The organism is Streptomyces sp. NPDC104309 (assembly GCF_055584025.1).
The window spans coordinates 115,081-172,103 of record NZ_JBVJMV010000017.1 but is presented as its reverse complement, the minus strand read 5'-3'; the positions used below and the strand labels follow the sequence as shown (position 1 = coordinate 172,103).

Sequence of the window (57,023 nt, the reverse complement as noted above, 5' to 3'; positions counted from 1 at the left end):
CAGCGGACGGCTGGGAGCTCGTCGAGGACGCCTCCGACGCGGATGTCGCCGTCGTCAACACCTGTGGATTCGTCGAGGCCGCCAAGAAGGACTCCGTCGACGCCCTCCTCGAAGCCAATGATCTGAAGGACCACGGCAGGACCCAGGCCGTGGTCGCCGTCGGCTGCATGGCCGAGCGCTACGGCAAGGACCTCGCCGAGGCCCTGCCCGAAGCGGACGGCGTCCTCGGATTCGACGACTACGCCGACATCTCCGACCGCCTCCAGACCATCCTCAACGGCGGCATCCACGCCTCGCACACCCCGCGCGACCGCAGAAAGCTCCTGCCGATCAGCCCGGCCGAGCGGCAGGATGCCGCAGTGGCCCTGCCGGGGCACGCGCAGGAAGCCGCACCGGCCCCCGCACCCGCCGACCTCCCCGAGGGCGTCGCACCGGTCTCCGGACCGCGGGCGCCGCTGCGCCGGCGGCTGGGCACCAGCCCCGTGGCCTCGGTGAAGCTCGCCTCGGGCTGCGACCGCCGCTGCTCCTTCTGCGCCATCCCGTCCTTCCGGGGCTCCTTCATCTCGCGGCGCCCCTCGGACGTGCTGGGGGAGACCCGCTGGCTGGCCGAGCAGGGCGTGAAGGAGGTCATGCTGGTCTCCGAGAACAACACCTCGTACGGCAAGGACCTCGGCGACATCCGGCTGCTGGAGACGCTGCTGCCGGAGCTCGCCGACGTCGAGGGGATCGAGCGGATCCGGGTCAGCTACCTGCAGCCCGCGGAGATGCGGCCGGGCCTCATCGACGTACTGACCTCGACCCCGAAGGTGGCGCCGTACTTCGACCTGTCCTTCCAGCACTCGGCTCCCACCGTGCTGCGGGCCATGCGGCGCTTCGGTGACACCGACCGTTTCCTGGAGCTCCTGGACACCATCCGCGGCAAGGCGCCGCAGGCCGGTGCGCGCTCCAACTTCATCGTGGGCTTCCCCGGCGAGACCGAGGACGACCTGGCGGAGCTTGAACGCTTCCTCACCGGTGCCCGACTCGACGCCATCGGCGTCTTCGGCTACTCCGACGAGGAGGGCACCGAGGCGGTCGGTTACGAGAACAAGCTGGACGCCGACGTCATCGCGGAGCGGCTCGCGCATATTTCGCAGCTGGCCGAGGAGCTGACGTCGCAGCGTGCGGAGGAGCGCCTCGGGGAGACACTGCAGGTGCTGGTTGAGTCCGTCGACCCCACCGAGGACGAGCCGCGCGCGGTGGGGCGTGCGGCGCACCAGGCCCCCGAAACGGACGGCCAGGTCCTCTTCACCGCACGCGAGGGCCTCGCGCCCGGCCGTATGGTCGAGGCAAAGGTGGTCGGCACCGAGGGAGTGGACCTGGTGGCCGAGTGTTCCGAGCTCGGGGAGGCGGCCAGATGACGGGAGTCCCGGCATCCGCGGCAGGCGGCTCCGGCGCGAAGCCGGTCCGTGGCGGCAAGCTGGGCACCGCGGCCGTCAACCAAGCGAGCCTGTGGAACATCGCCAATCTGCTCACCATGCTGCGTCTGGTGCTGGTGCCCGGCTTCGTGATGCTGCTGCTGCACAACGGCGGCTACGACCCGGTCTGGCGGTCGTTCGCGTGGGCGGCGTTCGCCGTCGCCATGATCACCGACCTGTTCGACGGTCATCTCGCGCGCACGTACAACCTGGTCACCGACTTCGGAAAGATCGCCGACCCGATCGCGGACAAGGCGATCATGGGCGCGGCGCTGATCTGTCTGTCGTACCTCGGCGATCTGCCCTGGTGGGTCACGGGTGTGATCCTCTTCCGCGAGATCGGCATCACGCTGATGCGGTTCTGGGTGATACGGCATGCGGTCATTCCAGCCAGTCGTGGCGGAAAGATGAAGACTCTGGCGCAGGGGACGGCTGTCGGGATGTACGTCCTCGCGCTGACCGGTCCACTTGCCACCCTTCGCTTCTGGGTGATGGCGGTGGCCGTCGTGCTGACGGTCGTCACCGGGCTCGACTATGTGCGCCAGGCCGTCGTACTGCGGCGCAAGGGGCTCGCGGCCGAGAAGGCCGCTGGAGCGAAGGCTGCTTCTGGGGCTTCCGGGGCTTCTGGGTCTACTGCGGTGACTGCGGGTTCTGTGGGGACCGTGGGCTCTGGGGCGTCCGAGGGAGCTGTCGGTTCCGGGGGAGCCGGGGCGTCCGCAGGGTCTGAGGCGTCCGGGGCCGCTGAGGGGGCCGGGCCGGCCTCCGGGGGCCCCGGAGGCCGTGGTTCGGCGGAGGCCGAGCGGTGACTGCCGCGGCCCGGGTGCTGGAGCTGCTGGTGGACCGCGGTGAGACCCTTGCCGTCGCCGAATCGCTGACCGGCGGTCTGGTCGCGGCGGAGCTGACGTCCGTACCGGGTGCCTCGAACTCCTTCCGCGGGTCCGTGACGGCGTACGCAACGCCCCTGAAGAGGGAATTGCTGGGTGTGGACGGTGGCCTCCTGGCGGAACGGGGCGCAGTCGACCCGGAGGTGGCGCGACAGATGGCGGCAGGCGTGCGCCGGGTTCTCGGTACAGACTGGGGAATAGCCACCACCGGGGTCGCGGGTCCCGAGCCGCAGGACGGCAAGCCCGTCGGCACGGTCTATGTTGCGGTGGCCGGGCCGGACGGCGCGGAGAATATGGCCGCGTTGCGATTGAACGGCGGGCGTGCGGACATCCGTAGAGAGAGCGTACGGGGCGTGCTCGCATTGCTCTCCGCCGAACTCGGCAAGAATGCAAGCGCACAGAATACGGAACAGAACGGGGGGAATTGATGTTTGCAGCCCTGAGTGAACACGACATCGCTCCCCGCACGGCCGCGGCGCAAGGCGGTACGGTGGGGCGTGAAGGATGCGGCTACGCGGTCCGAGGAGGGAGCCACCGATGATTCTGCTCCGTCGCCTGCTTGGTGACGTGCTGCGTCGGCAGCGCCAGCGCCAAGGCCGTACTCTGCGCGAAGTCTCCTCGTCCGCCCGAGTCTCGCTCGGCTATCTCTCCGAGGTGGAGCGGGGGCAGAAGGAGGCATCCTCCGAACTGCTCTCCGCTATTTGCGACGCGCTTGACGTACGGATGTCCGAGCTCATGCGTGAAGTGAGCGATGAGCTGTCGCTGGCCGAACTGGCCGAGTCGGCAGCAGCCGGCGATCCGGTGCCTGTGCCGGTACGTCCCATGCTCAATTCCGTCTCCGTGACGTCGGTCGCAGGTGTGCCGACGGGACGGGTGACCATCAAGGCGCCCGCGGAAGCGGTGGATGTCGTCGCCGCCTGACCCGCGTGGTTCGGTGTGAATCGGAGCCCCGGTCGGCCCCTGTGGGGTCGGCCGGGGCTCACGCGTGTCCGGGCGGTCCCGGGCCTGCACAGGCCACGGTCGATGGCTTCGGCGGATCGCGCGATTCTGCACAGGTGGCGGACGGGTAGCGGACGGTGGAGCGTGTCAGGGCATCGCCGGCGGGCAGGCGCGGAGTGCGGCCGGGGAACGACCTCGCACAACAATTGTTCCCCGAATGACTGTTTTGGTTCGTTTGTGTCATCGTGAGTGGTGTCGAACAGAAGAGCTATCAGATCGGAGACGTGCATGTCTGTGGTGAAGAGCCCGCTGTCCGAGGCCGACCTGAAGGTCGTGGGAGTCGCGCTTCAGGGCGCCCTGGTCGACCTGCTCGACCTCTCGCTGGTGGCCAAGCAGGTTCACTGGAATGTGGTCGGGCCGCGCTTCCGGTCCGTGCACCTCCAGCTCGATGAGGTTGTCGACACCGCCCGCCAGCACTCCGACACGGTCGCGGAGCGGGCCTCCGCACTCGGCGTCAATCCGGACGGGCGCTCGGGGACGATCGCGAAGACCACGGCCATCGAATCCGTGCCCGAGGGCTGGGTCAAGGACGTGGACGCGGTGAAGGCCTTGGTAAGTGCCCTCGCAGTGGTGATCGGCCGCATGCGGGGGCGGATCGAGGAGACCGGTGACCCCGATCCGGTCAGCCAGGACATCCTCATCGCGCTGACCGCCGACCTCGAAAAGCACGCCTGGATGTTCCAGGCGGAGAGCGCCTGACCCGTTCGGGTGGCAGGTGTTTTCCCTCCGTCGCTGTCAGGCAATGACATCCGATCTGCCCTGAACGGGGCAGAGTGACGGATCGCCCCGCCTCGCCCTACCCGAAGAGTCGCAATGGTTGACGAAGGCGCCAAGGACAAGATCAAGGGCAAGGCCGAGGAAGCCATGGGCAAGATGGCCGGCGACCGACGCAGGGAGGCCGAAGGCAAGGCGGACCAGGCCGAGGGGGCAGGCCAAGGGCGCCGCGAGCGGGGTGCGGGAACGGGCGGGATGGCGTCAAGGACTCCCTCCGCCGTGACGAGCACTGAGCACGCTTGCTGAGCCCCGTCCAAGACGGTGGGGCTCGGCGCTGCCGCAGCGTCGTTCCGTTCTGGATGCGATACGGGCACTGCCGGGCGAGACTGCGGAGAGAAGGGCGTCGATCGGCCAGATCGCCAGGGGTCGTGCATCGGGTCCTCTGCCGGAGGGCTCCGGCAGGGGCAGGATGGCGCTCCGGCACGGCACGCTCGGGGAGTTCCAGGCGAGAGCGCACAACGGGTATACGGCTGCGTACTGCGCGCCGGTGGTGCACCGATGCGCCCTCCCGCCGCGCGAGCGGGCCGGACTAGGGTCCTTCGTTTGGATCAGGCCGGATCAGCGAGCGGGGTCCGCTGTCGTGGAACGCGCGGCGGAGGAGGGAGTCGGATGGGGTCTCCCCTGCTCGAACGGAGCTGAGAGCTTGGGGAAGGAGCCATGGCGACCGACGACAACGTGGCGAGGCGCGGTGCCGGGGCACTTGGGCCCGGCATGATCCAAACGAGAGGCCCTGGGTTCGGCCGGAGGAGGCAGCCATGGTACGGCGATGGGTGCCGGCGCTCGTTCTCGGCGGGGCGTGGTGGTGGGCCGTGCTGCGGCTCGTGCTGGAACCGGCCCACGCGGGGCTTGTCGAGGGCGCGGTGGCGGCGGGCGGTTGGGGGCTGAGCCTGCTGCCCGTGCATGCGGCCGCGACCGCCGGGGCCGCGGGGGCCGGCGGGGCGGATGCGGACACGGGGCGGTGGTCCGGTATCCCGGTACGGTGCACGCGCTGGTGCGCCACTGCCGGGATGCGGTACGCGGGTCGATGGTCCGGCGTAGCGATACGGGGCGCAGACCGGGCCCGGCGGACTACCAGGGCATGGCTACGCCGCCGTTCGGGCGGAGGATCTGGCCGGTCATGAAGGCCGAAGCGTCGGATGCGAGATACAACAGGGTGTGGGCGACGTCCTCGGCTTCGCCGACCCGGCCGAGGGGGGACATCCGCGCCATCGTGGTCTCTGCCCGGTGTTGCAGGTCCGCGTCGTGGCGGGCGGTCATGGGTGTACGGATCCAGCCCGGGGCGACGGCGTTGACGCGGATCGAATGAGGTCCCAGCTCGGTCGCGAGGGTCTTTGTCAGCTGGACGACCGCCGCTTTGGCCGCGCTGTAGCAGAGCAGCCCCGGGCTCGCGGCGTCGACAGCCCCCGAGGCCATGGTGATCAGAGAGCCGGGCGCGCCGCGCGCGATCATGCCGCTGGCCACTTCCTGACAGGTGTGCAGAACGCCCTTGAAATTGACGGAGAGGACCCGGTCGAGGTCCTCGTCGGTGGTCTCCAGGACGCTGCTCGTGTGCATGATCCCGGCGACGGCGGCCAGTATGTCGAGGTCGCCCGCGGCGGCGACGGCGGCCCTGATCCGGCTGCGGTCGGTGACGTCGAGGGTGTGTACATGGGACGTGCCACCCGCCTCGGCGATCAGGTCCCGGGTCTCCAGCAGGCCCTTCTCGTCGCGGTCCGCGCAGTGCACGGTGGCGCCCGCCGCCGCGAGCAGGACGGCTCCGGCGCGGCCGATGCCGCCGGCCGCGCCGGTGATGAACGCGGAGCGGCCCGTGAGGTCGTACGCGGTGAGGGACATGACCGGGACGGTACGACTGGATCTGACGGATCGTCAACTAGCTTGTAGGGCCGGATTGGCAGCGCGGACACCAGTAGGCGGGGCGGGAGTCCTGGTCCGCCGAGCGGATGGGAGTGCCGCAGCGCAGGCACGGGCGATTGGTCCTGCCGTAGACCCAGAGCCGTTCGTGCGGGCCGTGTCTGCGGGGCGCGGCGCCGGTGGTCGTGCGCATGGGGCGGTCACGGTTGGCTTCGAGGAGCTGCTTGGCCGTGGTGACGAGGCGGACGGCGGTGGGGCGGCCAGGTCTCCGACGGGGAGCCAGGGAGTGACGCGGACGAGGAAGCAGAGCTCGGCCTTGTAGACGTTTCCGATTCCGGCCAGATTCCGCTGGTCCAGGAGGGCCTCGCCGAGCGGACGGGCGGGGTTGCTGAGCAGATTGCGCAGAGCGGTGTCGGCATTCCAGTCAGGGCCCAGCAGATCGGGGCCGAGATACCCGACCGCCTGATCCTCGTCGCGGGTGCGGAGGAGTTCGAGTACGGGGAGCCGGTAGCCGACGGCTGTGTGCTCCGTGTTGGCGAGGACGGCGCGGATCTGGTGGGCGGGGCCGCCGCGCCAGCGCTCACCAGGGGCGTAGACCCGCCAGGCGCCGTCCATCCGCAGGTGGCTGTGGAGCGTGACGCCGCCCTCGACACGGGTGAGGAGATGCTTTCCGCGCGAGGCGACGTCCAGCACCGTCCGGCCGGTGAGGTCCGCGGTGGCGAACCGGGGGACGCGCAGGTCGGAGCGGGTGAGGATCCGGCCGGCCAGCGCGGTGCGCAGACGTCCGGCGGTCTGCAGGACGGTGTCTCCTTCGGGCATGTCTCCATGATGTGGGGTGTGGGGCGGTCAGGCGTGGAGTGAGCGGAGCGCCGGGGGCGTGAGGTGTTCGGGGGTGCGGGCGCGTGCCGTGTTCGGGGTGGGTGGCGCGGGCCCGTGGAGCCGGGTGCGGCGGTGTGGTGGGGGAGTAATGAGATGCGAGTGGTTCAGGCGCGCAGGCGGAGTCCTCTCGGCGTGGCCAGGAAGCCGGCCGCCTCCAGGGTGCGGCCGAGAGGAGAGGTCAGGGACGAGGCGCCGTTGGTGCGCTCCACCGTGACCGTGCCGAGCGCCCCTGCTCGGGCGGCGGCCGCCAGTGCCGCGGCTGCCGCGAGAAGTGCCGGATCCTCCGGATCGGTGGGCCAGGCCAGCAGCGTCTTGCCGCCGCGCTCCATGTACATCGTCAGTTCGCCGTCGACCAGCACCACCAGGGCGCCGGCCTTGCGGCCCGGCTTGTGCCCGGCGCCGTCCGGCGGCTCGGGCCAGGGCAGCGCCGCGCCGTAGGCATTGGCCGGGTCCGCCGCGGCGAGAACCAAGGCGTGGCGGGCGGCGCCTGGTTCCGTACGGTCGCGTGCGGTGGAAAGGGCACGTAGCCGGTCGACCGCCCCGTCCATCGCGAACTGGGCCGCTCCCAGGCCCTCGATGACATAGCCGCGCCGGGCCTGCCCGTTGTCCTCGAAGGCGGAGAGGACGCGGTACGTGGCGGAGAAGCCGCCCTCGACACCCTCGGCCTGGACCGCGCCGCGAGTCACCACCCCATGACGGTCGAGGAGGGTGCGGGCCAGGGCGTGCGCACGGTGCGTGGGATCGGGTTCGGTGGCGGGGAGCAGGGACCATCGGCCCGAGACGGTCGGGGGGCCGGTGCGGGACGCGGGCCGGGCGGCGGCGGTCAGCGAGCCGTAACGCGCGCGCGGCACGCTCCGTTTGGCGCGGTGGGCGGTCGACCCCGCTGTGCGACCGGAGCCGAGGAGTGAACGCAGCGGGGCGAGTGTGTCGTTGGTGAGCCGGCCCGACCAGGCCAGGTCCCATACGGCGTCCGCCAGGTGCGGATCGGTGCAGTCCGGGTGCGTGGTGGCGCGGACTTGATCGGAGATCTGCCGGAAGAACAGTCCGTAGCCACCGTTCAGGGCAGTCAGGACGGACTGGTGCAACGCGCTGAGTTCGAGCGGGTGCGGCGGCGGGAGGAGCAGAGGTGCGCTGTCGGCGAGGTAGAGGGAGAGCCAGCCGTCCTTTCCGGGAAGGGCACCCGCCCCGGCCCAGACGACCTCTCCGGTGGTGGTCAGCTCGTCCAGTAGCGCGGGGGTGTAGCCCGTGACCCGGCTCGGCAGGATCAGCTTCTCCAAGGCCGACGCGGGGACGGGCGCGCCCTGCAACTGCTCGATGGCGCGGGCCAGTCCGTCGATTCCGCGCAGGCTGTTGTTGCCCAGGTGCTGCCACTGCGGAAGGAATCCGGCGAGGGCGGCCGGCGGGACCGGCTCCAGCTCGTGGCGGAGCGCGGCGAGCGAGCGGCGTCGCAGTCGGCGCAGCACGGTCGCGTCGCACCACTCCTGACCGATGCCGGCTGGGTGGAACTCGCCCTGCACGATCCTGCCGGTCGCGGCGAGCCGCTGCAGCGCGCCGTCCGTGACAGCCGTGCCGAGGCCGAAACGGGCGGCGGCCTCGGTGGAGGTGAACGGACCGTGCGTACGGGCGTACCGGGAGAGGAGATCGCCGAGGGGGTCCTTCACCGGTTCGGTGAACGCCTCGGGTACGCCGACCGGGAGGGCGGTGCCCAGCGCGTCGCGCAGCCGTCCCGCGTCCTCGATCGCGGCCCAGTGGTCCGCTCCGCCGATCCGGACCCGGATGGCCCGGCGGGCGGCGGAGAGCTCCGGAGCCCATGGTGGCCGGGCGCCGCGCTCGGCCAACTCCGCTTCGGTGAGCGGGCCGAGCACGCGAAGGAGATCGGCCACACCCTCGATGTCCTTGACCCGGCGGTCCTCGGCCAGCCACTGGAGCTCCTGCTCCAGCTCGGTCAGCACGTCGGCGTCGAGCAGCTCGCGCAGCTCTGCCTGCCCGAGGAGTTCGGCCAGGAGATGGGAGTCCAGGGAGAGCGCGGCGGCGCGCCGCTCGGCGAGGGGCGAGTCGCCCTCGTACAGGAACTGGGCGACGTAGCCGAACAGGAGCGAGCGGGCGAAGGGCGAGGGCTCCGGGGTGGTCACCTCGACCAGCCGGACACGACGGGCTTCGAGGTCACCCATGAGTTCCGTGAGCCCGGGGACGTCGAAGACATCCTGGAGGCATTCGCGGACCGCTTCCAGGACGATCGGGAACGAGCCGAACTCGGAGGCGACCTGGAGCAGTTGTGCGGCGCGCTGACGCTGCTGCCAGAGCGGGGTGCGCTTGCCGGGGCTGCGTCGCGGCAGCAACAGCGCCCGCGCCGCGCACTCGCGGAACCGTGACGCGAACAACGCTGATCCGCCTACCTGGTCGGTGACGATCTGACCGATCTCGCCCTGGTCGAAGGTCACATCCGCGGCACCGACAGGCGGCTGTTCGCTGTCGTACGAGGGGCCCGGCAGCGGTAGCGGATCCAGGGCAAGGTCCTGCGCCGGGTCCCGCAACGGATCGAAGTCCAGGAGGTCCAGGCCCATCAGGTCCGCGTCGGGCAACCGCAGCACTATGCCGTCGTCGGCATGCATCACCTGGGCATCCATGCCGTACCGCTCGGCGAGGCGGGCGTTCAGCGCCAACGCCCACGGGGCGTGCACCTGCGCGCCGAACGGGGAGTGCACGACCACCCGCCAGTCACCCAGCTCGTCACGGAAACGTTCGACGAGGATGGTCCGGTCGTCCGGCACGTGACCACAGGCGCGGCGCTGTTCGTCGATGTAGGACAGGGTGTTGTCGGCGGCCCAGGCGTCGAGCCCGGCGGCGAGCAGGCGCTGCCGGGCATCGTCCGGAGACATCCCGCCGATTTCCCGGAGAAACGCACCCAGCGCACGTCCCAGCTCCAGCGGACGGCCCAGCTGGTCGCCCTTCCAGAACGGCAGTCGGCCCGGAACGCCGGGGGCGGGCGACACCAGGACCCGGTCGCGGGTGATGTCCTCGATCCGCCAGGACGTGGTGCCCAGCGTGAAGACGTCGCCGACCCTGGACTCGTAGACCATCTCCTCGTCCAGCTCCCCGACCCGGCCGCCGCCCTTCTTGGGGTCGGCACCGGCGAGGAAGACCCCGAAGAGCCCACGGTCGGGGATGGTCCCCCCGGAGGTGACGGCGAGCCGCTGGGCACCGGGGCGGCCCGTGACCGTACCGGCCACCCGGTCCCAGACGACACGCGGGCGCAGCTCGGCGAAGGCATCGGACGGATAGCGGCCGGCGAGCATGTCCAGCACGGCGGTGAACGCCGACTCGGGCAGGGACGCGAAGGGGGCGGCGCGACGCGTCAAGGCCAGCAGTTCGTCCGCCTGCCAGCTGTCCAGGGCGACCATGGCGACGAGCTGCTGGGCCAGCACATCCAGGGGGTTGGACGGGATACGGAGTGCTTCGATGGAGCCCTCGCGCATCCGCTCGGTGACCACGGCCGCCTGCACCAGATCGCCCCGGTACTTCGGGAAGACCACGCCGGTGGAGACGGCACCGACCTGATGCCCGGCCCGGCCGACCCGTTGCAGCCCGGAGGCCACCGACGGCGGCGACTCCACCTGGATCACCAGATCGACCGCTCCCATGTCGATGCCCAGCTCCAGACTGGAGGTGGCGACCACGGCCGGCAGCCGCCCCGCCTTGAGGTCCTCCTCGACCTGGGCGCGCTGCTCCTTGGAGACCGAGCCGTGGTGGGCGCGGGCGAGCAGCGCGGGGGCGCCCTTCGCCGCGCCGGACTCGGCCATGATCTCGGCGGGGGAGTGTGCCTCGGCGATCGTCTCACCGGTGAGCCGCTCGTACGCGATCTCGTTGAGCCGGTTGCACAGCCGCTCCGCGAGGCGGCGGGAATTGGCGAAGACGATGGTGGAGCGGTGCTCCTGGACGAGATCGACGATGCGTTCCTCGACATGGGGCCAGATCGACGGCTTGTCCGCCTGGCCCGCCTGGTCGGGGTCGGTGGCGGGCGAGCCGCCGAGTTCGCCCAGATCCTCGACCGGCACGACCACCGACAGGTCGAACCGCTTGGTGGACGGTGGCTGGACGATCTCCACTTTCCGCTGCGGCGAGAGGAATCGCGCGACCTCGTCGACCGGACGCACCGTCGCCGACAGCCCGATCCGTCGGGCGGGCCGCGGAAGCAGTTCGTCGAGACGCTCCAGCGATACGGCGAGGTGCGCGCCCCGCTTCGTACCCGCCACGGCATGCACCTCGTCGAGAATCACCGTCTCGATGCCGGACAGCGCCTCCCGGGCCGAGGAGGTCAGCATCAGGAACAGCGATTCGGGCGTGGTGATCAGGATGTCCGGCGGCCGGGTCGCCATCGAACGACGCTCGGCGGGCGGGGTGTCGCCGGAGCGGATTCCCACGCGGACCTCGGGCTCGGGCAGCCCCAGCCGTACCGACTCCTGGCGGATGCCGGTCAGCGGTGAGCGGAGATTGCGCTCGACATCGACCGCGAGGGCCTTGAGCGGCGACACGTACAGCACACGGCAGCGCTTCTTCGCCTCGGCGGGCGGCGGGACGGACGCCAGCCCGTCCAGTGCGGCGAGAAACGCGGCCAGGGTCTTGCCGGAGCCGGTGGGTGCGACGACCAGCACGTCCGAGCCCTCGCCGATCGCGCGCCAGGCGCCTTCCTGCGCGGCGGTGGGCGCGCTGAAGGCACCCGCGAACCAGCCGCGGGTCGCAGGGGAGAACGAATCGAGCGCAGAGCCGACCATGTCCCCCATCGTGCACCCCGCCACTGACAACGGCCGTGACGGCCACCGGCGACCGTGTCCGGGAGCTGCGAGAATTCGCCCATGGTGGCCGTACCGGAGCCGGGATCGGGAGAGTGGGCGAGGCACTGGCAGCACGCGGAGCTGCCCGGCCTCGATCTGCTGCGCGCCCGGTATGTGCGTCACACCTTCCCGCGCCACAGCCACGAGGGGTATGTCTTCGGCACCATCACCCGCGGGGTGGAGGACGTCGGGCTGCCGGGCGGCACCGTCCACGCGGGCCCCGGAACCGTCGTCATGATCAATCCGGAGGTGCCGCACACCGCCCGCGCGGGTGTTCCCGAGGGCTGGGTGTACGCCACGCTGTACCCGTCCGCGCAAGTGATCAACGACATCGCGGCCGATACGACGAGCCTGCGCGGCACGGTCGGTTTCACCGAGACCGGCGTCGTGGACCCGTACGCGGCCCGACTGATCGGTGAGGTCCACCGGGCCGCCGAGGAGGGCAACGCGCTCGCCGCCGACACCGTGCTGCGGGTCATGGTCGCGCGGCTGCTCAGCAGGCACGGCAGCGCGCTGCCCGCCCGCGCGCCCCGCTCGGCCGGTGCCCGCGACGCCGCGCGGGCCCGCGCGCTGCTGGAAGGCCGAATGGTGGGCCCGCCCACGCTGGCCGTGCTGGCCGCGGAACTCGGCACCAGTCCGTTCGCGCTGCTGAGAGCCTTCAAGAAGCAGTACGGGATGCCTCCGCATGCCTGGCTCACCGACGCCCGTGTGCGGGCCGCACGCCGGATGCTCGACGAGGGGAGGACGCCCGCGGAGGCAGCCGCCGAGGTCGGCTTCACCGATCAGCCGCATCTCAATCGTCATTTCACCCGGATCGTCGGGGTGCCGCCCGGCGCGTACCAGCGCGAACGTGCGAGTACGAACCAGCGCGAACCTCCAAGAACGCAGGACCAGCGCGAATCTCCAAGAACGCAGGACCAGCACGAACGTGCAAGGGCGTAGAACCCAGCGCGAACGTGCAAGAACGTACAAGACCGGTCCGGATCTGCCCCGTAACGTTCCGGTCGTGGCAGAACAGACAACATTTCCAGAGGGCGTCGGCAGAGCAGCCGGCCTGCCCCACGGCAGCCCGGTCCTCCCCGGGGCGCAGCCGGACGCGGTCGCGACGAAGTCGGACGCGGCCGTCGTGCGCGACGCGCTCGGGGTGGGCATAGCCGTCGGACTCTCCGGTTTCGCGTTCGGCGTGACCTCGGCCGGCTCCGGACTGAGCCTGCTGCAGACCTGCGTGCTCAGCCTCGCCGTCTTCACCGGCGCCTCGCAGTTCGCCCTCGTGGGCGCTCTCGCCGTGGGTGGCAATCCGTACACCGCGGCTGCCGGGGCCTTCTTCCTGGGCGTACGCAACTCGTTCTACGGCCTGCGGCTGTCGCAGCTCCTCGCGCTTCCACGCGCGCTCCGCCCCTTTGCCGCCCAGTGGGTCATCGACGAGACCACCGCCGTGACACTGCCGCAGCCCACCCGGCGGGCCGCACGGATCGGTTTCGCCGTCACCGGACTCACCCTCTACGCGTTGTGGAACCTGACGACGCTGCTGGGGGCCCTCGGTGCCAAGGCGCTCGGCGACACCGACGCGTGGGGGCTGGACGCGGCATCGCCCGCGGTCTTCCTCGCTCTGCTCGCACCGATGCTCAAGAGCACGACGGAGCGCATCACGGCCGCCGTCGCGGTCCTGCTCGCGCTCGGACTGCTGCCCGTACTGCCCGCCGGTGTCCCCGTCCTGCTGTCCGCGCTCGCCGCACCCGCCGTCCTCTTCCTGAGCGGGCGCCGCAACGGAACGAACGGGAGCACGACCATGACGCGGACGATCACGGCGGACTCGTCCACGGCGGAGACGGCCACGGCGGACGTGACCGAGCCGGAGGACAGCCGATGAACGTCTGGATCGCCATCGCGCTGACCGCCGTCGGCTGCTACCTCGCCAAACTTCTCGGACTCCTGGTGCCCGCCGGTGTCCTCGAACGTCCGCTCGTGCAGCGGCTCGCCGCGCTCCTGCCCGTGGCGCTGCTCGCCGCCCTCACCGCGCAGCAGACGTTCGGAGCCGGCCAGCACCTGACGCTCGACGCCCGGGGCGCGGGGCTTGCCGCGGCGGCGCTCGCACTCGTCCTTCGCGCGCCCTTCCTCGTGGTCGTGGGGGCCGCCGTGGTCGTCACCGCGGGGGTACGCGCCCTCGGTTAGGCACCGTGGCCGGGCTCACGCTCCCCGTTTCATCGCTCCCCGTCCCAGTCGAGGCTGCGTCCATGGGCCCGCAGTGTCATCAGCGCCTTGAGTGTCACGATGGGGCGTCCCTCCAGAGCCGTTCCCGGCGCCCACTGCCGCCAGTTCACCGGCCAGCCGCCGTCCGGCTGCTGCTCGGCCGCGAGATGGTCGAGCGAGCGCTCCAGCTCCTCGCCGGTGAACCAGCGGCAGGCGAGCGAGTCGGGTGTACGGGCGTAGTCGTACGGGAAGTGCTGCTCGGCCGGTGCGTATCCGGCCGCCACCGGGTACTCCGCGCGCCGCTGCGGATCGAGAACGGCGAGCCGTTGGTCCCGCACCAGCCGGCCCAGCCGGTCGGCCGCAGCCTCCGCACGGCTCCGGTCCGGAGCGCCGTCCAGAAAGGCGAGCGCCGCCTCGATCTCGTACGGATGCGACCGGTCCAGGGCGTCGATCGCTGCCCAGCAGAAATCGGTGGCCCGGAACAGCCAGGCATGCCACACCGCGTTGCGGTGCAGAAGCCCGACGACGGGTCCGGTGGCCAACAGCTCCGCAGGCGGGTCGTCGACGATCGGGATGAACGGTGCGGCCGGATAGCCGCGCTGTGACGGGAGGAGAGCGGGCAGCGCCCCCTCCTTGGTGGACACCTCGGTCAGGAAGCGGCAGATCCGCTCCACCCGGATCCCGCCGCAGCGGCCGATGGAATCGAGGACGTTGAGCGCGTGCGCGGTGTGCAACGGCTGACTGACGGGGCCGCGCAGATCGGGTTCGAGCGCGTGCCCGTACCCGCCGTCCTCGTTCAGATAGGCGGCGAGCGCCGTTTCCACCGCATCCGCACTTCCTTCCAGGAAGTGATGGGCGAACCGCCGCTGTTCCAGGACGCGGGCCGTGAGCCAAATGAACTGCTCGGCACGATTGAGGGGACTTGTTCCGGTTCCAGCCATGGACCGACCGTAGGGCGGTAAGCGCTCTCGGCAAGACGTAGCGGCCCGGCTGCACTCTCAGGAGCGGGATACTGACGTCATGCGGTTGACGATTTTCTGGGAACGGATGGCGGACCACTTCGGCGCGGGTTACGCCGATTCCTTCGCACGCGATCATGTGATGGCCGAGCTGGGCGGACGGACGGTGCACCAGGCGCTGGCCGCGGGCTGGGACGCCAAGGATGTCTGGCGCGGTGTTTGTACGGCGGTCGACATCCCTGCCGACAAGCGCTGATCCCCGGCTGATCCCCGGCTGATCCAGTCGATTTGGTCGGCAAGGGCCCCGGCTGGTTCCGACGTCCCCGCCGACGAACGCTCACCCTGCTGGTCCAGTCGTTCCGCCGAGAATTGCTGATCCCGGCTGATCCAGTCGTTCCGGCCGGCGAGCGCCCCGGCTGGTTCCGACGTCCCGTCGGCAAGCGCTGATTTCCGGCTCGTCAGCGGCCGGACCTGTGCTGTTGTCCGGGGCGGGCCGCTGCTTGTCACTGCCGTAGGCGAGACTGGAGCCGTGTCACCGACAGACGAGACAGCCCAGACCCAGACGACTTTCACCCAGCCCGCCCAGTCCGCCTCGCCGGCCGCGCCGTCCGGCAATGGACCGGCCCGTATGCCCGCATGGCTGCCGCGTGCCATGGTGCTCGCCCTGGCGCTCTACGCCTGTTTCCGGCTCGGTAGCTGGGCGTTCGACCAGCTCATCGGGCTGCTGATCAACGTGCTGATCGCGTTCTTCCTGGCGCTCGCCATAGAGCCCGCGGTGAGCCGGATGGCGGCGCGCGGCATGCGCCGCGGCCTGGCCACCTTCCTGGTCTTTCTCGTCGTGCTGACAGCCGGCGTCGGTTTCGTCGTACTGCTCGGTTCCATGCTTGCGGGCCAGATAGTCGACATGGTCGAGGAGTTCCCGAAGTATCTGGACTCGGTGATCAACTGGGTCAACCAGAACTTCCGCACCGAGCTCTCCCGGGTCGAGGTCCAGGACAGCCTGCTGCACTCGGACTGGCTGCAGAAGTATGTCCAGAACAGCGCGACCGGAGTGCTCGACATCTCCACCACCGTGCTCGGCGGGCTGTTCCGTCTTCTGACGATTTCCCTGTTCTCGTTCTACTTCGCCGCCGACGGCCCCAGGCTGCGGCGCGCCCTGTGCTCCGTACTGCCGCCCGCCCGGCAGGCCGAGGTCCTGCGGGCCTGGGAGATCGCGGTCGACAAGACCGGCGGCTACCTCTACTCGCGCAGCCTGATGGCGCTCATCTCCGGGGTTGCGCACTACATCCTGCTGGTGATCCTCGGTGTTCCGTACGCGCCCGCGCTCGCCATCTGGGTCGGACTGGTCTCCCAGTTCATCCCCACGATCGGTACGTATCTCGCAGGAGCCCTGCCGATGCTGATCGCGTTCACCGTCGACCCCTGGTACGCCGTGTGGGTGCTCGGCTTCGTCGTGGTCTACCAGCAGTTCGAGAACTACGCGCTGCAGCCCAAGCTCACCGCCAAGACCGTCGACATCCATCCGGCGGTCGCCTTCGGATCGGTGATCGCGGGCACGGCGTTGATGGGCGCGGTGGGCGCGCTGATCGCGATTCCGGCCGTGGCCACGCTCCAGGCGTTCCTCGGTGCCTACGTGAAGCGTTACGACGTGACGGACGACCCGCGGGTACACGGCCGCCACCAGCAGCAGCGTGGCGTGACGGTGCTCGCACGGCTGCGCCGTTCCCTGGGGGCCGCCGAGAGCGAGGAGGCCCGGGGCGGACCGGGCGGGGCCGGGACACCGGAGGAACCGGAGCGAGCCTGACGGCCTCGGTGGGCGGGGCCGTCTCAACGGTTTCTCGTCGCGTCGCCCGGCCGACGATCGCCGGGCTCCCGGAGACGGCGGAGCGTGGCGGTTACGCGATCGCGTCACCTCAGTGCGCCCTCGGTGACCATCGAACCTTGAGCGTGTGTCATTGAAGGTTGAGTGGCGCGGATCACTGAAGGTCACGGACGTCGTGCCAGGAAGGCGAGGGGCGCGGGGTCCGGGGCCGGCTGATAGGCGCCGTGGAAGCGGTCGGCGGCGCCGTCCGGCAGCAGTATCCAAGGGGCGGCGAGGTCGCGGGCCGGATCGCCCGCGCAGAGGTCGCCGAAGTCGATCAGGCCGCAGAAGGTGCCGTCCGTGGTGAGGAGGTTGGCCGGATGCAGGTCGCCGTGGAGCCGTGCGGGCCCCGCGCAAGTGGGCGCGGTGGCGGCGTCTTCCCGGATGGCGCGGACTGCGTTCGGGTCGGGGATCAGCCACAGCTCGGTGGCTGACGCCGGCTGCTGGGCGAACTGCTCGGCGTGGTCGGTCAGCGACCGACCGGCTGCGGCCGGTCGGCGCTCGGCGTGGTCGTCGCGGAGGCGCTACAGCTGGTTGTCCCAGCCGCGCGCGCCGAGCCTCAAAGAGTGATCGGCCAAGTCGGGACGTTGGTCGTGCAACAGATCCCGGACCAGCTCTGCGGTGATCTCGATCTTGGTGTGGGGCATGTGGAGCCACGGTGGCCGGGCGGTGGGCCGCCCGTTCTTCTCTGGTTCGGATGCTGTCGCCGTCATCCCTCCTCCTGTGCGAGCCGGACGGTTCCGTGTTCCAGGTCGAACAGTGCGAAGCGGTGGCAGACTGAGCCTCCAGGATGGAACTGAGCGCTCCGGGATGGAGATGTTCTGGTTGTCCACGAGGTCGGTCGATGCCTGCGCTGGGGTCATGCCCAGCTCGTAGCAGGCGGCAAGTCTGGAGTGCAGGTCTTCCGCGTACGCATCCGCGAGCTGTCTCACCGTCTCCCCTGACCACCAGCACCCGGCACTGATCGAACTTCGACGGCACAGGGCACCTGAGGAGGATTCGGTCCGGCGCGGTGCGCTTGACACTGAAATCGAACATCCATTCTTATGGGATTCCGGCCGGGTTTTCCCGGGCCCGACCGTGGAGTTGTCCACAGGCCGGGAGGACGTCGAGGCCCATTGTCAGTGGCAGGGGTTAGCGTCTTTGACGTGAAGCGATCGACTCAAGCAAATCGGGTGGAACCCATGGCAGGAACCGACCGCGAGAAGGCGCTGGACGCCGCACTCGCACAGATTGAACGGCAATTCGGCAAGGGCGCGGTGATGCGCCTCGGTGAGCGGCCGAACGAGCCGATCGAGGTGATCCCCACCGGGTCGACCGCCCTCGACGTGGCCCTAGGCGTCGGTGGACTGCCGCGCGGCCGTGTGGTGGAGGTGTACGGACCGGAGTCCTCCGGCAAGACGACGCTGACGCTGCACGCGGTGGCGAACGCGCAGAAGCTCGGCGGCTCGGTGGCCTTCATCGACGCGGAGCACGCCCTCGACCCCGAGTACGCGAAGAAGCTCGGCGTCGACATCGACAGCCTCATCCTGTCCCAGCCGGACAACGGTGAGCAGGCCCTCGAAATCGTGGACATGCTGGTTCGTTCCGGCGCCCTCGATCTGATCGTCATCGACTCCGTCGCGGCGCTCGTGCCGCGTGCGGAGATCGAGGGCGAGATGGGCGACTCGCACGTGGGTCTGCAGGCCCGCCTGATGAGCCAGGCACTCCGCAAGATCACCAGCGCGCTCAACCAGTCCAAGACCACCGCGATCTTCATCAACCAGCTCCGCGAGAAGATCGGTGTGATGTTCGGCTCGCCCGAGACCACGACCGGTGGCCGGGCGCTCAAGTTCTACGCCTCGGTGCGCCTCGACATCCGACGGATCGAGACGCTGAAGGACGGCACCGACGCCGTCGGCAACCGCACCCGGGTCAAGGTCGTGAAGAACAAGGTCGCGCCGCCCTTCAAGCAGGCCGAGTTCGACATCCTCTACGGCCAGGGCATCAGCCGCGAGGGCGGCCTGATCGACATGGGCGTGGAGCACGGCTTCGTCCGCAAGGCGGGCGCCTGGTACACGTACGAGGGCGACCAGCTCGGCCAGGGCAAGGAGAACGCCCGCAACTTCCTCAAGGACAACCCCGATCTCGCCAACGAGATCGAGAAGAAGATCCTTGAGAAGCTCGGGGTCGGCGTCAGGCCGGATGCCAATGCCGCCGAAGCCGGTGCGGATGCGGCGGGCGGCGCCTCGGCGCCGGCCGACAGCGCGAAGTCGGTGCCCGCTCCGGCCGGTAAGACCAAGCCGGCCAAGGCTGCGGCCAAGAGCTAGACCGTGACGCGTCGTACGGAATGGCCGGTCAGCGCCTATGACCATGGCGCCGGTCCCGGTCCCGAATCCACCGTCACGAGACACACGGCCGAGTCCGAAGGCGCGTATGAGCCGGAGGCCGGTCCAGGCCGTGGCACCGGCTCGGACGCCGGATTCGGTGAGGGGGCGGGGCGACGTGCCCGCTCCCGCTCCAGGAGCAGCGGCTCCCCTTCCTCGTCGAGGGCCGAGAAGGGGGAGCCGCGAGACCCGGTCGAGCAGGCGCGCAACATCTGTCTGCGGCTGCTCACCGGAACCCCGCGCACCCGAAAGCAACTAGCGGATGCCCTGCGCAAGCGGGAGATCCCGGACGAGGCGGCCGAAGAAGTGCTGTCGCGCTTCGAGGATGTCGGGTTGATCGACGATGCCGCTTTCGCGGACGCCTGGGTGGAGTCCCGGCATCACGGACGAGGACTGGCGCGCCGCGCGCTCGTCCGTGAACTGCGCACCAAGGGGGTGGACTCCGCCGTCATCGACGAGGCGGTCGGTCAGCTCGACTCCGAGCAGGAGGAGGCGACGGCCCGGGAGCTGGTCGCGCGCAAGCTGCGCTCCACTCGCGGCCTGGACCGGGACAAGCGGCTGCGCCGCCTCGCGGGCATGCTCGCCCGCAAGGGGTACGGGGAAGGCATGGCCCTGCGCGTGGTGCGGCAGGCGCTGGAGGAGGAGGGCGAGGACACGGCGGGCCTGGACGAGCCCTTCTGAACGGCGGCCCGAACCGCGCGGTGACGTGCGGGAGCCACGAAGCGAGGCGGACGGGGCACGGGGACCGTCTGAGTTCCTGCACGCCGACGAAGCGCGGGGCGGGGTTCGTGGAGGGTGCGGTGCCGAGCACGGCGGAGCAGGTGTCGGGGGTTCATGGAATCCGAGGAGCCGGGTTCACGGGCTGATGCCCGCCGATGTTGCTGCGCCGATGCCGCCGTGCTGATATTGACGGGGGTGCGGGGTCACGGTGCCGTGGTGGGCGTGGTGATGTTTCCGCCACGAGGTGTCGCCGTCTCATAGCCACCGCGAGGTGTCAGTGACGTCGGCTCACTCGGCCGCGGCCATGGCGGTCGGCCATGCTTGGCGCCGGGCGTTCCACGCGACGGCCTGCGCGCCGAACGGAGCACCGCCAGGTCCTCTCTCAGTCCGCGCCCGCCGGAGGCCGGTGCGTTCACCCAGCTCGTCGACCACTCGGCTGGTCGACCGCCCAGCTCGTCGACCACCCAGCTCGTCGACCGCCCAGCTCCTCGACCACTCGGCTCGTCGACCGCCTGCTCTCCCGGACCACTCGGCTCGTCGACCGCCTGCTCTCCCCGACCACCTGCTCTCTTCGACCATCCGGTCCCTGGACGTGCCCGGCCCGCGTCCGCTCCGGCCGGGGCGGAGACGGGCCGTCGGCGGTTCAGCGCCGCGCGACCGCCGAGGCGTGCCGGAGACGGGCCGTCGCGATGACGGCTCCCAGCAGGCAGAGCATCCCGGTGACGGTGACGGTGACGGTGACGGTGACCGCCGCGTGCACACCGTTCATGAAGGCCTGGCCGCTGCCTTCCACGACGGCCGCCCGGAGCTGGGCCGGCATGGCGGGCGAGACCGGCGCGACCCCCATCGCCACCGCGTCCTTGGCCGCGGCCATCCCGGCAGCCACATCCGCCGGGACGCCTGCCCCGGTCAGCTCGCCGCTCAGTGTCGAGCCGACCCGGCTGCTGATCAGCGAGACCGGTACGGACGTGCCCAGCGCGCCACCGATCTGCAGAGCGGTGGCCTGGATGCCGCCCGCCACGGCGCCGTCCTCGACGGGGGCCTGGCCGACGATGGCGCCGGAGGAGGCGGCCAGCACCAGCGTGTGCGCCGACGGACGGGGCCCTGCTCGCGTGCCCGATACGCCGCCCGGAGGCTCGCCGGGCGGCGTATCGGGTGGAGTCGGCCGGTGTATCGGGTGGCACCGGGGTGGATGCCGCCGGCCCTGCAGGCGGGGGCCGGCGGCAGCCGCGGAGCGGTTGATGGCCGGATCAGACTTCGGCTGCGGCCTGCTCGGGTGCGGCGACCCTGTTCCCGCCGTCGGTGCTCGACACGGCGCGGGTGGCCGGGATGACACTCGCGAAGACCGCGGCGACCAGCGCGATGCCGCAGCCGATGACCAGGCCCGTGCGGAAGCCGTTCTCGGAGGTGAAGGTGTGTCCGCCCATGGTGACCGTCAGCTGGGAAAGGACCACGCCCATCACGGCGGCGCCGACCGAGGTGCCCAGCGAACGCATGAGGGTGTTGAACCCGTTGGCGGCGGCGGTCTCGGAGAGCGGTACCGAGCTCATGATCAGCGCGGGCATCGAACCGTAGGCGAGGCCCACGCCGCTGTTGATGACCATGAGGGCCAGCATGAGACCCCACGCGGAGCCCATGAGTATCAGTGACAGGCCGTACCCGACGGCCAGCACCAGGACACCGCAGATCAGGGTGAACTTCGGGCCGCGCGCGTCGGTGAGCTTCCCGCCGAACGGCGAGACGATCATCATCATGATGCCACCGGGCGCCATCCACAGGCCGGCGGCGAGCATCGACTGGCCCAGGCCGTAGCCGGTGGCCTCCGGGAACTGGAGCAGCTGTGGCACGACCAGCATGCTCGCGTACATCCCGAAGCCGACGAAGATCGAGGCGACATTGGTGAGCAGCACCCGGGGGCGGGCCGTGGTGCGCAGGTCGATCAGGGGCTCCCGTGTGCGCAGTTCCCAGGCGCCCCAGGCCAGCAGGATCACGACGGCGGCGGCGAACAGTCCGAGGGTGGTCGCCGAGCCCCAGCCCCAGTTGGCGCCCTTCGACACGGCGAGCAGCAGGCAGATCAGTCCCGCGCCGAGGCCGACCGCGCCGAGGGTGTCGAAGCGCTGGCCCTTGGCTCCGGCCGGGATGTCGGGGATGAGGAACCAGATCGCCGCGGCGATCAGCGCGGCCAGGACGGCGGAGCCCCAGAAGAGCACGCGCCAGTTGGCGTACTGGGCGACCGCCGCGGCGATCGGCAGGCCGAGGCCGCCTCCGATGCCCATCGAGGCGCTCACCAGAGCGATGGAGGAGCTGAGCTTCTCCGCCGGCACCACGTCGCGCAGCAGGGCGATGCCCAGGGGCACCATGCCCATGCCCATGCCCTGCAGCCCACGCCCGATGATCATGGGGACGACGGAGGAGGCGAGGGCGCAGACCAGCGAGCCGGCCATGAGCGGTACGGAGCACGCGAGGAGCATGCGGCGCTTGCCGATCAGGTCGCCGAGGCGCCCGGAGATCGGTACGCAGATCGCGCCCGCCAGCAGGGTGACGGTGATCACCCATGCCGCGTTCGACGGGGTGGTGTGCAGGATCTGGGGCAGTTCCGCGATGAGCGGCGTGACCAGTGTCTGCATGATCGCGGCAGTGATGCCTGCGAGGGCCAGCGTGGCGACCACACCGCCGGTGCGGGCCGTGGGCTGGGGGGCGTCCATTCGGGACTCCAGAAGGTGAGGGGGCTGCCGGGCATCTTTCGCTCGCCGGAGCCAAAAGTAAACGTCTGCTTACATAGACGCTAAAGCAGGTATGGGAGTGAGGTCAACATCTGTTTACATAACGGCGCGGGCGGTACCGTTCGAGCAGAGAGAGGACAGCCATGAAAGCCAGCAGTTCCCAGGCAGGTCCCGCGCCCCTGACGCCGACGGACGACAGCCCGCCGCCATCCCGGCGGGGCGCCGGTGCCAGGACCCGCGGGCTCCTGCTCGACTCGGCCCGCCGCCGCTTCGCGTACGACGGGTACGCGGCCACCACCGTGCGCGACATCGCCGATGACGCCGGTGTCAACGTCGCGCTCATCAACCGCTACTTCCGGTCCAAGGAAGGCCTCTTCGAAGCCTGTCTGAAGGCGGTCATCGACGAACTCGTCGACGCGGCGCGCACGGTGGCCGACCTGGAACAGATCCCGGAGATCATCGTCAGCCACACCGCGGGCGTGCTCGCCATGGACGGTCCCAGGGACGCCCTGCTGCTGCTGCTGCGCTCCTCCGGCGACGAGCGCACCGAGCAGATGCGCACCGGCCTGTTGCGCACATTCAGCGAACGGCTCGCCACGGCGGCCGGATGGCGGCCCGACGACCCCGCCGGCGACCAATTGCTCCTGCGTGCCCAGCTCGTGCTGTCCGTGGCCTTCGGCATCACGGTGCTGCGCGCTTCTCCGGGGCTGGAGCCGCTCGGATCGGCCACCGAGCAGGACCTCACCGGGCCGCTGCGCGATCTGGTCGAAGCGCTGCTCACCCGTCACTGAGACACGGTGCCGCGTCCGGTCACGGGCCGTGACGCAGTCCCCGCACGCCCTCATCGGCCGCGGGGTCCGGCGGCTTGTGCTGCCGCGGCGCGGGTCACTGCCCGGCGCGGGCGGCGCGTTCGATGGTGGCGTCGATCAGGGCGAGCGCCTCGCCGGCCGTACGTCCGGGCTGCCGGTTCCACAGCCCGATCAGCCCGGTCCAGCCCCGTGAGCGGAGCTCGGCGACGAGCCAGGTGCCGGCCCGGTCCACGGTGTCGAGGGAGCCGTAGCCCAGGCGGTGCGCGGTCAGCATGGCCCCGCAGACGCACCGGGCGCCGCGGGCGTTGCGGAGTCGGTACGGGGTGTTCTGCCAGCCCCACTCGGTCAGGATCCGCCGTGCGTGGGCGAGGTGGATGGAGGGCCGCACCTCGGGTTGTCCGACGCGCCGCCAGGAGTGGAGCCGGTCCGGGAGGATCGCGCCCAACCGCCCGGGAAGGGGCCGTTCGTGCGGCGCGGCGGCAGGCAGAGCACGCACGGATTCGGCGATGAGCTGATCGACGGGTACGGACAGCAGGCCCCGCCAATCGGCCGACTGACGGTCCCGCAGATCATCCGCGGTGCCGGGGATGGCGGGGCGTACGGGGTCGGCGGCGGTGAGATCCCATCCGGTGACGATCTGCTGCCATGCACTGGTGTCGTGGAGGCGGGCGACCCGGTCGTCGAGCCGGTCGGGAGTCAGGGTGGGCGTCGGCATGGGTGCGAGGTCTCCGTCACGTCGGTCCTTGGACTTGAGCCGAATGTCCGTCGGTTACGGGGATTGCTCCACCGGAGCGTGGCGTTCGGGTGTGTCACCGCGGATTCGGGGACCGACGAGCGGCGCGAGGGGTGGCGGGGAGCGGTCTCCCTCTGTACGGAGCCCGGACTCGCCGGACGCACGGAGCGGAAGACCTGCCGGTCGGCGGGGCGCCCACCCACGGACCGGACGAGCGCCCGGATCAGGAGCGGGGGTTCTGGTCCGGGCGCGTGCGGACCGCGAGTGGGCGTCCCCGTCCGGGGCGCCCGCCCGTGCCGGGAGTGAGCGTCCTCATGCGGACGCGTGCATACGCGGAGTGGACGTCCCCGTTCGGGCACGTACGCATACGGACCGGGTGTCCGCATTCGGGCACGCGGACGCGTGGTGGGCGTCCCCGTCCGGCAGGCACGGAACCGGAGACGGCGCCTCCGAGGCGGGATGTCCCGCCCCGGGCGGCTCCCTCACGCCTCGACGGGAAGTCCCGCCGCGCGCCACGCCTGGAATCCGCCGATCAGATCCGTCGCCCGGCGCAGTCCCAGCTGACGCAGGGACGCGACGGCCAGGCTCGACGCGTAGCCCTCGTTGCAGACCACCACGATGCGCAGATCGTGGCTCACCGCCTCCGGAGCCCGATGGCTGCCCTGTGGATCGAGCCGCCACTCCAGTTCATTGCGCTCGACGACGAGCGCCCCCGGAATCAGTCCGTCCCGTTCGCGTAGTTCCGCATAGCGTATGTCCACGAGCAGCGCGCCGTCCGCGGCGGCGGCGATCGCCTCCGGAGGGCCGATCCGGACGAACCCGGCCCGGATCCGTTCCAGCAGTTCGTCGATCCCGACCGGGCCCGAACCGCCCCCACGGCTGTCGCTCACTGCCAGTCCTCCGGTCGTTCGACCTGTTCGAGGCGGAGCACCGCACCGGTACGGCTGTAGCGCCGGATCCGCGGCAGCGGCGGGTAGTACGCATGGACGGAGACGGCGTGCTCGGTGCCGGACTCGTTCAGCACTTCGTGGACATGGTGACGGCCGAACGCCCTGCCCTGCCCGGTGGCCAACTGCCGGGAACGGTCGATGCCTTCGGTGAGTTCGAGGGTCTTCCAGCCGTCGGTGGGCAGCCGGGCGGCGAGCGACAGCTCCTTGAGGGTGCCGGCCGCGGTGGTGAAGGCGCCGATCGAGTCGGCGTGGTCGTGCCAGCCGGTGCTACTACCGGGCGGCCAGCCGATCAGCCAGGCCTCGCTGCCGCCGGGCCCTTCGAGCGGGATCCAGGTCCGGCCTTCGGAATCGAGCGGGAGCGAGGCGACGACCTCGGCGTCGGCGGCGACGCGGCGGACGAATTCGAGCAGCTCCGCCGTCGACGGACCGGAATCACGAGCGGGCGCGGATGCGGGCATGCGTACAGAGGGTGACGAAGGGGCAGACACAGAGACCGTCCTGAGCGTTCGCGTGGATGCCCGGCCGTACGGCGGAGCGCACGGCGCGGCAGGGAGAGGCGATTCAGCAGGACGGACGACACACGCAGCCCGCATAGCGGACGAGGTCCATATGGACCCTCCGCCACAGGCGCACATCGGTGTCGGTCACGTTCCGGAGTACACCATGCGCGCCCGTGTCGGTCAATTGATGCCCGCAGTCTGGTCCGGGCGTACGGAGCCGCGCGCCGGTCCGCCGCGCACCGTGTCCGCCGCTGCGAAGAGCTCCCGGGGCCGGACCCCGCCGAACGACGCCACGAGGTGACCGTCCGGCCTGATCAGCAGGACGGTGTGGGCCGCCGCCCCCGGATAGCTCTCGGTCACCAGCAGTTCGCCCTTCACCGGCATCGCGTCGACAGCCGCGACCAGACGGGGCATGACACCCGCGCTCATCCAGTGACGCCGGTCCCACACCCCCGTGCCGGGCGCCACCAGGACCACGAGCAGGTGCCCCTGCCCCAGCCGCTCGCGCAGCCGCACGGTCGTGCCGTCGGGTGCGGTCACCCGTACATCGGTGACCGGCGCACCAGGGGGCGTATCCACGGATGTGTGCGCCTCGGCGCGTGGGGGCGCAAGGGGCGAGTGCGAGTACGAGGGGGGCGCACCGAGCGGGCCCTGGCCCAGATGTCCGTCGGTGAGCAGCGAGTCGTGCCCCCGTGCGCTCCCCGGGACCAGGGTCCGCAGACCTCCGCCGCCGCGCAGTATCGGCAGCGACTGGTCCGCGGCGCGCAGCCGCGCGGCGACGGCGGCCCGGCGCTCCGCCTGGTAGCTGTCGAGCAGTACGTCCGAGGCGCCGTGGTGCCAGGCCTGGCCCAGCTTCCAGGCCAGGTTCTCGGCGTCCCGCAGCCCCTCGTCGAGCCCCTGCGTTCCCAGCGCGCCCAGCAGATGGGCGGCGTCCCCGGCCAGGAACGCCCGGTCGACCCGCCAGCACAGGGCGAGCCGGTGGTGCAGCGTGTACACGCCCGTGTCCAGCAGTTCGTACGGCGGTGTCTCGCCGCACCAGCCCGCCAAGGTGTCCCGGATCCGGGTGATCAGGGCGTCCGGAGTGACGAGCTCGCCGCGCGGCGACAGCAGCCAGTCCAGCCGCCAGGCGCCGTCCGGCAGCGGTCGTGCGGTCACCTCGGCGCCCCCGGTGCGCCACGGCGGCAGCCGGTGCAGCACGGCCTGCCCCGGCCAGGGAAGCTCGGTGCGCAGGGCCGCGACGGCATGCCGCTCCACCGCCGTACGACCGGGGAAGCGGATGTCGAGGAGTTTGCGCACGGTGGACCTGGCGCCGTCGCATCCCACCAGGTAACTCCCGCGCCACCAGGTCGCGTTCGGCTCCCTGGTGTGCACCGTGACCCCGGCCGGGTCCTGCTCCAGCGTGTCGATCCGGCTGTACGGAGCCACCCGCACCAGCTCCTGCGCGGCCACCGCGTCCCGCAGCCCGCGCGTCAGTACGTGCTGCGGCAGATGGATGGGGGCCGGCAACGGATCGCCCTCGGGGGAGTCCTCGCCGAGCGGCAGCTCGCGCACCAACTGCCTGCGCCGCATGGACCGCCAGCCGGACCACCGGATGCCCTCGTGGTGGAGTGCCTTGCAGCCGAGCCGTTCCACCAGGGCCGCGGTGTCCTCGCGCAGCACCACCGTGCGGGCCGGACGCGTCTCGTCCTTGGCCGGGTCCTCGTCGAGGAGGACGGAGGGAACACCCTGTGCCGCGAGGGCGAGCGACAGCGTCAGACCGACGGGCCCGGCGCCGACGACGATCACCGGGTCCACGGGGCGGCTCCTCGAATCCGTGAAAACGACGTCGAGGACGCGAACGAAAGGAGCCGACGGCGCGAGGAAGGGGTAGGCGGCGGGGTACGTGTGGCGGCGGGAGCTGGGGGCGCGATCACAGAACGTATGCAACCTACTGCCGGTGCCTGCGTCAAGCGACACCGGAAGGCGGCGAGGGGCGGTGGCGGATCCGCCACCGCCCCTCGGGCGCACGATGCGACGAGCCGTCAGACGGCGCGTCCGTCGTCGACGACGAGCGCCGGCTCACCGCTGGTCTCCGGTGCGCCCCCGGGCGCGGTGCCCTTGCTCTTCTTGCTGCGCCGGAGCCACCGCTCCAGCCAGCTCGCGAACGATGTGAGGGCGAAGTTCACCACGAGGAAGATCAGAGCCACGATGGTGAAACACGCGATCGTGTTCGCGCCGTAGTTCGCACTCATCGGGCGGATCGAGGCCAGCAACTCGGGGAAGGTCATCATGGCGCCACCGAGCGCTGTGTCCTTGACGATGACCACGAGCTGGCTGACGATCGCCGGCAGCATGGCCGTCACCGCCTGCGGCAGCAGCACGGACAGCATGATCTGGCTCTTGCGCATGCCGAGCGCCTTGGCCGCCTCCGCCTGGCCCTTCGGCAAGGTCTCGATTCCGGCCCGCACGATCTCGGCGAGCACGGAGGCGTTGTACAGCACCAGACCGGTCACCACGGCGTACAGCGGACGCACATCGGTATCGATGGCGGTGTACTCCGCGTACACCGCGTTCGCGGTGATCATCAGGATCAGGACGGGAATGGCGCGGAAGAGCTCCACGACGATGCCCGCCGGCATCCGCACCCACCGGTGGTCCGACAGCCTGCCGATCCCGAACAGGGCGCCGAGCGGCAGCGCGATGATCAGGGCGAAGAACGCCGCCTTGAGCGTGTTCTGGAGGCCCGGCCAGATGTACGTCTCCCAGGGCTGGGAGCTGGTGAAGAAGGGCTTCCACTTGATCCAGTCGAGTTGGTGCTTGGAAGCGAGGCCGTCGTAGACCCACCACACCACCGCCGCGGCGCACAGGACGAACAGCACCGTGTACAGGATGTTGCGCTGCTTGGCGCGCGGTCCCTGAGCGTCGTAGAGGACGGAACTCATCGCTTCACCGCCACCTTCTTGCTCACCCAGCCGAGGATCAGGCCGGTCGGGAGGGTCAGAACGACGAAGCCGAACCCGAAGGTCAAGGCGATCAGGATCAGCTGGGCCTGGGCGTCGATGATGTCCTTCATCAGGAACGAGGCCTCGACGACACCGATCGCGGAGGCGACCGTGGTGTTCTTCGTCAACGCGATCAGCACATTGGACAACGGGTTGACCACCGCACGGAACGCCTGGGGGAGGACGATCAACAACAGCACCTGCGTGAAGCTCAGCCCGAGCGCACGCGCCGCCTCCGCCTGGCCGACCGGCACGGTGTTGATGCCCGACCGAATCGCCTCGCAGACGAAGGCGGCGGTGTAGGCGACCAGGGCGAGCACCGCCAGCCGGAAGTTGATGCCGTCGATGACGTCGGAACCGAGCATGACGCCCAGCGTCTGGTACAGACCCAGCGACGAGAACACCATGATCACGGTCAGCGGAATGTTCCGGACCACGTTCACGTACGCGGTGGAGAAGCCGCGCATCAGGGGGACCGGGCTGACCTTCATGCCGGCCAGTAGCGTTCCCCATATGAGGGAGCCGAGGGCGGAGTAGACGGTGAGCTGCACCGTCACCCAGAAGGCCCCCAGCAGGTCGTAACCTTCAAGAAAGTCGAACACGATCTCCCGCGCTTCCGCGTGTCGGAGGGCACGGCGCGCCGCCGTTCAAGGACGGCGCGCCCGGTCAGCCCTGCTTCACTTGACGACGTTGCCGATCTTCGGGGCGGGCTCGTACTTGTAGTTCGCCGGGCCGAAGTTGGCCTTCACGGCCTTGTCCCAGGCACCGTCCGAGACCATCTTGGTGAGCGCGTCGTTGATCTTCTTCTTGAGATCGGCGTCGCCCTTCTTCAGGCCGATACCGTAGTTCTCGTTGGTCATCTGGAAGCCGGCCAGCTTGAACTTGCCCTGGAACTCCTTCTGCGACGCGAAGCCGGCCAGGATGGAGTCGTCGGTGGTCAGCGCATCGATGACCTTGTTCTCCAGGCCGGTCAGGCACTCCGAGTAGCCGCCGTACGTCTGGAGCTGGGCCTTCGGAGCCAGCTTGTCCTTGACGTTCTTTGCCGAGGTCGAGCCGGCGACCGAACAGAGCTTCTTCTTGTTCAGGTCCGCCGGGGACTTGATCGAGTCGTCGTCGGCACGGACGAGGATGTCCTGGTGCGCCAGCAGGTACGGGCCCGCGAAGTCGACCTTCTGCAGCCGCTCGTCGTTGATCGAGTAGGTGGCGGCGATGAACTTCACGTCACCGCGCTCGATCGCCGTCTCGCGGTCGGCGCTCTTGGTCTCCTTGAAGACGATGTCCTTGGCGTCGTAGCCGAGTTCCTTGGCGACGTACGTGGCGACGTCGACGTCGAAGCCGGTGTACTTGCCGTCGGGGGTCTTCAGACCCAGACCGGGCTGGTCGATCTTGATGCCGATCGTGATCTTCTTGCCACCGCCCGCGCCGTCCGAGCCGCCGTCCTTCTTGTCGGAACCACAGGCGGTGGCGGTCAGGGCGAGGGCGAGCACGGCGGCCGAGGCGGCGGTGACCTTACGAAGCTGCATGGTGAAATTCCCTATGGTTGACGCGATGTGAGTGACCGGCCGGTCCGGTTACCGGCGGTGCGGGATCAGTCAGTGGTGAAGGATCTTCGACAGGAAGTCCTTGGCCCGGTCACTGCGCGGGTTGCTGAAGAACTGGTCGGGCGTGGCCTCTTCGACGATCTTTCCGTCCGCCATGAAGACGACGCGGTTCGCGGCCGAGCGCGCGAAGCCCATCTCATGGGTGACGACGACCATCGTCATGCCGTCCCGGGCGAGCTGCTGCATGACGTCCAGCACCTCGTTGATCATCTCCGGGTCGAGCGCGGAGGTCGGCTCGTCGAAGAGGATCACCTTGGGGTCCATCGCCAACGCCCTTGCGATGGCTACGCGTTGCTGCTGACCGCCGGAGAGCTGGGCGGGGTACTTGTCGGCCTGAGTCGCCACGCCCACCCGGTCCAGCAGCGAACGGGCCTTGTCCTCGGCAGCCTTCTTGTCCGTCTTGCGGACCTTGAGCTGGCCCAGCATCACGTTTTCGAGCACCGTCTTGTGCGCGAAGAGATTGAACGACTGGAAGACCATGCCGACATCGGCGCGCAGCCGGGCCAGCTCCCGGCCCTCCCGCGGCAGCGGCTTGCCGTCGATCGAGATGTCACCCGAGTCGATCGTCTCCAAGCGGTTGATCGTGCGGCACAGCGTGGACTTCCCGGACCCGGAGGGCCCGATGACGACCACGACCTCGCCACGGGCGATCGTCAGGTCGATGTCCTGGAGCACATGCAGCGCGCCGAAGTGCTTGTTGACGTTGCTCAGTACGACAAGGTCGTTCGCCGCAGGTGCGGCGTCCTCGGCGCCCTTGGTCACTGAAACTCCGCTCATCGGCTTCTTGCTCCGTCCTCCTCGGTTGGGAAGGACCCTAGGACGCGGTGCGATCAGCGTCATCACATCTGAGCGAGAATTGAGGATAACGATCCGGCGGCACCCGGACACACCGTGTGAACAGGGCGGCAGGCGGTGCGCCCGGGGCGTACCGGGTGCATAACGGATGGCTCGATGCGAGGGGCGGGCCCTTGACTGACGTACCGGTCATCGGAGTGGATGCCCTGGTACGCCATGACGTGAAACACCTCGGTACGGGGAAGTGACGAGAGGTGTACGAAGACGTACAGGAGACCGCACCGGAACGCCGTCCACGGGAACCGGCATCGAACCATCGGAAAAGGGGGGGGCATGAGACTGCTGCTCGTCGAGGACGACAACCACGTCGCGGCCGCCCTCTCCGCGGTGCTCGCCCGGCACGGCTTCCGGGTCGTGCACGCCCGCAGCGGCGAGGAGGCGCTGCAGGCGCTGCTGCCCGCGGACACGGAACCCTTCGGCGTCGTGCTTCTCGACCTCGGCCTGCCCGACCAGGACGGCTACGAGGTGTGCGGGAAGATCCGCAAGCGCACCTCCACCCCGGTGATCATGGTGACCGCGCGCGCCGATGTCCGGTCGCGGATCCACGGCCTCAATCTCGGGGCCGACGACTACGTGGTCAAGCCGTACGACACCGGCGAGCTCCTCGCCCGTATCCATGCCGTCAGCCGTCGCAAGCCGGCCGGCGAGGACACCGTGCCCACGCCTGTCGCCGCGCTTCGGCTCGGACACGTCCAGATCGAGCTGCCGACCCGCCGGGTCAGCGTCGACGGCTGCGAAGTCCAGCTCACCCGCAAGGAGTTCGACCTGCTCGCGCTGCTCGCCCAGCGCCCCGGGGTGGTCTTCCGCCGGGAGCAGATCATCAGTGAGGTGTGGCGCACGAGCTGGGAGGGAACGGGGCGCACACTCGAAGTGCACGTCGCGTCGCTGCGTTCCAAACTGCGGCTGCCCGCACTGATCGAGACGGTGCGCGGGGTCGGCTACCGCCTCGTCGCCCCGTCCGCGTAGAGGCGTACGTCCCAGGTGCGCACCCGGCTGCTTCCGCTGCTCATCATTCTCATGGCGAGCGTGCTCCTCGCCCTCGGCTTCCCGCTGGCCGTCAGCGTGGCCGGTGCCCAGCAGCAGCGCGTCGTCATCGACCGCATCGACGACACGGCACGCTTCGCCGCGCTCGCCCAGTTCATCGCCGAACGGACCCCCGGTTACGACGAGCGCCGCCGCACCCTGCGGAGCGAACTGGACACCTACGCCTCGGTGTACGGCATCCGCGCCGGTGTCTTCTACCGGGACGACAGCGCCATGGCGAAGGCCCCGGCCACCTGGCAGCTGCCGATCGAGGGGGAGGGGAGGGAGGCCTTCAAGGAGGCGCTCCTCGGACGTCGCAGCCACGATCCGCCGCAGGTCTGGCCCTGGCAGCGGGGCCGGGTCGTCGTCGCTTCGCCCGTCGTACGGGACGGCGATGTGGTCGCCGTCGTGGTCATCGACTCGCCCACCACCGAGATGCGCGCGCGCACACTGCGCGGCTGGCTGCTCATCGCGGCCGGTGAAGTGGCCGCGATGCTGGTGGCGGTCGGCGCCGCGATCCGGCTCACCGGCTGGGTGCTGCTGCCCGTGCGGACCCTGGACGCGGCCACCCACGACATCGCCAGTGGCCGGATGCGATCCCGGGTCGCGGCCTCCGGAGGACCGCCGGAACTCAGGCGCCTGGCCCGCTCGTTCAACGAGATGGCCGACAACGTCGAGGACGTGCTGGAGCAGCAGCGCGCCTTCGTCGCCGACGCCTCTCACCAGCTGCGCAACCCCCTGGCCGCTCTGCTGCTGCGCATCGAGCTCCTCGCGCTCGAACTCCCCGAGGGCAACGAGGAGATCGCCTCCGTGCGCACGGAGGGCAAGCGCCTCGCCCAGGTCCTGGACGACCTCCTCGGCCTGGCGCTGGCCGAGCACGCCGGGGCCGACCTGCGGCTCACGGACATAGGCGCCCTGACCGCTGAACGCGTCGCCTCCTGGCGCCCGGTGGCCGAGGAGAAGGGGGTGGCGCTCAGGGCGGACGGCTCAGCCGCCGTGACGGCCTGGGCGGATCCCATCGCACTGTCGAGCGCCCTCGACGCCATCATCGACAACGCCCTGAAGTTCACCCCCGCCGACGAGGAGGTCCGCGTCACGGTCGCCTCCGGCCGCGACGACGTCACCGTCGTCGTCGCCGACCGCGGACCGGGCCTCACCGCACAGGAGATGGAACGCGTCGGCGACCGCTTCTGGCGCAGCACCCGGCACCAGAACGTGCAGGGTTCCGGCCTCGGGCTCTCCATCGCCCAGGCCCTCCTGGCCGCGGGGGGCGGCTCCCTCCGCTACGCCGCCCACGAGCCGCACGGGCTGCGGGTGACCGTGTCGGTGCCGCGCGACAACCCGCAGGGCTGAGCGGGGCGGGAAGGGGAGCGGCCCGGCGATCAGGGCTTGACCGAGCGGTAGTAGCGCCTGGCCCCTTCGTGCAGCGGCAGCGGATCGGTGTAGATCGCCGTACGCAGATCCACCAGCTGGGCGGCGTGCACCTCGCGCCCGATCCGGTCCCGGCTGTCGATCACGGTCCGGGTGAACGCCTCGGTCATCGCCGGATCCGTACGGTCCGTGGTCACCAGCACATTGGCGACCGCCACCGTCGGCACCGCCTGCCCCTGCTGGGCGCTGCGGTAGGCGTCGGCGGGCATCACGGCCGAGCGGTAGTAGCGGGCGGAGCCGCCCGCGGCCTGAAGCTCCTTGATCAGCGGGGCCTCCAGCGGCACCAGCCGGATCGCGAACCGGTCCGCCAGTTCCTGCACGGCGGAGGTGGGCAGTCCGCCGGACCAGAAGAAGGCATCGATCCGGCCGTTCTCCAGTTCCTTCGGCATGGTGTCGATGCCGTTGGGGACCGGCGTCACATCGTCGGTGGGATCGAGACCGGCGGCCGTCATCAGCCGGTCGGCGACCAGCCGCACGCCCGATCCCGGCTGGCCCACCCCGACGCGCTTGCCGAGCAGGTCCGAGACCTTCCGTATCTCCGAGTTCCGGGGCACGACCAGCTGGATGTAGTCGTCGTACAACCGCACACAGCCCCGCAGCCGGTCGGCGCCGGGCCCGCCGCTGCGCAGATAGGTGGCGAGGGCGTCGGTGGTGGCGATGGTGAAGTCGGCCTTGCCGGTCGCCACCCGGGCGATGTTCTGCTGCGAGCCCTCGCTGGTCCGCAGCTGTATCGACACCTTCGGCAGATCCTGGGCCAGATCCCCCCGGAGCCGCTCGCCGTAGCGCTGGTAGACGCCGCTGCGCACGCCGGTGCTGAAGGTCAGCGTGCCGCTCGGCGCCGGTTTCCCGAGCGGGAGCAGCCACCACAGCAGCAGCCCGAGCACGACGACGAGGGCCGCGCACGCCTGGAGGGTGCGCCGCCGGCCGATACGGGACAGTGCCTGGAGCATGGCGGCGATCCTGCCAGTCCGTTCCGGCGATGACCAGGGCCGGGCCCCGGGGGACGTTCAGCATCGCGACCGGACCGGAGCCCTTACCCTGGACGGGTGAGCGGCAACGACGTGGCTGGTGGAGTAGTGGACGGTTTGAAAACGTACGAGGTGCGCACCTACGGGTGCCAGATGAACGTCCACGACTCCGAGCGGCTGTCGGGGCTGCTGGAGGACGCGGGTTACGTACGTGCCGCCGAGGGCTCCGACGGCGACGCCGACGTCGTCGTCTTCAACACCTGCGCGGTCCGGGAGAACGCCGACAACAAGCTCTATGGCAACCTCGGCCGGCTCGCCCCGATGAAGACCAGGCGCCCCGGCATGCAGATCGCCGTCGGCGGCTGCCTGGCGCAGAAGGACCGCGACACCATCGTCCGGCGGGCCCCCTGGGTGGACGTCGTCTTCGGCACGCACAACATCGGCAAGCTGCCGGTGCTGCTGGAGCGCGCCCGTGTCCAGGAGGAGGCGCAGATCGAGATCGCCGAATCCCTGGAGGCCTTCCCCTCCACGCTGCCCACGCGCCGCGAGTCCGCCTACGCGGCGTGGGTCTCCATCTCCGTGGGCTGCAACAACACCTGCACCTTCTGCATCGTCCCGGCGCTGCGCGGCAAGGAGAAGGACCGCCGCACCGGCGACATCCTCGCCGAGATCGAGGCACTGGTCGCCGAGGGCGTCTCGGAGATCACCCTGCTCGGCCAGAACGTGAACGCGTACGGCTCCGACATCGGCGACCGTGAGGCCTTCTCCAAGCTGCTGCGCGCCTGCGGGAGGATCGAGGGCCTGGAGCGGATCCGTTTCACCTCGCCGCACCCCCGCGACTTCACGGACGACGTGATCGCGGCGATGGCCGAGACGCCCAATGTGATGCCCCAGCTGCACATGCCCATGCAGTCGGGTTCGGACACGATCCTCAAGGCGATGCGGCGCTCGTACCGCCAGGAGCGCTTCCTCGGCATCATCGAGAAGGTGCGCGCCGCGATGCCGGACGCCGCCATCTCCACCGACATCATCGTGGGCTTCCCCGGCGAGACCGAGGAGGACTTCGAGCAGACCATGCACGCGGTCCGCGAGGCGCGCTTCGCCAACGCCTTCACCTTCCAGTACTCCAAGCGTCCCGGAACCCCGGCCGCCGAGATGGACGGGCAGATTCCCAAGGAGGTCGTCCAGGAGCGGTACATGCGCCTGTCCGCCCTCCAGGAGGAGATCTCCTGGGAGGAGAACAAGAAGCAGGTCGGCCGGACGCTGGAGATCATGGTCGCGGAGGGCGAGGGCCGCAAGGACGGCGCCACCCACCGCCTCTCCGGCCGTGCCCCCGACAACCGTCTGGTCCACTTCACCAATCCGGACGAGGACGTGCGGCCGGGCGATGTGGTGACCGTGGAGATCACCTACGCGGCCCCGCACCACCTGCTCGCCGAGGGCGCTCCGGTGGGCGTACGGCGGACCCGCGCCGGGGACGCCTGGGAGAAGCGCACGGCCGGCGAAGCCGCCAAGCCGGCCGGAGTGATGCTGGGGCTGCCGGGTGTCGGTGCCCCGGCGCCGCTGCCGGCCACGGCCGCTCCCGGCTGCGGCTGCGACTGACGCCGGAGGGGTCCGGACGGCGACGGTGGCCGACGGCGGCGGCGTGGCCACGCAGTACGCTGCCCACCATGCTTGTCGCCGCCGCTGTCTGCCCCTGTCCGCCGCTGCTGGTGCCCGAGGTCGCGGCAGGTGCCGCCCCCGAGCTCGACGCCCTGCGGGACGCCTGCGCCGACGCCCTCGGCGTGCTGGCCGCCGCCCGGCCCGATCTGCTGATCGTGATCGGGACCGCGGACCACGAGGGCCGTGGCCCGCACTCCGAAGGGGCCACCGGCACCTTCCAGGGCTTCGGCGTGGATCTAGGGGTACGGCTCGGGCGTGACCGCGGACCCGTGGCGGATCGGTCGCTTCCGCCGTCCCTGGCCGTCGGGGCCTGGTTGCTCGCCCGCGTGGGGTGGGCCGCCGCGCCGGTCGAGGGGCTCGGTGTGGGGGCGCCCCTCGAAACCGAACGCTGCACGAGCACCGGACGGGACCTGGCCGCCAGGGCGGACCGGTTGGCGCTGCTGGTGATGGGCGACGGCAGTGCCTGCCGCGCGCTCAAGGCCCCCGGCTATCTGGACGACCGCGCCGAGGCGTTCGACGCGGCGGCCGCCCGCGCGCTGGCCGCGGCGGACGCAGGGGCGCTCACGGCGCTGGACGCGTCGCTGGCGTACGAACTGAAGGCGGCGGGCCGGGCGCCGTGGCAGGTGCTCGCGGGCGCGGCCGAGGGAGCGGGTCTGGGCGGCCGACTGCTGTACGAGGACGCCCCGTACGGCGTGGGCTACCTGGTCGCCACCTGGTCCTGAGCCCGACGTGCCGCACCCCGGCAGAGGCGACGACTGACGGCGGCCGTGCGGTGGGGTCGCCGCACGGCCGCCCGTCGGTCCCGACCGGTTGAACTGCCGCTGTTCAGGAAGCGGGCGGTGTGGGCGGTGTGGGCGGTGTCGGCGGCGTACCGCCCTCGTCGTGTTTGTGGGACAGCCGCTCGACCGCGTCCCTGGCCTTCCTCGTGCCGGACTCGATCTTGTCGCTGTACTTGCCCTTGGTCTTTTGGTCGACCGTCCGTGCGGCTTTTTCGAGCCCGTGGTCGATCTTGTCCCCGTGCTGCTGCGCGAGATCGCCGACCTTGTCCTTGGCGGGGCTCAGCTTGGCCTTCAAAGTGTCCAGGAAGCCCATCGGGCACCTTCCCTGCTGGGGGACTGGGGTCGGGCGTCCTCTCCGGCCCCGTTGCCGACCGCCGCTCGGGGCAGTCCGACACAAAGGGCAAACCGTGAAAAACGCCCGCATTCACCTATGAATTCTACTGGCACGGGCGGAGATCCGCGTCGGCCGGGGCGTGCCGGCTCCCTGTCCCGCGCCTGCCCCGGGGCAGCTACGCCAAACGCTTCCTCGTCCGGCCCCGCTCTGCGGCTCGCATCAGCGCCCGCGTGAGCCGGCCCGACCCGCCGCGCCCGGAACGGGGCCGCGCAGGATCGCGGTGGCGATGGCCGCACCCTCGGCCTGAACCCGCGCGTGGCAAGGGCCGGGCGCCGATCTCGGCCTTGGGGCACAGCGGTACAGCGGTTGACGCTAAGCCGGTGATCATGGGCTTGATGCAGGTCGCGGGGGGTCTACCGCAGCTCGGCGTTCGGGTGGAGCTGGGCCTGGAGCCGTTCGCGCAGCTCGATCTCCTCGGCGGTGGGTGGCTCTCCGGGCTGGCGGATGCGTACGGGCTTGGGCCGCATCGGCAGGCCGTCGTCCGCTGCGGCGGCTTCGGCTTCGGCGAGCGCCCGGTAGAGCGAGGCGACTGAGGGCGACTTGCCCGCGTTCTTGCCGGACTTGATGGTGAGCTTCTTCGCGATGTCGGGGACGGGGACGCCCTTGTCCTCCAGTGCGACGGCGAAGGTCAGCATGTCGTCGTCGATGACCTTCGGGCGGCCGCCGTGGTTGCCCTGGGATGCGGCGATGACCTGGCCTTCGAGGGTCGTCTCCCGGATGTAGTTGCGCTCGATCTGCCCGGCGACAGCCACATCAACCACGACGAATGCGGCGCACCCGAGTTCTTCACCGACGGCGCCAAGCTCGTCTCCGTGCCCGGCGACGACAGCAAGATCGACCCCGATGCGCTGTCCGCTGCGGTACGTCGCCGGGCCGGTGACGTGCACAGCGTGCAGCCGTCCGCGGTGAGCATCAGCCAGGCCACCGAGAGCGGAAGCGTGTACACCCTGGAGGAGATCCGCCGCCTGTCCGCCATCGCCAAGGACGCAGGTCTGCGCGTCCACATGGACGGCGCCCGATTCGCCAACGCCCTCGACCACCTCGGCACCACCCCGGCCGAGATGACCTGGAAGGCCAGCGTCGATATCCTGTCCTTCGGCGCCACCAAGAACGGTGCGATGACCGCGGACGCCATCGTGTCCTTCGACCCCGAGCTCGCCACCGAGCTCGCCTTCCGCGCCAAGCGGGCCGGCCAGCTCGCCTCCAAGATGCGCTTCCACGCCGCCCAGATCGACGCCTACCTCACCGACGACCTGTGGCTGCACAACGCCCGCCAGGCCAACGCGATGGCCGGCCGGCTCGGCGACGGCCTCAAGGCTATCCCCGGCACCGGCCTCCTGGCCGCCCTCCAGGCCAACGTCCTCTTCTGCCATCTGCCCCAACACGTCACCGAAGGACTCCTCGCCGAGGGCTACGCCTTTTACCACGACCGCTGGGAGCCGGGCACCGTCCGGTTCGTCACCTCCTTCTCCCACAGCGCCGACGACATCGACCAACTGCTCGACGCGGTCCGCCGCCACACCCACTGACCAACGGCCTGGAAACTGCGGACCCGCGTTCAACACCGCCGGGCGCCGCTGGCGGCAAGCAGGCACTCACCCACCCGCACCCATCCCAGGAGCACAGCGATGAGCAAGCCCGCCACTGAGGCACAGGCAGCCAAGAGGGAGCAGATCCGCCTCGCGGTCTACTCGCACTTCGCCCGCACCGGCAGCGCGCCCGGCCCTTCAGACCTGGCGGCGCAGGCTGGACTCACGCCCGCCGAGGTGCGGCAGGCGCTGGAGGCCCTTCACGAGCACCGTGACGTGGTCCTGGACAGCCGGGACCGCGATCACATCGTCATGGCGCACCCCTTCGCCTCAATCCCGCTCGGATTCTCGGTCATGGGCACGAGCACGCTGTGGTGGGGCGGCTGCGCCTGGGACTCCTTCGCCATCCCGCACCTCCTGCACGAAGAGGCTGACGTTCTGGTCGCCACCCGCTGCCCGGCCTGCGACACACCCCATGCATGGGTGGTCGGCCGACAGAGCCCGCCCCGGGGCGAGCAGGTGGCCCACTTCCTGACTCCCGCCCACCGTGTCTGGGACGACGTCGTGCACACCTGCGCCAACCAGCGACTGTTCTGCTCGACCGGCTGCGTCGACACCTGGCTCAAGGACACGGGGCAGCCGCGCGGCTACGTCATGGACCTGGCCACCCTGTGGCGGCTGGCCCGCAACTGGTACGCAGGCCGGATGGAGCCCGGATACGTCCGGCGCGACCCCGCCTCCGCCGCGGCCTACTTCGCCGAGGTGGGACTGCACGGGCCGTTCTGGGGGCTTACCGGCTGATTCCGTCCGGAGCCGGATCGAGACCCACCGGCATGCCGCACGACCCCAGGAAGGTGTTCGCCGCCATGGTCGGCTCCTGGCTCCGTCAGTCGGTGCCGTCCTCGTCGTCGTCGGGTTCGGGTGCCTCCGGATCGCGCAGGGGCCGCAAGGCCCCTGCGGCCGGGGTCGAGGCGGTGAAGCTGTAGCGGCCGAGCACATTGAGATTGCGGCCTGACACCTCCTCGGCCCTCCTTGGCCTTTCTTGGCCTTTCTCGTCCCTACTCGGCCTTTCTCGGCAGCCTTCCCGGCCGGGCGATATAGCTTCAGCGCACATCCGCCGTATGCCCGTGGCGGAAGCCGGGCGCGCCCCGACGAACCCGCGTCGCGGTCGCCCTCACCCGCCAGGGAGGACATTCATGCGTCGGCACATCCCCGTCTCGCCGGCCGGCACGGCACTCGCCATGACCCTCGCTCTGCTGTCCGTGACCCCAGCCTCGGCCGCGCCCGCCGACAAGGGCGCGGTTCTCGCCCGCTGGACGCAGTCCGGTGCGACCAGTTATGCCGCGTTCTTCGCAGCCCGCGCCGACCGGCGTGCCTGGAGCGCGTACGGCTTCGACTGGTCCACGGACTACTGCACCACCTCGCCGGACAACCCCCTGGGCTTCCCCTTCCGGAACGCCTGCGCCCGCCATGACTTCGGCCACCGCAACTACAAGGCGGCCGGCTCCTTCGGAGCCAACAAGGCCCGCCTGGACAATGCCTTCCACGGCGACCTCAAGCGGGTGTGCGCGACCTACTCGGGCCTGAAGAAGACCACCTGCGACGCGACCGCGTGGACGTACTACCAGGCGGTCGACAAGCTCGGCTGAGGACGGTCCGGGAGGCGTTCGTGAGTGCCTTCCGGGGCCCGGCCCATCGCTTGCGGTCCCATGGCCGGTGGGGCCGGGGCCGGTGGGGCCGGCCCCACCGGCCATGGGACGGCCCGCGCGTACGAAGGCAGGCGGCGCGGCCCGATCCTGTCGACGCGGCCGGTCTTGCCTCTCCGCCTCGCCGGGACCCCGCCGCGGTCGGGTACGCGCGGACGGGAGACGCCCTCTTTTCCTCATTTCCTACTCCTTTATTGATTTCTTACGCTTGATCCCGTGAGTTTCAGGTCCGGAGGTTTGCGAGACTGGGGCGGTGAGAAGTTCAGCTCCCGCGCCGCGGGTCATCACCGTCGTCGGTCCCACTGCAGCCGGAAAGTCCGATCTGGGGGTATTCCTTGCTCAGCGGCTCGACGGTGAAGTGGTCAACGCCGACTCCATGCAGCTCTACCGGGGCATGGACATCGGCACCGCGAAGCTGACGCCCGCCGAACGCGGAAACGTTCCGCACCGGCTGCTGGACATCTGGGACGTCACCGAGACCGCCAGCGTCGCCGAGTACCAGCGGCTGGCCCGTGCCGAGATCGACAGGCTGCTCGCCGCGGGCCGCACCCCGGTCCTGGTCGGCGGCTCCGGCCTCTATGTGAAGGGCGCCATCGACGCCCTGGAGTTTCCCGGCACCGACCCCGACGTACGGGCCAGGCTGGAGGAGGAACTGCTCGAACGCGGCTCCGGGGCGCTGCACGCCCGCCTCGCCACCGCCGATCCCGAAGCGGGCCGGGCCATCCTGCCGAGCAACGGCCGCCGAATCGTCAGGGCCCTCGAAGTCATCGAGATCACCGGCAAGCCCTTCACCGCCAACCTCCCCGGTAACGATGCGGTGTACGACACCGTCCAGATCGGAGTCGACGTGGCCCGCCCCGAACTCGACGAACGCATCGCCCTGAGGGTCGACCGGATGTGGGCGGCCGGGCTCGTGGACGAGGTGCGCGCCCTGGAGGGGCACGGGCTGCGCGAAGGACGCACCGCGTCCAGGGCGCTCGGCTACCAGCAGGTGCTGGCCGCGCTGGCCGGGGAGTGCACCGAGGACGAGGCACGCGCCGAGACCGTCCGCGCCACCAAACGATTCGCGCGCCGACAGGACTCATGGTTCCGTCGCGACCCGCGGGTCCACTGGCTGAGCGGCGCGGCGGAGCACCGCGGGGAACTGCCGCACCAGGCGCTGGCGTTGGTCGAACGGGCGGTTACAGCCTGATCACGTGATGGCATCGGGAAGCCCTGCCCGTCATTTCGGCGGCCGGGACCGTGCCATCATCGAGCATCGATCGACCAGTGGAGTCCGAGTTGGGAGGGCGCGTGGCGATGGAGGCCGGCCCTCGCGACACAGAACAAGACGCACCGGACACGCCGCACCAGGCGGTACACCTGAGCCCCGACGGGCCCGACGAGCCCGAGGCGACCCCCGAGGTCGAGGTCGAGTTGCGGCCCGCGCGCCGGCTGCGCATCTGGCAGCTCGCGCCGATCGTCATGCTCGCCGCCGTGGGTTCGCTGATGTTCGCGTTCCCGCTGGCCTTCGAGTTCGGCGACGGCGGACCGGTCGTCGCCATGCTGGGCCTGCTGATCAGCTGCTGCGCCGCCGGCTGGGGGATGATGGCCGCCCGCCGCGTGGGCCACACCTGGCCCGGACTGCCGCAGCGGGGCTCGGGCGAGCGGTCCGACTGGCGCGTGATCGCCCTGTACGTCGTGGTGTGCGCCGCGCTGGTCTCCCTGGCCGTCTGGCGCGTGGCACGGCTGCGCCACTGACGGACGGAGCGCCTCGCCGGGCTGCCGTCCGGCCGCCGCGACGCTCCGTCCCCCACCGTCGTGCGCCGTCGCGCGGCCCGCTTTCGTCGGCTGCCCGTCGCTCCTCGTACAGTTGCCCTGTGAGCACCTCCCAGATCGCCTTCCTCAAGGGACACGGCACCGAGAACGACTTCGTGATCGTTCCCGACCCGGACAACGCCGTCGACCTGCCCGCCTCCGTCGTCGCGCGGCTGTGCGACCGCCGGGCCGGCATCGGTGGTGACGGACTGCTGCATGCCGTACGGTCCGCCGCGCACCCGGAGGCGCGGGCCATGGCGGGTGAGGCCGAGTGGTTCATGGACTATCGCAACGCCGACGGTTCGATCGCCGAGATGTGCGGCAACGGCGTACGTGTCTTCGCCCGCTTTCTGCAGCGCGCCGGGTACGTCGAGGAGGGCGATCTCACCCTCGCGACCCGCGGCGGCGTGAAGAAGGTGCACATCGCCAAGGGCGGCGACGTCACGGTCTCCATGGGCCGCGCCACCCTCCCCGAGGACGGCGTCACGGTCAGCCTGGACGGCCGCAGCTGGGACGCCCGCAACGTGAACATGGGCAATCCGCACGCGGTCGCCTTCGTGGACGACCTCGCGCACGCCGGTGATCTGCTCGCCGTACCGCCGTACAGTCCCGCGGCCGTCTACCCCGACGGCGTCAACATCGAATTCGTCGTGGACCGCGGACCGCGCCATGTCGGGATGCGGGTCCATGAGCGCGGCTCGGGCGAGACCCGCTCCTGCGGGACGGGCGCCTGCGCCGTGGCCGTCGCCGCCGCCCGCAGGGACGGCGCCGACCCCGCGGAGACCGGCGCCCCGGTCACGTACAGGGTCGATGTGCCCGGCGGCACCCTCGTGATCACCGAGCGGCCGGACGGCGAGATCGAGATGACCGGAGCCGCCGAGATCGTCGCCGAAGGCTCGATCGACCGGGCCTGGCTCGAAACGCTGATCCCGCATGATCCAAACGAGAGGCCCTAGACCTTCGCTCGAATGGGTGATCCGTTTCACGCTGAGCGAGAGCCGGACTCCGCCACGTGGTGGGCTCGGTAGCATCAAGCACCGGCCCGGAGGCGCGACCGCCCCTCCCCACCGCCGGTCGACGCTGCCGGAGGTGCCCCATGAGCGCAGAGGCCACCAACCCAGACGCTCCCATCCGCAGGCGGGGCCGTCCCCGGATCGATCTCCGCAGGCTCGGCCGCGTCGCGCTGCTCGGCCCCGTCTCGCGTGACCGGCTGCCCGACGCGATCGGCCATGTCGCCGAGGCCCACCGGGCCCACCATCCCGACGCCGACCTCTCCATCCTGCACAGGGCCTACGTGCTCGCGGAGTCCTCGCACCGAGGACAGATGCGCAAGAGCGGTGAGCCGTACATCACGCACCCGCTCGCCGTCACGCTGATCCTCGCCGAGCTCGGCGCCGAGACAACGACGCTCACCGCCTCCCTGCTCCACGACACGGTCGAGGACACCGACGTGACCCTCGATCAGGTGCGGGAGCAGTTCGGCAAAGAGGTCTGCTACCTCGTCGACGGCGTCACCAAACTCGAAAAGGTCGACTACGGAGCGGCGGCCGAACCCGAGACCTTCCGCAAGATGCTGGTCGCCACCGGGGACGACGTCCGGGTGATGTCGATCAAGCTCGCCGACCGGCTGCACAACATGCGCACCCTCGGCGTGATGCGCCCCGAGAAACAGGTCAGGATCGCCAAGGTCACCCGTGACGTGCTGATCCCGCTGGCGGAACGGCTCGGCGTACAGGCTCTCAAGACCGAGCTGGAGGACCTCGTCTTCGCGATCCTCCGCCCCGAGGAGTACGCAGACACCCGCGCACTGATCGCCGCCGCGTCGGCGCGGCGGGACGCCTCCGCCGCCGCGGCCGTCCGGGACCCGCTCGCGGTTGTCGCCGAGAGCGTGGCGACGGTGCTGCGGGAGGCGGACATCCCCGCGGAAGTCCTCATCAGGCCACGCCACTTCGTCTCCGTGCACCGGGTCAGGATCAAACGCGGCGAACTGCGCGGCACCGACTTCGGCCGCCTGCTGGTGCTCGTCGGTGACGACGCCGACTGCTACGCCGTGCTCGGCGAACTGCACACCTGTTTCACCCCGGTCATCTCCGAGTTCAAGGACTTCATCGCAGCACCCAAGTTCAACCTGTACCAGTCACTGCACACCGCGGTCGTGGGCCCCGACGGGGCGGTCGCCGAAGTCCTCATCCGTACGCACCGGATGCACAAGGTCGCCGAGGCGGGTGTCATCGCCCTCGGCAACCCGTACGCCTCGGACAGCGCCTTCGGCACCCAGGCCGTCGAGCCCGCGGAGGGTGAGCGCGCCGACCCGACCCGGCCCGGCTGGCTCTCCAGGCTCCTCCAGTGGCAGCAGTCCGCCCCGGACCCCGACACCTTCTGGACCACGCTCCGCGCCGACCTCGCCCAGGACCGCGAGATCACGGTCTTCCGCACGGACGGCGGCACGCTCGGGCTGCCCGCCGGAGCCAGCTGCGTCGACGCCGCCTACGCGCAGTACGGCGACGAGGCGCACCGTTGCATCGGCGCCCGGGTCAACGGCCGGCTCGCCACCCTAGGCACCGTGCTGAGCGACGGCGACACCGTGCAACCGCTGCTCGCCGAGGACTCCGCCTCCGGTCCGTCGCCCGACTGGCTCGACCACGCCCGCACCCCCGCCGCCCGCATCGCCATCACCGGCTGGCTGGACGCCCACCCCGAGGATCCCCAGGGCCCGCACGGCAGCAGTCCCGCGGAGCCCAGGTCCGAGCCGCAGCCGAAGGAAACCGGCGACCCCGGGGGTGACAGGGCCGAGGCCCGTGCCGCGAGCGCCGTGGCGGACCGGCCGGACGCCGACGTACGACTCGCGGGCTGCTGCACGCCCGTACCCCCCGACGCCGTCACCGGATTCGTCGTGCGCGGCGGCGCCGTCACCGTGCACCGGCTGGAGTGTCCCGAGGTGTCCCGGATGCGGTCCGTCGGCCGGGTGCCGGTCGGGGTGAGCTGGGGGGACACGGCCGGCTGCCGCGTCACCCTGGTCGCCGAGTCCTTCGGACGGGCCCGGCTGCTCGCCGATCTCACCGAGGCGATCGCGACGGCGGACGCGGCGATCATCTCCGCCACCGTCGAACCACCCAGCGAACAGCGCGTCCGGCACACCTACACCCTGCAGCTCGCCGACGCCGCCGGACTGCCGGCGCTGATGCGCGCGATGCGTGACGTACCCGGGGTGTACGACGTGAGCCGCGCCCAGCACCCCGCCGCCGTCGTCTGACGCCCGCCGCCGTCCGACCCTGCCCCGCAGTCATCTGCCTGGTGCTGTGGCCGGACGATCTCGTTCGAGTGGCGCGGCGCGCGCCGCGCCTGCTCGGGCGGGAGTCGCTGGTAGCGGTAGTTCATGCCGTTCATCTCCCGCCGTCTGCGGGCCGCTCTGCTGGCCACCGCATCGGCCACCCTCGTTGCCGCCGCCCTCCCCTCACCCGTGCCGCTCGGTATCGGCGATCCGCTCTTCCCGCACCTCGGCAACCCCGGGTACGACGTCCTCTCGTACGACATCGGGCTGACCTACCGCGGCAGCAACAGCAAGCCGCTGGACGCCGTCACCACGATCGACGCGCGGACCACCGAGCCGCTGGACCGGATCAACCTCGACTTCACCCGCGGCAAGGTCCGCGAGGTCGAGGTCAATGGACTGCGGGCCGACTTCGCGACGGCCGACGAGGATCTGGTCATCCGGCCCTCCGGCCGGCTCCCGGCCGGAGTGCCGCTGCGCATCACCGTCCGGCACACCAGTGACCCGAGCGGGAAGAAGGACAGCGGCGGCTGGGTGCGCACCGCCGACGGTCTGGCCATGGCCAATCAGGCGGACGCCGCGCACCGGGTCTTCCCCAGCAACGACCACCCGGCCGACAAGGCGTACTTCACCTTCCGGATCACCGCGCCCAAGGATTTCACCGTGGTGGCCAACGGTCTGCCCACCGGCACGGCCCGGCACGGAGCCGAGACCACCTGGACCTACCGGACCGAGCACCCCATGGCCACCGAACTGGCCCAGGTCACCATCGGCCGCTCCACCGTCCTGCGACGCACCGGACCGCACGGTCTGCCGGTCCGCGACGTGGTGCCGAGCGCCGACCGCAAGCGCCTGGAGCACTGGCTCGGCAAGACGCCCGCGCAGTTGGAATGGATGGAGCGGCAGGTCGGCCGCTACCCCTTCGAGACGTACGGACTTCTGGTCGCCGACACGGACACCGGCTTCGAGCTGGAGACCCAGACGCTCTCGCTCTTCGAACGGTCCCTGTTCACCCGGACCGCCTACCCCGAGTGGTACGTCGACTCGATCATGGTGCACGAACTGACCCACCAGTGGTTCGGCGACAGCGTCTCGCCGCGTACCTGGTCCGACCTGTGGCTCAACGAGGGACATGCCACCTGGTACGAGGCCCGTTACGCCGAGGAGCACGCCGGTAAGAAGCTGGAGAGCCGCATGCGTGAGGCCTACGCCAGGTCCGACGGCTGGCGCGCCGCGGGCGGCCCGCCGGCCCGCCCCGACACGCCGGCGCCCGGACAGAAGCTCAGCCTGTTCCGGCCGGTGGTCTACGACGGCAGTGCGCTGGTCCTCTACGCGCTGCGCCAGGAGATCGGCGAGAACGCCTTCGACCTGCTGGAGCGGAGCTGGGTGAGGAAGCACCGGGACTCCAACGCCGCCACCGCGGACTTCGTCCGACTGGCCTCGCAGACCGCGGGGCGCGACCTCACCCCGTTCCTCGACGGCTGGCTGTACGGCAAGAAGACCCCGCCGATGCCGGGGCACCCGGACTGGCACAGCGCCGAGCCCGCAGGACAGCGGTAAACCCGGGTGACGGGCCCGGCGGACCATGCCACTATCGACGAGTCGCCGCGGCGGCCGGACCGGTGGTTCCCTACGGTGGGAATCATCGGGAGAGGTCACGCGTTGTGACTGATGTATCGGACTTTCATCGACGTAAGGATCCAATGACCTCCTCTTCTTCCTTTCCCCAGGACGCGCACGACGCGCAGAGCGCTACGGAGAATGTCACCGAGAGCCTCACAGAGAGCCTTCGGGCCGACGCCCTGATGGAAGAGGACGTCGCCTGGAGCCACGAGATCGACGGAGAGCGGGACGGCGAGCAGTTCGACCGCTCCGAGCGTGCGGCGCTGCGGCGAGTGGCCGGCCTCTCCACAGAGCTTGAGGACGTCACCGAGGTCGAGTACCGACAGCTGCGCCTGGAGCGTGTGGTGCTGGTCGGCGTCTGGACCTCGGGGACCGTGCAGGACGCGGAGAATTCCCTCGCGGAGCTGGCGGCACTCGCGGAGACGGCGGGCGCCCAGGTGCTCGACGCCGTCTTCCAGCGCCGCGACAAGCCCGACCCGGCCACCTACATCGGCTCGGGCAAGGCGCTGGAGCTGCGCGACATCGTCCTCGAATCCGGGGCCGACACCGTCGTCTGCGACGGTGAGCTGAGCCCCGGGCAGCTGATCCATCTGGAAGACGTCGTCAAGGTCAAGGTGGTCGACCGGACCGCTCTGATCCTCGACATCTTCGCCCAGCACGCCAAGTCCCGAGAGGGCAAGGCGCAGGTCTCGCTGGCACAGATGCAGTACATGCTGCCGCGGCTGCGCGGCTGGGGCCAGTCGCTCTCCCGTCAGATGGGCGGCGGCGGTTCCAGCGGCGGCGGTGGCATGGCCACCCGTGGCCCCGGTGAGACCAAGATCGAGACGGACCGGCGTCGGATTCGCGAGAAGATGGCGAAGATGCGCCGGGAGATCGCGGAGATGAAGACCGGCCGCGAGATCAAGCGCCAGGAGCGCAAGCGCAACAAGGTGCCGTCGGTCGCCATCGCCGGCTACACCAACGCGGGCAAGTCCTCGCTGCTCAACCGCCTGACCGGGGCCGGTGTCCTGGTGGAGAACGCGCTGTTCGCCACGCTGGACCCGACCGTGCGCCGGGCCGAGACGCCGAGCGGCCGGATCTACACCCTGGCCGACACCGTCGGGTTCGTACGGCATCTGCCGCACCACCTCGTCGAGGCGTTCCGCTCCACCATGGAGGAGGTCGGTGAATCCGACCTGATCCTGCATGTGGTGGACGGCTCCCACCCGGTGCCGGAGGAACAGCTCGCCGCGGTGCGCGAGGTGATCCGCGAGGTGGGTGCGGTGGACGTACCCGAGGTCGTGGTCATCAACAAGGCGGACGCGGCCGATCCGCTGGTGCTGCAGCGGCTGCTGCGCATCGAGAAGCACGCGATCGCGGTCTCGGCGCGTACGGGTGTCGGAATCGACGAGCTGCTGGCGCTCATCGACAGCGAACTGCCCCGGCCGTCGGTCGAGATCGAGGCGCTCGTGCCGTACACCCGGGGCGGGCTCGTTTCCCGGGCGCATGCCGAGGGCGAGGTGATCTCCGAGGAGCACACGTCGGAGGGCACCCTGCTCAAGGCGCGGGTCCATGAGGAACTGGCAGCCGACCTCTCCGCGTACGTGCCCGTGGCGCACTGACCGCGACACGGCACGGCTCCGTACGGACCGAAGGCCCGCTCCCTCGTTCGGGAGCGGGCCTTCGGGCGTCCTTCGTGCCGGTGGCCGTCACCGCGCGCCGAACTTGCGAGGCCGGTCGCGGCGAGGAGCGGACGTATGGATCGCATGGAGGGGAATCCCCTGAAAAGTGAAAATGTCATGGACTTGTCATGCGAAGCGGTGGCCGGACCCATGGCCACCGCGCATGCAGGCCCACCCTATGACGGCGTGGACCACGCTCCTCGCCACGGAAGAACGGGCCGCACGGGCCGCGGGCGGCCCGTGGCCACCACCCGACGGCAAGGGCTCCCGGCGGGCGATTGCCGCACCGGGAGCCCCTGATGGTTCGTCATCCGTCAGCCGGAAGCGCCGGCTGACGGACGGTCGTCACTGCCCCGCGTACTTCTTGCTGACCGACTCGTAGACGCCCTTGGCCTCCTTGCCGAAGCGCGGCCCCGCCAGCCAGCCGGCCGTCACCGGTCCGATGGAGGTGTTCGAGACCAGCGCGGGCTTGCCGTCCTGGCCCGCCGCGACCCAGCCGCCACCGGAGGCGCCGCCCGTCATGCTGCAGCCGATGCGGTACATGGTCGGGTCCTGCGCGGTCAGCGAGAGCCGGCCCGGCTTGTCCTCGCACTGGAACGCCTTCTGGCCGTCGTACGGCGGAGCGGCCGGGAAGCCGGTGGCCGTCATGCTGCCGATCTTCGGCACGGCCGGTGCGTCGAACTCGACGGGCAGCGCGGAGCCGACCGTCTCCTCCAGCGACTTGCCCGTGGAGCCCTTCTCCGGCGTGACATGCAGCACCGCGAAGTCGTACGGGGCGCCCTGGCCGCCGACCGAGGCGCCCTGGGAGATCCACTGGTCGGACGTCTGCGCCCACTGACCCCACCACACGCCGTACGGGGCGATCTCCTGCTTGGTGGCCGTCTTCAGCTCGGCCAACGACAGACCCTTGTCGTTGTACGACGGAACGAAGGCGATGTTGCGGTACCAGCCGCCCTTCTTGCCCGCGTGCACGCAGTGCCCCGCCGTCCACACCAGGTTGGACTTGCCGGGGTGGGCCGGGTCCTTCACCACCGTCGCGGAGCAGACCATGGAGCCCTCGGGGCCGTCGAAGAGCAGCTTCCCGGACTCCGCGGCGTTGGCGTGGTACGGCGTCGGGACACCGGCGGCCCGGACCGGCGCGGGGGTCGGATCCGTCACGCCCACATCACCCGAGATGTCATTGTCGACCGGCTTCTCCGGTGACTTGTCGGCGTCCCGCATCCGGTCCGGGTCCCAGAGCCCCTGGATGATCGGGTTGACGAAGTCCTTCGCCTCACGCAGCCACTTGTCCCTGTCCCAGTTCTTCCACTCGCCGTTCTTCCACTGGTCGAGATCGATCCCGTGTTCCTTGAGCCGGTCCTTCAGATCATCCGGAATGGTGATCTTGCCGTCCGAGGCCTGGCCTGCGGGACTGCTCGGCTTGTCACTCGCGTTGTCCTCGTCCGGGCCGCAGGCGGTGGCCGTGAGCGCGAGGACCGCGGTGACCGCGGCCGCGGCGAGCACCGAGGAGCGGCGACGTATGCCCCCCTGACGTGCGGCGAGAGCCGGTCGAATGAGTCGCATGTGGTGATCCCCCTGGGACTTCGTAACTCAACACTTCTGTACTGCACTTCGGTACTGCTCCGAGCCGCTTGCTCCGAACATCCTGCGGATTGCGCAAAGTTGCCCGAGCCCTCCGTGCGGCCCCCACTATGCCGGTGCCGATGGGGACGGCACGCGGCAGGGCCACGGTTCCGCCTCCGCAAGGATCTTCGGATTCGACCGTGATCCCCGGCGTCCGGCGTCGTTGGTACGTACGAGGGACTCGCGGACAGCGTTCATCCCCGCAGTCCGTCAGTGCGCCGACGTACCGACGTGCAACGCAACTGTTACAGCGGGAGGACCGACAGCCGTGGCCGTGACCGAACCAGCTCCGGTGGCAGCACCGGCGGTGCACGAGGGGATCCTGCGCCGCCAGTCACTGCGTGAATCCGCTGCCCGTACCTATGCGCGTTCGCTGCCGATCGTGCCGGTACGGGCTCGCGGGATGACCATCGAAGGCGCGGACGGGCGGCGATACCTCGACTGTCTCTCCGGAGCCGGCACCCTGGCGCTCGGGCACAACCACCCGGTGGTCCTGGAGGCGATCAAGAAGGTGATCGACTCGGGCGCACCGCTCCATGTGCTCGACCTCGCCACCCCGGTCAAGGACGCCTTCACGACGGAGCTGTTCGCCACCCTGCCGAAGCGGTTCGCCGACGACGCCCGGATCCAGTTCTGCGGACCGGCCGGCACGGACGCCGTCGAGGCGGCGTTCAAGCTGGTCCGTGCCGCGACCGGCCGCAGCGGGCTTCTCGCCTTCACCGGCGCCTACCACGGAATGACGGCCGGAGCCCTGGCCGCCTCGGGGGGTGCCGAGGACGTACGCGTGACACGTCTTCCCTTCCCCCGGGACTACCGCTGCCCCTTCGGCGTCGGCGGCGGCCGCGGCGCGGAGATCGCCGCCCGCTGGACCGAGAACCTCCTGGACGACCCGAAGGGCGGCACGCCCCCACCGGCCGGCATGATCCTCGAACCGGTGCAGGGGGAGGGCGGCGTGAACCCCGCCCCCGACGGCTGGATGCGCCGGATGCGTCAGATCACCGAGACCCGTTCCGTCCCCCTGATCGCCGACGAGGTCCAGACGGGCGTGGGCCGCACCGGTGCCTTCTGGGCGGTGGAACACAGCGGGATCGTGCCCGATGTGATGGTGCTCTCCAAGGCCATCGGCGGTTCCCTCCCGCTCGCGGTGATCGTCTACCGTTCCGAACTCGACACCTGGCAGCCGGGCGCCCACGCCGGTACCTTCCGGGGCAACCAACTCGCGATGGCGGCGGGCACGGCCACCCTCTCCTTCGTACGGGAGAACCACCTCGCCGAGCGTGCCGCGACGCTCGGCGCCCGGATGCTCGCGCGCCTCCAGGCGCTGGCCACGGACCACCCGTCCATCGGAGACGTCCGTGGACGGGGCCTGATGATCGGGGTGGAGCTCGTCGACCCCGAGGCCCCCGCGCGGGGCGACGGCCCCGAGCCGCCCCCCGCCCCGGCCCTCGCCGCCGCCGTCCAGCAGGAATGCCTGCGCCGCGGGCTCATCGTCGAACTCGGCGGACGCCACTCCACCGTCGTACGCCTCCTCCCGCCCCTCACTCTCACCGACGAACAGGCAACAGCGGTCGTGGACCGCCTCGCCGACGCCCTGGCAGCCGCCGAGCGCCTGCCGCACCGCCGGACCACGACCGGGGCGATTCGCTGACCCCGGACACCCCTCACAAGGAAGACCGCCGTGAACCCCACCCCCGCGCCCCAGGCCGACGGCCCTCCCCCCACCCCTCAGCGAGGACCGGCCGGGCTCACCGGCAACCTCGTCGTCGAGCACACCACCGTGCCGCGCCAGAAGGCGGCACCGCACGACGAGCAGTACCTCCCGATGCACATGGAGAGCGCCGAGGCCCCCACCGACCTCCTCGACCATCCGGACCCGCTGCGCGCCGCCGACACGGCCGGTGTCGAGAACCTGCTCCGTTGCTGGGTCCGGGAGAGCGACCTGCCGCGACCGGCCGGGGAGACCCTCCGTATCCCCCTTCCCGCGAGCGGAACCGCGCTGCTCGTCCCCGTCGTCTACTGGTCCGTCACGGGCTGGCACCGCTTCGGCATGCCCGTCCTGGAGGGGACTCCCGAAGGCTCGCCACCCGTCGACGCCGTGACGGTCGCCGCACTGCTGGGCCGCGAGGCCGACCGCGACGGGGGCACCGACATGGTGGCCCGGGTCGCCGACTCCGTAAGGCGAACCGCCGGCTTCATCGCTGAGCGGCGTCGCACCCCCGAGGCCCCGGCCGAAGCGGACCTCTTCCTCACGGCCGAGCAGTCACTCCTCCTCGGACATCCGCTCCACCCCACGCCCAAGAGCCGCGAAGGCCTTTCCGACGCGGAATGCCGCCGTTACTCACCCGAGTCGCACGGCTCCTTCCCGCTCCACTGGATGGCTGCCCACCGGTCCGTGCTGGCCACTGACTCCGCCTGGACCGACGGCGGCCGTCCGGTACCGGCAGCGGAACTGGTCACCTCCCACACCGGGGGGCTGCGAATCCCCGACAACACCGCACCGATTCCGCTCCATCCCTGGCAGGCCCGCGAACTCGCACACCGGCCCGAAGTCGCCGCCCTGCTCGACGCCGGACTCCTCCACGACCTGGGACCGCACGGGAAGCCCTGGCACCCCACCTCCTCCGTCCGTACCGTGCACCGGCCGGACGCCGAGCTGATGCTCAAGCTCTCCCTCGGTGTTCGCATCACCAACTCCCGCCGGGAGAACCTCCGCAAGGAACTCCACCGCGGGGTCGAGGTGCACCGGCTGCTCCGCAGCGGCCTCGCCGCGCGGTGGCACGCGGTCCACCCGGGCTTCGACATCGTCCGCGACCCCGCCTGGCTCGCCGTCGACGGCGCGGACGGCGAGCCCGTCGCGGGTCTCGACGTGATGCTGCGTCACAACCCCTTCGGGCCGTTCGACGACGCGGTCTGCATCGCCTCGCTCACCGCCCCGCGCCCCTGGCCGGGCCGGACGGGTACGCACTCACGCCTCACCGAGATCGTCCTCGCCCTGGCCGCCGCCACCGGACGAGCTGTGGGGGCGGTCGCCACCGAGTGGTTCCTGCGCTATCTCGACCGCGTCGTACGTCCGGTTCTCTGGTTCGACGGTCACGCGGGCGTCGCCCTCGAAGCCCACCAGCAGAACACGCTGGTGCTGCTCGACCCCCACGGCTGGCCCGTCGGTGGCCGATACCGTGACAACCAGGGCTACTACTTCCGTGAGTCCCACCGCGCCGCGCTGGAGCACCGGCTCCCCGGCATCGGACGGGTCAGCGACACCTTCGTCTCCGACGCGGTCACCGACGAACGCTTCGCCTATTACCTCGGCATCAACAACGTGTTCGGCCTGATCGGGGCCTTCGGCGCCCAGCGCCTCGCCGACGAACAGGTGCTCATCGCCGCGTTCCGCCGCTTCCTCGACTCGGCCACCGCGCTGGGCTCCCCACTGCCCGCGCATCTGCTGGAAAACTCCCACCTGCGGTGCAAGGCCAACCTGTTGACCCGGCTGCACGGCCTCGATGAACTCGTCGGGCCCGTCGACACCCAGTCCGTCTACGTCACCATGGCCAACCCCTTGTACGCCTGAAGGAACATGACAACCGTCTGATCCGCCGAGAGGAGAGCGACACCGTGGCTCCCGCCGATGCGCACACCGACGCCGCTGCCGGCCCTGCCCCACCGACCGACACGGGCGCCGAGGACACCCTGGACCTGCCGCTCTCCGAAGAACTCCTCGCTCTGTTCGAGGAAGAGACACCGGCCACGCCCGGGAAGGCCGCATCGGCCACCGCGGCGCTGCCCCTGCCGCCGAACACGTCCGCGTCGTCCCAAACGGGCGACGCGGGCCCGGCCGCGGGCAGACGGGCGGCCACGAGCAGTCCGGCCTCCGCCGACCTGCTCGACCGCCCGGCCGACTGGGGACCGGTGACCACCCCGGCCGGAGTGTTCCAGCTCGTCCCCGTACGACTGGAACGCGACCTCGCCGTGATCAGCCGCTGGATGAACGATCCCGCGGTCGCCGCGTTCTGGGAGCTCGCCGGATCCGAGGCGGTCACCGCCGACCACCTGCGTCCTCAACTCGACGGCGACGGACGCAGCGTCCCGTGTCTCGGCGTGCTGGCCGGGATTCCCATGAGCTACTGGGAGATCTACCGGGCGGATCTCGATCCGCTGGCGCGCCACTACCCCGCTCGCCCGCACGACACGGGAATCCACCTGCTCATCGGCGGTGTGAACAACCGTGGACGCGGCGTCGGCACCACCCTGCTCCGGGCCGTCTCCGACCTCGTGCTCGACAACCGCCCCCTGTGCGCGCGTGTCGTCGCGGAACCCGACCTGCGCAACACCCCCTCCGTCTCCGCCTTCCTGAGCGCCGGCTTCCGCTTCTCTGCGGAAGTCGAGCTCCCCGACAAGCGAGCTGCCCTGATGGTCCGCGACCGAACCCACCGTGCCCAGCTGTGAACGATCTGCCGCCTTGCGTATACCGCTCCCACCCCATCGGTTCCGTCCCGAGGAGGCCCTGTGCCGAAATATCCCGCGAGCGATGATTCAGCGGAGTCAGCCGCGCTGCTCAGCACACCGGAACTGAACCGGACGGTCTGGGACGGAGCCGCCGCCCGGCTGCTCGCGAAGATGCTCGGTCAGTTCGCCTACGAGGAAGTCGTCGAACCGGTCGCACAGGCCGACGACAGCGATACGTACACCCTCGGACTCGACGACGGCGGAACTCTGAGCTTCAGCGCCCGACGGGGCGTGTACGGCGGCTGGCTCATCGCCCCCGATTCGATTCGCGAGAAGCGCGGGAGCGCCGGGGCCGCTCCCGCGGAATCGACGCGCGACAGTATCCGGAGCGCGCCTGCGGAATCGACGCGCGACAATGACCGGGACACCTCTGCCGAGCAGCTCCGGGACCGGAACAGCGACACCGTCCCCCTTCACGACCCGCTGCGCTTCCTCGCCCGCGCCCGTCACCTCCTCGGGATCGACGGCGCCACCCTCGGCCACCTCATCCGCGAGATCACCACCACCCTCGCCGCCGACGCCCGGCTCGACCACACCGCGCTCCCCGCCGCCCGGCTGGCCGACCTCGACTACGCCGAGCTGGAAGGGCATCAGACCGGCCACCCCTGGCTCGTCGCCAACAAGGGGCGCCTCGGCTTCTCCGCCACCGACGCCGCCCGCTACGCCCCCGAGGCCCGCAGGCCGGTCAGGCTGCCGTGGATCGCCGTCTCCACCCGGATCGCCGCCTACCGCGGAGTGACCGGCCTGGCCACCCCTCAGCAGCTGTACGCGCAGGAACTCGACCCGTCGGTCCGCGATTCCTTCTCCGCCGTGCTCCACACCCGCGGCCTCGACCCCGGCAGCTATCTCTGTCTCCCCGTGCACCCCTGGCAGTGGGACGAATGGATCGTTCCGGTCTTCGCCCCGGCCATTGCCGCGGGCGACATCGTTCCGCTCCACGCCGACGCGGACGACCGGCTGCCGCAGCAGTCCATCCGCACCTTCACCAACGTGTCCCGTCCCGACCGGCACACGGTCAAACTGCCCCTGTCGATCCTCAACACCCTGGTCTGGCGGGGCCTGCCGACCGAACGCACCCTCGCGGCCCCCGCTGTCACCGGGTGGGTCCAGGGCCTGCGTGACCAGGACGCCTTTCTGCGCGACACCTGTGGGGTCATCCTGCTCGGCGAGGTGGCCTCCGTGACAGTCGAGCATCCGCTCTACGACCACCTCCCCGAGACCCCGTACCAGTTCAAGGAGATCCTCGGCGCGATCTGGCGAGAACCCCTCCAGCCCCGGCTCGCGCCGGGCGAACGGGCCCGGACCCTCGCCTCGCTGCTCCACACCGATCCGCAGGGACGCGCCTTCACGGCTGAACTCGTCGCCCGCTCGGGACTGACCCCCACCGCCTGGCTGACCCGGCTCTTCGCCGCGTTGCTCCCGCCGCTGCTGCACTTCCTCTACCGCTACGGCACCGTGTTCTCCCCGCACGGCGAGAACGCCATCGTCGTCTTCGACGACCAGGACGTACCGGTGCGCCTGGCGATCAAGGACTTCGTGGACGATGTGAACATCAGCGCCCAGCCGCTGCCGGAGCACGCGTCCATGCCGCAGGACGTACGCAGCATCCTGCTCACCGAGCCCCCCTCGTTCCTCACCCAGTTCATCCACGCCGGACTGTTCATCGGTGTCTTCCGATTCCTGTCCCCGCTCTGCGAGGAGCAGCTGGGAGTCCCGGAAGCCGATTTCTGGTCACTCGTGCGGGCCGAGATCCTGCGGCACCACGCCCGCTTTCCCGAGCTCAAGGAGCGTTTCGAGATGTTCGACATGCTGACGCCCCGCATCGAACGCCTCTGCCTGAACCGCAACCGCCTGCATGTGGACGGTTACCGGGATCGCCCGAGGCGGCCGCACGCCGCCATCCACGGAACCGTTCCGAACCCGCTCCACCCCTCTGTCTGAGTCCGGGAGTGATCGCCGTTGTCAGTGGTGCACCGTAGGGTGGTCGGGCTATGACGAAGCCATCCCTCCCCGAGCTCCTCCACGCCGCCGTGACCGCCGTCGGCGGTACGGAACGGCCCGGCCAGGCCGCCATGGCCGAGGCCGTCGCCGAGGCTGTCGACGACCAATCCCATCTGCTCGTCCAGGCC

Annotated in this window: 50 protein-coding genes and 4 pseudogenes (2 of these 54 only partly in view); 33 read left to right on the top strand and 21 right to left on the bottom strand. The window is 70.6% G+C overall.

The window, feature by feature from the left end; translation table 11 throughout:
* The 7 genes and pseudogenes from rimO to ACZ68L_RS24985 all read left to right on the top strand — a co-directional run.
* A protein-coding gene (gene rimO / locus ACZ68L_RS25015) for a 30S ribosomal protein S12 methylthiotransferase RimO (protein ID WP_469580384.1) crosses the window boundary here: on the top strand, positions 1-1,400 show its 3' portion. Its footprint begins 85 nt before the window's first position; 1,400 of the gene's 1,485 nt are visible here — the last part of the coding sequence; its start codon lies off the left edge, out of view; it ends in the stop codon at positions 1,398-1,400.
* Complete coding sequence (gene pgsA / locus ACZ68L_RS25010; protein ID WP_469580382.1) at positions 1,397-2,263, top strand: CDP-diacylglycerol--glycerol-3-phosphate 3-phosphatidyltransferase; 867 nt, start codon at positions 1,397-1,399, stop codon at positions 2,261-2,263. Before rimO ends, pgsA begins: the two co-directional genes overlap by 4 nt.
* Positions 2,260-2,769 carry a CinA family protein gene (locus ACZ68L_RS25005; protein WP_469580380.1) on the top strand — a complete coding sequence of 170 codons (510 nt, stop codon included), beginning with the start codon at positions 2,260-2,262 and terminating at the stop codon, positions 2,767-2,769. Before pgsA ends, ACZ68L_RS25005 begins: the two co-directional genes overlap by 4 nt.
* Positions 2,770-2,878: 109 nt before the next feature.
* Positions 2,879-3,262, top strand: a complete 384-nt coding sequence (locus ACZ68L_RS25000) for a helix-turn-helix domain-containing protein (protein WP_030927058.1) — start codon at positions 2,879-2,881, stop codon at positions 3,260-3,262.
* A gap of 306 nt (positions 3,263-3,568) precedes the next feature.
* Complete coding sequence (locus ACZ68L_RS24995; RefSeq protein ID WP_469580376.1) at positions 3,569-4,039, top strand: Dps family protein; 471 nt, start codon at positions 3,569-3,571, stop codon at positions 4,037-4,039.
* Positions 4,040-4,153: 114 nt separating this feature from the next.
* Entirely contained in the window at positions 4,154-4,360 is a 207-nt protein-coding gene (locus tag ACZ68L_RS24990) for a CsbD family protein (RefSeq protein ID WP_469580373.1), read from the top strand.
* A gap of 509 nt (positions 4,361-4,869) precedes the next feature.
* Positions 4,870-5,070: pseudogene (locus tag ACZ68L_RS24985) on the top strand (hypothetical protein); the annotation flags it as partial.
* Between the two features lie 112 nt (positions 5,071-5,182).
* On the opposite strand, the gene ACZ68L_RS24980 reads toward ACZ68L_RS24985, so the two are convergent.
* The 3 genes and pseudogenes from ACZ68L_RS24980 to ACZ68L_RS24970 all read right to left on the bottom strand — a co-directional run bounded on the left by ACZ68L_RS24980 (position 5,183) and on the right by ACZ68L_RS24970 (position 11,616).
* The gene (locus ACZ68L_RS24980) at positions 5,183-5,947 is read right to left on the bottom strand and encodes an SDR family NAD(P)-dependent oxidoreductase (RefSeq protein WP_469580371.1); all 765 of its coding nucleotides are present in this window, start codon (positions 5,945-5,947) and stop codon (positions 5,183-5,185) included.
* A gap of 37 nt (positions 5,948-5,984) precedes the next feature.
* Positions 5,985-6,784: pseudogene (locus ACZ68L_RS24975) on the bottom strand (DNA-formamidopyrimidine glycosylase family protein).
* Positions 6,785-6,948: 164 nt separating this feature from the next.
* A complete protein-coding gene (locus ACZ68L_RS24970) occupies positions 6,949-11,616 on the bottom strand; it encodes an Lhr family ATP-dependent helicase (RefSeq protein ID WP_469580369.1) in 4,668 nt (1,555 codons plus the stop codon).
* Between the two features lie 81 nt (positions 11,617-11,697).
* Here ACZ68L_RS24970 and ACZ68L_RS24965 point away from each other — a divergent pair, with 81 nt between their 5' ends.
* From ACZ68L_RS24965 to ACZ68L_RS24955, 3 genes are all read left to right on the top strand, one after another.
* Entirely contained in the window at positions 11,698-12,618 is a 921-nt protein-coding gene (locus tag ACZ68L_RS24965; RefSeq protein ID WP_469580367.1) for a helix-turn-helix transcriptional regulator, read from the top strand.
* Between the two features lie 112 nt (positions 12,619-12,730).
* Positions 12,731-13,546, top strand: coding sequence for an AzlC family ABC transporter permease (locus ACZ68L_RS24960; protein WP_469580413.1), 816 nt, complete (start codon positions 12,731-12,733; stop codon positions 13,544-13,546).
* The gene (locus ACZ68L_RS24955) at positions 13,543-13,848 is read left to right on the top strand and encodes an AzlD domain-containing protein (protein ID WP_351082706.1); all 306 of its coding nucleotides are present in this window, start codon (positions 13,543-13,545) and stop codon (positions 13,846-13,848) included. Before ACZ68L_RS24960 ends, ACZ68L_RS24955 begins: the two co-directional genes overlap by 4 nt.
* A 29-nt stretch (positions 13,849-13,877) precedes the next feature.
* Here ACZ68L_RS24955 and ACZ68L_RS24950 read toward each other — a convergent pair whose 3' ends face one another.
* Positions 13,878-14,807, bottom strand: coding sequence for a hypothetical protein (locus tag ACZ68L_RS24950; RefSeq protein WP_469580364.1), 930 nt, complete (start codon positions 14,805-14,807; stop codon positions 13,878-13,880).
* Between the two features lie 79 nt (positions 14,808-14,886).
* Between ACZ68L_RS24950 and ACZ68L_RS24945 the strand changes: the two genes are divergently transcribed.
* Together ACZ68L_RS24945 and ACZ68L_RS24940 are read left to right on the top strand one after the other, a co-directional pair.
* Positions 14,887-15,081, top strand: coding sequence for a DUF3046 domain-containing protein (locus ACZ68L_RS24945; RefSeq protein ID WP_362203334.1), 195 nt, complete (start codon positions 14,887-14,889; stop codon positions 15,079-15,081).
* A gap of 372 nt (positions 15,082-15,453) precedes the next feature.
* On the top strand, positions 15,454-16,629 hold the full coding sequence (locus tag ACZ68L_RS24940; RefSeq protein WP_469580410.1) for an AI-2E family transporter: 1,176 nt from the start codon (positions 15,454-15,456) through the stop codon (positions 16,627-16,629).
* A gap of 206 nt (positions 16,630-16,835) precedes the next feature.
* On the opposite strand, the pseudogene ACZ68L_RS24935 reads toward ACZ68L_RS24940, so the two are convergent.
* Positions 16,836-17,333 (bottom strand): annotated as a pseudogene (locus ACZ68L_RS24935) (phosphotransferase); the annotation flags it as partial.
* Positions 17,334-17,870: 537 nt separating this feature from the next.
* Between ACZ68L_RS24935 and recA the strand changes: the two are divergent.
* Complete coding sequence (gene recA, locus ACZ68L_RS24930; RefSeq protein ID WP_469580361.1) at positions 17,871-18,995, top strand: recombinase RecA; 1,125 nt, start codon at positions 17,871-17,873, stop codon at positions 18,993-18,995.
* 3 nt (positions 18,996-18,998) lie between these two features.
* Positions 18,999-19,733 (top strand): recombination regulator RecX, encoded by a 735-nt coding sequence (recX, locus tag ACZ68L_RS24925; protein ID WP_469580359.1) that lies wholly within the window; start codon positions 18,999-19,001, stop codon positions 19,731-19,733.
* A 682-nt stretch (positions 19,734-20,415) separates the two neighbouring features.
* Here the strand turns inward: recX and ACZ68L_RS24920 are convergent.
* A pseudogene (locus tag ACZ68L_RS24920) lies at positions 20,416-20,853 on the bottom strand (MFS transporter); the annotation flags it as partial.
* A 169-nt stretch (positions 20,854-21,022) separates the two neighbouring features.
* The gene (locus tag ACZ68L_RS24915; RefSeq protein ID WP_469580356.1) at positions 21,023-22,477 is read right to left on the bottom strand and encodes an MFS transporter; all 1,455 of its coding nucleotides are present in this window, start codon (positions 22,475-22,477) and stop codon (positions 21,023-21,025) included.
* A 161-nt stretch (positions 22,478-22,638) separates the two neighbouring features.
* Here ACZ68L_RS24915 and ACZ68L_RS24910 point away from each other — a divergent pair, with 161 nt between their 5' ends.
* Positions 22,639-23,286 (top strand): TetR/AcrR family transcriptional regulator, encoded by a 648-nt coding sequence (locus ACZ68L_RS24910; protein WP_469580352.1) that lies wholly within the window; start codon positions 22,639-22,641, stop codon positions 23,284-23,286.
* Positions 23,287-23,380: 94 nt separating this feature from the next.
* Here ACZ68L_RS24910 and ACZ68L_RS24905 read toward each other — a convergent pair whose 3' ends face one another.
* The 9 genes from ACZ68L_RS24905 to ACZ68L_RS24865 form a co-directional block, all read right to left on the bottom strand.
* A complete protein-coding gene (locus ACZ68L_RS24905) occupies positions 23,381-24,019 on the bottom strand; it encodes a DUF6197 family protein (protein WP_469580350.1) in 639 nt (212 codons plus the stop codon).
* A 500-nt stretch (positions 24,020-24,519) separates the two neighbouring features.
* A complete protein-coding gene (locus ACZ68L_RS24900) occupies positions 24,520-24,927 on the bottom strand; it encodes a rhodanese-like domain-containing protein (protein WP_469580347.1) in 408 nt (135 codons plus the stop codon).
* The gene (locus ACZ68L_RS24895) at positions 24,924-25,445 is read right to left on the bottom strand and encodes a cupin domain-containing protein (RefSeq protein ID WP_469580344.1); all 522 of its coding nucleotides are present in this window, start codon (positions 25,443-25,445) and stop codon (positions 24,924-24,926) included. The genes ACZ68L_RS24900 and ACZ68L_RS24895 overlap by 4 nt, the downstream gene beginning before the upstream one ends.
* A 103-nt stretch (positions 25,446-25,548) precedes the next feature.
* A complete protein-coding gene (locus ACZ68L_RS24890) occupies positions 25,549-25,620 on the bottom strand; it encodes a putative leader peptide (protein ID WP_309544753.1) in 72 nt (23 codons plus the stop codon).
* Positions 25,621-25,667: 47 nt separating this feature from the next.
* Complete coding sequence (locus ACZ68L_RS24885; RefSeq protein ID WP_469580342.1) at positions 25,668-27,281, bottom strand: FAD-dependent monooxygenase; 1,614 nt, start codon at positions 27,279-27,281, stop codon at positions 25,668-25,670.
* A gap of 227 nt (positions 27,282-27,508) precedes the next feature.
* A complete protein-coding gene (locus ACZ68L_RS24880) occupies positions 27,509-28,408 on the bottom strand; it encodes an amino acid ABC transporter permease (protein ID WP_469580340.1) in 900 nt (299 codons plus the stop codon).
* Positions 28,405-29,070, bottom strand: a complete 666-nt coding sequence (locus ACZ68L_RS24875; protein ID WP_469580337.1) for an amino acid ABC transporter permease — start codon at positions 29,068-29,070, stop codon at positions 28,405-28,407. Before ACZ68L_RS24875 ends, ACZ68L_RS24880 begins: the two co-directional genes overlap by 4 nt.
* Before the next feature lie 75 nt (positions 29,071-29,145).
* Positions 29,146-29,991 (bottom strand): glutamate ABC transporter substrate-binding protein, encoded by an 846-nt coding sequence (locus ACZ68L_RS24870; protein ID WP_469580335.1) that lies wholly within the window; start codon positions 29,989-29,991, stop codon positions 29,146-29,148.
* Between the two features lie 69 nt (positions 29,992-30,060).
* Positions 30,061-30,846 carry an amino acid ABC transporter ATP-binding protein gene (locus ACZ68L_RS24865; protein ID WP_469580333.1) on the bottom strand — a complete coding sequence of 262 codons (786 nt, stop codon included), beginning with the start codon at positions 30,844-30,846 and terminating at the stop codon, positions 30,061-30,063.
* Positions 30,847-31,197: 351 nt separating this feature from the next.
* Here ACZ68L_RS24865 and ACZ68L_RS24860 point away from each other — a divergent pair, with 351 nt between their 5' ends.
* The gene (locus ACZ68L_RS24860; protein ID WP_469580330.1) at positions 31,198-31,890 is read left to right on the top strand and encodes a response regulator transcription factor; all 693 of its coding nucleotides are present in this window, start codon (positions 31,198-31,200) and stop codon (positions 31,888-31,890) included.
* Positions 31,891-31,905: 15 nt separating this feature from the next.
* Positions 31,906-33,300 (top strand): sensor histidine kinase, encoded by a 1,395-nt coding sequence (locus tag ACZ68L_RS24855; RefSeq protein ID WP_469580327.1) that lies wholly within the window; start codon positions 31,906-31,908, stop codon positions 33,298-33,300.
* A 29-nt stretch (positions 33,301-33,329) separates the two neighbouring features.
* Here the strand turns inward: ACZ68L_RS24855 and ACZ68L_RS24850 are convergent, their stop codons facing one another.
* On the bottom strand, positions 33,330-34,328 hold the full coding sequence (locus ACZ68L_RS24850) for a TAXI family TRAP transporter solute-binding subunit (RefSeq protein ID WP_469580326.1): 999 nt from the start codon (positions 34,326-34,328) through the stop codon (positions 33,330-33,332).
* Positions 34,329-34,454: 126 nt separating this feature from the next.
* Here ACZ68L_RS24850 and miaB point away from each other — a divergent pair, with 126 nt between their 5' ends.
* Together miaB and ACZ68L_RS24840 are read left to right on the top strand one after the other, a co-directional pair.
* Positions 34,455-35,948 (top strand): tRNA (N6-isopentenyl adenosine(37)-C2)-methylthiotransferase MiaB, encoded by a 1,494-nt coding sequence (gene miaB, locus ACZ68L_RS24845; protein WP_469580407.1) that lies wholly within the window; start codon positions 34,455-34,457, stop codon positions 35,946-35,948.
* A gap of 68 nt (positions 35,949-36,016) precedes the next feature.
* Positions 36,017-36,730, top strand: a complete 714-nt coding sequence (locus ACZ68L_RS24840) for a class III extradiol dioxygenase subunit B-like domain-containing protein (RefSeq protein WP_469580324.1) — start codon at positions 36,017-36,019, stop codon at positions 36,728-36,730.
* A 103-nt stretch (positions 36,731-36,833) separates the two neighbouring features.
* Here the strand turns inward: ACZ68L_RS24840 and ACZ68L_RS24835 are convergent, their stop codons facing one another.
* Entirely contained in the window at positions 36,834-37,100 is a 267-nt protein-coding gene (locus ACZ68L_RS24835) for an antitoxin (RefSeq protein ID WP_469580321.1), read from the bottom strand.
* Between the two features lie 434 nt (positions 37,101-37,534).
* Positions 37,535-37,942 (bottom strand): hypothetical protein, encoded by a 408-nt coding sequence (locus ACZ68L_RS24830; RefSeq protein WP_469580418.1) that lies wholly within the window; start codon positions 37,940-37,942, stop codon positions 37,535-37,537.
* On the opposite strand from ACZ68L_RS24830, the gene ACZ68L_RS24825 reads away from it, so the two are divergent.
* Both ACZ68L_RS24825 and merB read left to right on the top strand, forming a co-directional pair.
* Entirely contained in the window at positions 37,847-38,710 is an 864-nt protein-coding gene (locus ACZ68L_RS24825) for a threonine aldolase family protein (protein WP_469580319.1), read from the top strand. The two genes, ACZ68L_RS24830 and ACZ68L_RS24825, sit on opposite strands and share 96 nt — an antisense overlap.
* Positions 38,711-38,809: 99 nt before the next feature.
* Positions 38,810-39,511: an organomercurial lyase gene (merB, locus tag ACZ68L_RS24820; RefSeq protein ID WP_469580316.1), complete on the top strand. Its 702-nt coding sequence runs from the start codon at positions 38,810-38,812 to the stop codon at positions 39,509-39,511.
* Positions 39,512-39,596: 85 nt separating this feature from the next.
* Here merB and ACZ68L_RS24815 read toward each other — a convergent pair whose 3' ends face one another.
* Positions 39,597-39,728 carry a hypothetical protein gene (locus ACZ68L_RS24815; RefSeq protein WP_469580416.1) on the bottom strand — a complete coding sequence of 44 codons (132 nt, stop codon included), beginning with the start codon at positions 39,726-39,728 and terminating at the stop codon, positions 39,597-39,599.
* Positions 39,729-39,906: 178 nt separating this feature from the next.
* On the opposite strand from ACZ68L_RS24815, the gene ACZ68L_RS24810 reads away from it, so the two are divergent.
* The 7 genes from ACZ68L_RS24810 to hflX all read left to right on the top strand — a co-directional run bounded on the left by ACZ68L_RS24810 (position 39,907) and on the right by hflX (position 48,708).
* Positions 39,907-40,359: a phospholipase gene (locus ACZ68L_RS24810; protein ID WP_469580313.1), complete on the top strand. Its 453-nt coding sequence runs from the start codon at positions 39,907-39,909 to the stop codon at positions 40,357-40,359.
* 310 nt (positions 40,360-40,669) lie between these two features.
* A complete protein-coding gene (miaA, locus tag ACZ68L_RS24805) occupies positions 40,670-41,608 on the top strand; it encodes a tRNA (adenosine(37)-N6)-dimethylallyltransferase MiaA (protein WP_469580310.1) in 939 nt (312 codons plus the stop codon).
* Positions 41,609-41,715: 107 nt separating this feature from the next.
* Entirely contained in the window at positions 41,716-42,156 is a 441-nt protein-coding gene (locus tag ACZ68L_RS24800; protein WP_469580406.1) for a hypothetical protein, read from the top strand.
* A gap of 119 nt (positions 42,157-42,275) precedes the next feature.
* On the top strand, positions 42,276-43,169 hold the full coding sequence (gene dapF / locus ACZ68L_RS24795) for a diaminopimelate epimerase (protein ID WP_469580307.1): 894 nt from the start codon (positions 42,276-42,278) through the stop codon (positions 43,167-43,169).
* A 140-nt stretch (positions 43,170-43,309) separates the two neighbouring features.
* A complete protein-coding gene (locus tag ACZ68L_RS24790; protein WP_469580304.1) occupies positions 43,310-45,466 on the top strand; it encodes a RelA/SpoT family protein in 2,157 nt (718 codons plus the stop codon).
* A gap of 123 nt (positions 45,467-45,589) precedes the next feature.
* Positions 45,590-47,044, top strand: coding sequence for a M1 family metallopeptidase (locus ACZ68L_RS24785; RefSeq protein WP_469580301.1), 1,455 nt, complete (start codon positions 45,590-45,592; stop codon positions 47,042-47,044).
* Between the two features lie 143 nt (positions 47,045-47,187).
* Positions 47,188-48,708 (top strand): GTPase HflX, encoded by a 1,521-nt coding sequence (gene hflX, locus ACZ68L_RS24780; RefSeq protein ID WP_469580299.1) that lies wholly within the window; start codon positions 47,188-47,190, stop codon positions 48,706-48,708.
* 405 nt (positions 48,709-49,113) lie between these two features.
* Here hflX and ACZ68L_RS24775 read toward each other — a convergent pair whose 3' ends face one another.
* Positions 49,114-50,331 carry a trypsin-like serine peptidase gene (locus ACZ68L_RS24775; protein ID WP_469580296.1) on the bottom strand — a complete coding sequence of 406 codons (1,218 nt, stop codon included), beginning with the start codon at positions 50,329-50,331 and terminating at the stop codon, positions 49,114-49,116.
* A 328-nt stretch (positions 50,332-50,659) separates the two neighbouring features.
* Here ACZ68L_RS24775 and ACZ68L_RS24770 point away from each other — a divergent pair, with 328 nt between their 5' ends.
* The 5 genes in view from ACZ68L_RS24770 to ACZ68L_RS24750 are tightly spaced (at most 60 nt apart) and all read left to right on the top strand, a layout consistent with a single transcriptional unit that may run on beyond the window.
* Entirely contained in the window at positions 50,660-52,039 is a 1,380-nt protein-coding gene (locus tag ACZ68L_RS24770; RefSeq protein ID WP_469580293.1) for a diaminobutyrate--2-oxoglutarate transaminase family protein, read from the top strand.
* A 30-nt stretch (positions 52,040-52,069) separates the two neighbouring features.
* Entirely contained in the window at positions 52,070-53,959 is a 1,890-nt protein-coding gene (locus ACZ68L_RS24765; RefSeq protein ID WP_469580290.1) for an IucA/IucC family protein, read from the top strand.
* A gap of 44 nt (positions 53,960-54,003) precedes the next feature.
* Complete coding sequence (locus ACZ68L_RS24760; protein WP_469580288.1) at positions 54,004-54,834, top strand: GNAT family N-acetyltransferase; 831 nt, start codon at positions 54,004-54,006, stop codon at positions 54,832-54,834.
* 60 nt (positions 54,835-54,894) lie between these two features.
* Positions 54,895-56,835, top strand: coding sequence for an IucA/IucC family protein (locus ACZ68L_RS24755; protein ID WP_469580286.1), 1,941 nt, complete (start codon positions 54,895-54,897; stop codon positions 56,833-56,835).
* A 50-nt stretch (positions 56,836-56,885) separates the two neighbouring features.
* Positions 56,886-57,023: the beginning of an ATP-dependent DNA helicase gene (locus tag ACZ68L_RS24750; RefSeq protein ID WP_469580283.1), read on the top strand. The gene runs 1,833 nt beyond the window's last position; 138 of the gene's 1,971 nt are visible here — the first part of the coding sequence; its start codon is at positions 56,886-56,888; the stop codon falls past the right edge of the window.

What these genes read in the sequence shown, in the direction of transcription:
- recA (WP_469580361.1), top strand. Translation starts at nt 17,871, where the DNA reads ATGGCAGGAACCGACCGCGAGAAGGCGCTGGACGCCGCACTCGCACAG.
- ACZ68L_RS24990 (WP_469580373.1), top strand. Translation starts at nt 4,154, where the DNA reads ATGGTTGACGAAGGCGCCAAGGACAAGATCAAGGGCAAGGCCGAGGAA.
- ACZ68L_RS24850 (WP_469580326.1), bottom strand. Translation starts at nt 34,328, where the DNA reads ATGCTCCAGGCACTGTCCCGTATCGGCCGGCGGCGCACCCTCCAGGCG.
- pgsA (WP_469580382.1), top strand. Translation starts at nt 1,397, where the DNA reads ATGACGGGAGTCCCGGCATCCGCGGCAGGCGGCTCCGGCGCGAAGCCG.
- ACZ68L_RS24880 (WP_469580340.1), bottom strand. Translation starts at nt 28,408, where the DNA reads ATGAGTTCCGTCCTCTACGACGCTCAGGGACCGCGCGCCAAGCAGCGC.
- ACZ68L_RS24870 (WP_469580335.1), bottom strand. Translation starts at nt 29,991, where the DNA reads ATGCAGCTTCGTAAGGTCACCGCCGCCTCGGCCGCCGTGCTCGCCCTC.
- ACZ68L_RS24910 (WP_469580352.1), top strand. Translation starts at nt 22,639, where the DNA reads ATGAAAGCCAGCAGTTCCCAGGCAGGTCCCGCGCCCCTGACGCCGACG.
- ACZ68L_RS24865 (WP_469580333.1), bottom strand. Translation starts at nt 30,846, where the DNA reads ATGAGCGGAGTTTCAGTGACCAAGGGCGCCGAGGACGCCGCACCTGCG.
- ACZ68L_RS25000 (WP_030927058.1), top strand. Translation starts at nt 2,879, where the DNA reads ATGATTCTGCTCCGTCGCCTGCTTGGTGACGTGCTGCGTCGGCAGCGC.
- ACZ68L_RS24995 (WP_469580376.1), top strand. Translation starts at nt 3,569, where the DNA reads ATGTCTGTGGTGAAGAGCCCGCTGTCCGAGGCCGACCTGAAGGTCGTG.
- ACZ68L_RS24840 (WP_469580324.1), top strand. Translation starts at nt 36,017, where the DNA reads ATGCTTGTCGCCGCCGCTGTCTGCCCCTGTCCGCCGCTGCTGGTGCCC.
- ACZ68L_RS24905 (WP_469580350.1), bottom strand. Translation starts at nt 24,019, where the DNA reads ATGCCGACGCCCACCCTGACTCCCGACCGGCTCGACGACCGGGTCGCC.
- ACZ68L_RS24970 (WP_469580369.1), bottom strand. Translation starts at nt 11,616, where the DNA reads ATGGTCGGCTCTGCGCTCGATTCGTTCTCCCCTGCGACCCGCGGCTGG.
- ACZ68L_RS24790 (WP_469580304.1), top strand. Translation starts at nt 43,310, where the DNA reads ATGAGCGCAGAGGCCACCAACCCAGACGCTCCCATCCGCAGGCGGGGC.
- ACZ68L_RS24965 (WP_469580367.1), top strand. Translation starts at nt 11,698, where the DNA reads ATGGTGGCCGTACCGGAGCCGGGATCGGGAGAGTGGGCGAGGCACTGG.
- ACZ68L_RS24945 (WP_362203334.1), top strand. Translation starts at nt 14,887, where the DNA reads ATGCGGTTGACGATTTTCTGGGAACGGATGGCGGACCACTTCGGCGCG.
- ACZ68L_RS24785 (WP_469580301.1), top strand. Translation starts at nt 45,590, where the DNA reads ATGCCGTTCATCTCCCGCCGTCTGCGGGCCGCTCTGCTGGCCACCGCA.
- ACZ68L_RS24835 (WP_469580321.1), bottom strand. Translation starts at nt 37,100, where the DNA reads ATGGGCTTCCTGGACACTTTGAAGGCCAAGCTGAGCCCCGCCAAGGAC.
- ACZ68L_RS24915 (WP_469580356.1), bottom strand. Translation starts at nt 22,477, where the DNA reads ATGGACGCCCCCCAGCCCACGGCCCGCACCGGCGGTGTGGTCGCCACG.
- ACZ68L_RS24860 (WP_469580330.1), top strand. Translation starts at nt 31,198, where the DNA reads ATGAGACTGCTGCTCGTCGAGGACGACAACCACGTCGCGGCCGCCCTC.
- ACZ68L_RS24980 (WP_469580371.1), bottom strand. Translation starts at nt 5,947, where the DNA reads ATGTCCCTCACCGCGTACGACCTCACGGGCCGCTCCGCGTTCATCACC.
- ACZ68L_RS24895 (WP_469580344.1), bottom strand. Translation starts at nt 25,445, where the DNA reads ATGCCCGCATCCGCGCCCGCTCGTGATTCCGGTCCGTCGACGGCGGAG.
- ACZ68L_RS24810 (WP_469580313.1), top strand. Translation starts at nt 39,907, where the DNA reads ATGCGTCGGCACATCCCCGTCTCGCCGGCCGGCACGGCACTCGCCATG.
- ACZ68L_RS24955 (WP_351082706.1), top strand. Translation starts at nt 13,543, where the DNA reads ATGAACGTCTGGATCGCCATCGCGCTGACCGCCGTCGGCTGCTACCTC.
- ACZ68L_RS24950 (WP_469580364.1), bottom strand. Translation starts at nt 14,807, where the DNA reads ATGGCTGGAACCGGAACAAGTCCCCTCAATCGTGCCGAGCAGTTCATT.
- ACZ68L_RS24775 (WP_469580296.1), bottom strand. Translation starts at nt 50,331, where the DNA reads ATGCGACTCATTCGACCGGCTCTCGCCGCACGTCAGGGGGGCATACGT.
- merB (WP_469580316.1), top strand. Translation starts at nt 38,810, where the DNA reads ATGAGCAAGCCCGCCACTGAGGCACAGGCAGCCAAGAGGGAGCAGATC.
- ACZ68L_RS24940 (WP_469580410.1), top strand. Translation starts at nt 15,454, where the DNA reads ATGCCCGCATGGCTGCCGCGTGCCATGGTGCTCGCCCTGGCGCTCTAC.
- ACZ68L_RS24800 (WP_469580406.1), top strand. Translation starts at nt 41,716, where the DNA reads ATGGAGGCCGGCCCTCGCGACACAGAACAAGACGCACCGGACACGCCG.
- hflX (WP_469580299.1), top strand. Translation starts at nt 47,188, where the DNA reads ATGACCTCCTCTTCTTCCTTTCCCCAGGACGCGCACGACGCGCAGAGC.